At 43.7% G+C, this 45,162-nt stretch carries 56 protein-coding genes; 54 read left to right on the top strand and 2 right to left on the bottom strand.

Annotated features, from left to right (window positions below; genetic code table 11):
* The first annotated feature begins 94 nt into the window (after positions 1–94).
* Positions 95–1,075: a site-specific tyrosine recombinase/integron integrase gene (gene xerA / locus D081_RS11690; protein ID WP_085024346.1), complete on the top strand. Its 981-nt coding sequence runs from the start codon at positions 95–97 to the stop codon at positions 1,073–1,075.
* A 9-nt stretch (positions 1,076–1,084) separates the two neighbouring features.
* Positions 1,085–1,579, top strand: coding sequence for a restriction endonuclease subunit S (locus D081_RS11685; protein WP_085024345.1), 495 nt, complete (start codon positions 1,085–1,087; stop codon positions 1,577–1,579).
* Here D081_RS11685 and D081_RS11680 read toward each other — a convergent pair.
* Complete coding sequence (locus tag D081_RS11680; RefSeq protein WP_085024344.1) at positions 1,568–2,158, bottom strand: restriction endonuclease subunit S; 591 nt, start codon at positions 2,156–2,158, stop codon at positions 1,568–1,570. The two genes, D081_RS11685 and D081_RS11680, sit on opposite strands and share 12 nt — an antisense overlap.
* Before the next feature lie 95 nt (positions 2,159–2,253).
* Here D081_RS11680 and D081_RS11675 point away from each other — a divergent pair, with 95 nt between their 5' ends.
* The 20 genes from D081_RS11675 to D081_RS11585 all read left to right on the top strand — a co-directional run bounded on the left by D081_RS11675 (position 2,254) and on the right by D081_RS11585 (position 22,339).
* Positions 2,254–5,388: a type I restriction endonuclease subunit R gene (locus tag D081_RS11675; RefSeq protein WP_085024343.1), complete on the top strand. Its 3,135-nt coding sequence runs from the start codon at positions 2,254–2,256 to the stop codon at positions 5,386–5,388.
* A gap of 218 nt (positions 5,389–5,606) precedes the next feature.
* Positions 5,607–6,647, top strand: coding sequence for a helix-turn-helix transcriptional regulator (locus tag D081_RS11670; RefSeq protein WP_085024342.1), 1,041 nt, complete (start codon positions 5,607–5,609; stop codon positions 6,645–6,647).
* Between the two features lie 187 nt (positions 6,648–6,834).
* Positions 6,835–7,026: a hypothetical protein gene (locus D081_RS11665; RefSeq protein ID WP_085024341.1), complete on the top strand. Its 192-nt coding sequence runs from the start codon at positions 6,835–6,837 to the stop codon at positions 7,024–7,026.
* A gap of 527 nt (positions 7,027–7,553) precedes the next feature.
* Positions 7,554–8,156 carry a hypothetical protein gene (locus D081_RS11660; RefSeq protein WP_143272208.1) on the top strand — a complete coding sequence of 201 codons (603 nt, stop codon included), beginning with the start codon at positions 7,554–7,556 and terminating at the stop codon, positions 8,154–8,156.
* An 80-nt stretch (positions 8,157–8,236) separates the two neighbouring features.
* Entirely contained in the window at positions 8,237–8,398 is a 162-nt protein-coding gene (locus tag D081_RS12750) for a hypothetical protein (protein WP_158087667.1), read from the top strand.
* Positions 8,343–8,657, top strand: coding sequence for a hypothetical protein (locus D081_RS11655; protein ID WP_143272207.1), 315 nt, complete (start codon positions 8,343–8,345; stop codon positions 8,655–8,657). Before D081_RS12750 ends, D081_RS11655 begins: the two co-directional genes overlap by 56 nt.
* The gene (locus D081_RS11650; RefSeq protein ID WP_085024338.1) at positions 8,647–9,768 is read left to right on the top strand and encodes a DUF2800 domain-containing protein; all 1,122 of its coding nucleotides are present in this window, start codon (positions 8,647–8,649) and stop codon (positions 9,766–9,768) included. The genes D081_RS11655 and D081_RS11650 overlap by 11 nt, the downstream gene beginning before the upstream one ends.
* 2 nt (positions 9,769–9,770) lie before the next feature.
* Complete coding sequence (locus D081_RS11645) at positions 9,771–10,334, top strand: DUF2815 family protein (RefSeq protein WP_085024337.1); 564 nt, start codon at positions 9,771–9,773, stop codon at positions 10,332–10,334.
* Between the two features lie 86 nt (positions 10,335–10,420).
* A complete protein-coding gene (locus tag D081_RS11640) occupies positions 10,421–12,370 on the top strand; it encodes a DNA polymerase (protein WP_085024336.1) in 1,950 nt (649 codons plus the stop codon).
* A gap of 116 nt (positions 12,371–12,486) precedes the next feature.
* Positions 12,487–12,723 (top strand): hypothetical protein, encoded by a 237-nt coding sequence (locus D081_RS11635; RefSeq protein ID WP_233127487.1) that lies wholly within the window; start codon positions 12,487–12,489, stop codon positions 12,721–12,723.
* The gene (locus D081_RS11630; RefSeq protein ID WP_143272206.1) at positions 12,716–13,045 is read left to right on the top strand and encodes a DUF4406 domain-containing protein; all 330 of its coding nucleotides are present in this window, start codon (positions 12,716–12,718) and stop codon (positions 13,043–13,045) included. Before D081_RS11635 ends, D081_RS11630 begins: the two co-directional genes overlap by 8 nt.
* Positions 13,035–15,254: a DUF3987 domain-containing protein gene (locus D081_RS11625; protein ID WP_085024334.1), complete on the top strand. Its 2,220-nt coding sequence runs from the start codon at positions 13,035–13,037 to the stop codon at positions 15,252–15,254. Before D081_RS11630 ends, D081_RS11625 begins: the two co-directional genes overlap by 11 nt.
* A 327-nt stretch (positions 15,255–15,581) precedes the next feature.
* Positions 15,582–15,860 carry a VRR-NUC domain-containing protein gene (locus tag D081_RS11620; protein ID WP_085024333.1) on the top strand — a complete coding sequence of 93 codons (279 nt, stop codon included), beginning with the start codon at positions 15,582–15,584 and terminating at the stop codon, positions 15,858–15,860.
* Complete coding sequence (locus D081_RS11615; RefSeq protein ID WP_085024332.1) at positions 15,850–17,187, top strand: DEAD/DEAH box helicase; 1,338 nt, start codon at positions 15,850–15,852, stop codon at positions 17,185–17,187. Before D081_RS11620 ends, D081_RS11615 begins: the two co-directional genes overlap by 11 nt.
* A complete protein-coding gene (locus tag D081_RS11610; protein WP_085024331.1) occupies positions 17,188–17,382 on the top strand; it encodes a hypothetical protein in 195 nt (64 codons plus the stop codon).
* Between the two features lies 1 nt (position 17,383).
* Entirely contained in the window at positions 17,384–17,803 is a 420-nt protein-coding gene (locus D081_RS11605; protein WP_085024330.1) for a hypothetical protein, read from the top strand.
* A 101-nt stretch (positions 17,804–17,904) separates the two neighbouring features.
* Complete coding sequence (locus D081_RS11600) at positions 17,905–18,270, top strand: HNH endonuclease (protein WP_085024329.1); 366 nt, start codon at positions 17,905–17,907, stop codon at positions 18,268–18,270.
* A gap of 108 nt (positions 18,271–18,378) precedes the next feature.
* Positions 18,379–18,948: a P27 family phage terminase small subunit gene (locus D081_RS11595; protein WP_085024328.1), complete on the top strand. Its 570-nt coding sequence runs from the start codon at positions 18,379–18,381 to the stop codon at positions 18,946–18,948.
* A gap of 15 nt (positions 18,949–18,963) precedes the next feature.
* On the top strand, positions 18,964–20,259 hold the full coding sequence (locus tag D081_RS11590) for a site-specific DNA-methyltransferase (protein ID WP_085024327.1): 1,296 nt from the start codon (positions 18,964–18,966) through the stop codon (positions 20,257–20,259).
* A 46-nt stretch (positions 20,260–20,305) separates the two neighbouring features.
* On the top strand, positions 20,306–22,339 hold the full coding sequence (locus tag D081_RS11585; RefSeq protein WP_198942002.1) for a DNA cytosine methyltransferase: 2,034 nt from the start codon (positions 20,306–20,308) through the stop codon (positions 22,337–22,339).
* Between the two features lie 111 nt (positions 22,340–22,450).
* On the opposite strand, the gene D081_RS11580 is transcribed toward D081_RS11585, so the two are convergent.
* Positions 22,451–22,879: a hypothetical protein gene (locus D081_RS11580; protein ID WP_085024326.1), complete on the bottom strand. Its 429-nt coding sequence runs from the start codon at positions 22,877–22,879 to the stop codon at positions 22,451–22,453.
* Positions 22,880–23,068: 189 nt separating this feature from the next.
* On the opposite strand from D081_RS11580, the gene D081_RS11575 reads away from it, so the two are divergent.
* From D081_RS11575 to D081_RS11430, 32 genes are all read left to right on the top strand, one after another.
* On the top strand, positions 23,069–23,785 hold the full coding sequence (locus D081_RS11575) for a hypothetical protein (RefSeq protein ID WP_085024325.1): 717 nt from the start codon (positions 23,069–23,071) through the stop codon (positions 23,783–23,785).
* 124 nt (positions 23,786–23,909) lie between these two features.
* On the top strand, positions 23,910–24,137 hold the full coding sequence (locus D081_RS11570) for a DUF4314 domain-containing protein (RefSeq protein ID WP_085024324.1): 228 nt from the start codon (positions 23,910–23,912) through the stop codon (positions 24,135–24,137).
* 2 nt (positions 24,138–24,139) lie between these two features.
* Positions 24,140–24,313, top strand: a complete 174-nt coding sequence (locus D081_RS11565; protein ID WP_085024323.1) for a DUF5049 domain-containing protein — start codon at positions 24,140–24,142, stop codon at positions 24,311–24,313.
* Positions 24,314–24,487: 174 nt separating this feature from the next.
* Positions 24,488–25,378 (top strand): amidoligase family protein, encoded by an 891-nt coding sequence (locus D081_RS11560; protein ID WP_233127486.1) that lies wholly within the window; start codon positions 24,488–24,490, stop codon positions 25,376–25,378.
* Positions 25,379–25,461: 83 nt separating this feature from the next.
* A complete protein-coding gene (locus tag D081_RS11555) occupies positions 25,462–25,917 on the top strand; it encodes a gamma-glutamylcyclotransferase family protein (RefSeq protein WP_085024322.1) in 456 nt (151 codons plus the stop codon).
* A gap of 89 nt (positions 25,918–26,006) precedes the next feature.
* On the top strand, positions 26,007–26,201 hold the full coding sequence (locus D081_RS11550) for a hypothetical protein (protein WP_085024321.1): 195 nt from the start codon (positions 26,007–26,009) through the stop codon (positions 26,199–26,201).
* A gap of 15 nt (positions 26,202–26,216) precedes the next feature.
* Positions 26,217–26,441 carry a hypothetical protein gene (locus D081_RS11545; protein WP_085024320.1) on the top strand — a complete coding sequence of 75 codons (225 nt, stop codon included), beginning with the start codon at positions 26,217–26,219 and terminating at the stop codon, positions 26,439–26,441.
* Between the two features lie 119 nt (positions 26,442–26,560).
* The gene (locus D081_RS11540) at positions 26,561–26,791 is read left to right on the top strand and encodes a hypothetical protein (RefSeq protein ID WP_085024319.1); all 231 of its coding nucleotides are present in this window, start codon (positions 26,561–26,563) and stop codon (positions 26,789–26,791) included.
* 206 nt (positions 26,792–26,997) lie between these two features.
* Positions 26,998–28,590 carry a terminase large subunit gene (locus tag D081_RS11535; RefSeq protein WP_085024318.1) on the top strand — a complete coding sequence of 531 codons (1,593 nt, stop codon included), beginning with the start codon at positions 26,998–27,000 and terminating at the stop codon, positions 28,588–28,590.
* A gap of 90 nt (positions 28,591–28,680) precedes the next feature.
* Positions 28,681–29,001, top strand: coding sequence for a hypothetical protein (locus D081_RS11530; RefSeq protein ID WP_085024317.1), 321 nt, complete (start codon positions 28,681–28,683; stop codon positions 28,999–29,001).
* A gap of 66 nt (positions 29,002–29,067) precedes the next feature.
* On the top strand, positions 29,068–30,321 hold the full coding sequence (locus D081_RS11525; protein ID WP_085024316.1) for a phage portal protein: 1,254 nt from the start codon (positions 29,068–29,070) through the stop codon (positions 30,319–30,321).
* Positions 30,311–31,006 carry a head maturation protease, ClpP-related gene (locus tag D081_RS11520; RefSeq protein WP_085024315.1) on the top strand — a complete coding sequence of 232 codons (696 nt, stop codon included), beginning with the start codon at positions 30,311–30,313 and terminating at the stop codon, positions 31,004–31,006. The genes D081_RS11525 and D081_RS11520 overlap by 11 nt, the downstream gene beginning before the upstream one ends.
* A gap of 1 nt (position 31,007) precedes the next feature.
* Entirely contained in the window at positions 31,008–32,207 is a 1,200-nt protein-coding gene (locus D081_RS11515) for a phage major capsid protein (protein ID WP_085024314.1), read from the top strand.
* Positions 32,208–32,221: 14 nt separating this feature from the next.
* Positions 32,222–32,497 (top strand): head-tail connector protein, encoded by a 276-nt coding sequence (locus tag D081_RS11510; protein WP_085024313.1) that lies wholly within the window; start codon positions 32,222–32,224, stop codon positions 32,495–32,497.
* The gene (locus D081_RS11505; protein WP_085024312.1) at positions 32,497–32,811 is read left to right on the top strand and encodes a phage head closure protein; all 315 of its coding nucleotides are present in this window, start codon (positions 32,497–32,499) and stop codon (positions 32,809–32,811) included. The genes D081_RS11510 and D081_RS11505 overlap by 1 nt, the downstream gene beginning before the upstream one ends.
* Complete coding sequence (locus D081_RS11500; RefSeq protein WP_085024311.1) at positions 32,808–33,152, top strand: HK97-gp10 family putative phage morphogenesis protein; 345 nt, start codon at positions 32,808–32,810, stop codon at positions 33,150–33,152. Before D081_RS11505 ends, D081_RS11500 begins: the two co-directional genes overlap by 4 nt.
* 4 nt (positions 33,153–33,156) lie before the next feature.
* Positions 33,157–33,492, top strand: a complete 336-nt coding sequence (locus D081_RS11495) for a hypothetical protein (RefSeq protein ID WP_085024310.1) — start codon at positions 33,157–33,159, stop codon at positions 33,490–33,492.
* On the top strand, positions 33,492–34,070 hold the full coding sequence (locus D081_RS11490) for a major tail protein (RefSeq protein ID WP_085024309.1): 579 nt from the start codon (positions 33,492–33,494) through the stop codon (positions 34,068–34,070). The genes D081_RS11495 and D081_RS11490 overlap by 1 nt, the downstream gene beginning before the upstream one ends.
* 3 nt (positions 34,071–34,073) lie before the next feature.
* Positions 34,074–34,388, top strand: coding sequence for a hypothetical protein (locus tag D081_RS11485; RefSeq protein WP_085024308.1), 315 nt, complete (start codon positions 34,074–34,076; stop codon positions 34,386–34,388).
* Complete coding sequence (locus tag D081_RS12980) at positions 34,322–34,558, top strand: hypothetical protein (protein WP_143272205.1); 237 nt, start codon at positions 34,322–34,324, stop codon at positions 34,556–34,558. Before D081_RS11485 ends, D081_RS12980 begins: the two co-directional genes overlap by 67 nt.
* On the top strand, positions 34,558–36,945 hold the full coding sequence (locus tag D081_RS11480; RefSeq protein WP_085024307.1) for a hypothetical protein: 2,388 nt from the start codon (positions 34,558–34,560) through the stop codon (positions 36,943–36,945). The genes D081_RS12980 and D081_RS11480 overlap by 1 nt, the downstream gene beginning before the upstream one ends.
* A gap of 4 nt (positions 36,946–36,949) precedes the next feature.
* On the top strand, positions 36,950–37,285 hold the full coding sequence (locus tag D081_RS11475) for a hypothetical protein (protein WP_085024306.1): 336 nt from the start codon (positions 36,950–36,952) through the stop codon (positions 37,283–37,285).
* Positions 37,286–37,287: 2 nt separating this feature from the next.
* On the top strand, positions 37,288–37,725 hold the full coding sequence (locus tag D081_RS11470; RefSeq protein WP_085024305.1) for a hypothetical protein: 438 nt from the start codon (positions 37,288–37,290) through the stop codon (positions 37,723–37,725).
* 71 nt (positions 37,726–37,796) lie between these two features.
* The gene (locus D081_RS11465) at positions 37,797–38,597 is read left to right on the top strand and encodes a hypothetical protein (RefSeq protein ID WP_085024304.1); all 801 of its coding nucleotides are present in this window, start codon (positions 37,797–37,799) and stop codon (positions 38,595–38,597) included.
* A gap of 14 nt (positions 38,598–38,611) precedes the next feature.
* On the top strand, positions 38,612–40,627 hold the full coding sequence (locus tag D081_RS11460; protein WP_085024303.1) for a hypothetical protein: 2,016 nt from the start codon (positions 38,612–38,614) through the stop codon (positions 40,625–40,627).
* Positions 40,627–42,030 (top strand): hypothetical protein, encoded by a 1,404-nt coding sequence (locus D081_RS11455; protein ID WP_085024302.1) that lies wholly within the window; start codon positions 40,627–40,629, stop codon positions 42,028–42,030. Before D081_RS11460 ends, D081_RS11455 begins: the two co-directional genes overlap by 1 nt.
* Positions 42,031–42,033: 3 nt before the next feature.
* The gene (locus tag D081_RS11450) at positions 42,034–42,264 is read left to right on the top strand and encodes a hypothetical protein (protein WP_085024301.1); all 231 of its coding nucleotides are present in this window, start codon (positions 42,034–42,036) and stop codon (positions 42,262–42,264) included.
* Between the two features lie 4 nt (positions 42,265–42,268).
* Positions 42,269–42,754 carry a hypothetical protein gene (locus D081_RS11445; protein WP_085024300.1) on the top strand — a complete coding sequence of 162 codons (486 nt, stop codon included), beginning with the start codon at positions 42,269–42,271 and terminating at the stop codon, positions 42,752–42,754.
* Entirely contained in the window at positions 42,738–42,911 is a 174-nt protein-coding gene (locus D081_RS12855) for a hypothetical protein (protein ID WP_233127485.1), read from the top strand. Before D081_RS11445 ends, D081_RS12855 begins: the two co-directional genes overlap by 17 nt.
* Position 42,912: 1 nt before the next feature.
* Positions 42,913–43,449, top strand: a complete 537-nt coding sequence (locus D081_RS11440) for an N-acetylmuramoyl-L-alanine amidase (RefSeq protein WP_085024299.1) — start codon at positions 42,913–42,915, stop codon at positions 43,447–43,449.
* 10 nt (positions 43,450–43,459) lie between these two features.
* Positions 43,460–43,813 carry a hypothetical protein gene (locus D081_RS11435; protein ID WP_143272204.1) on the top strand — a complete coding sequence of 118 codons (354 nt, stop codon included), beginning with the start codon at positions 43,460–43,462 and terminating at the stop codon, positions 43,811–43,813.
* Positions 43,814–44,229: 416 nt separating this feature from the next.
* The coding region (locus D081_RS11430) for a hypothetical protein (RefSeq protein ID WP_369824013.1) at positions 44,230–45,162 on the top strand (933 nt) is incomplete at its 3' end.

Raw genomic sequence — 45,162 nt, 5'->3', positions numbered from 1 at the left:
CTAAATTATCATTTTACTTCATTTGGTAATGGTGACAGCCACTTAATAGAAAGCCTATGAAATTCGTTCTCTAATTATGATTGGAGGGCGAATGATGAAAGAGAAACTTATAGCGGATATTGAACAGCAAATGTTAAAAGTAATTGATAACAGTCAGTTGCAGGTGTTACATAGTACATTATGCGTTTGCTTAGGTAATTACGATGTTCAGGAAAGTGGACAACTTCAGGATGATGAAATAGAGTATGTTGATTGTTTTCTTGCAGCCAAGCGTATCGAAGGTTGCTCACCCAAATCCCTTTCATATTATGAGAATACAATACGAAAGATGCTTGAAATGCTTGAGAAAAGTGTAAAACATATTACTACTGATGACCTGCGGGGGTATTTGTCAGATTATCAGAGCAGACACAATTCCAGCAAGGTTACTATTGATAATATTAGGCGTATATTATCGTCTTTTTTTAGCTGGCTGGAAGATGAGGATTATATAATAAAAAGCCCAGTGCGGCGTATTCATAAGGTCAAGACGGCTAAAACTGTAAAGGAAACCTATTCTGACGAGGATTTGGAATGTATGAGGGATGGGTGCAGAGAAATACGGGATTTGGCTATGATAGATATGCTCGCCTCAACTGGTATGCGTGTGGGAGAAATGGTAAATCTAAATCGTGATGATGTAGATTTTAACGAACGTGAGTGTATTGTTTTGGGTAAAGGCGATAAGGAACGAGTGGTGTACTTTGACGCTCGCACAAAAATGCATCTTCAGAAATATCTTGATAGTAGAGTTGATGATAATGTGGCATTGTTTGTCAGCCTTAATGCTCCATACAATCGTATGAATATAGGCGGAATTGAGGTGAGATTGCGAAATTTAGGGAAGAATTTGGGAGTGGATAAGGTTCATCCACATAAATTTAGACGAACACTAGCCACTATGGCTATAGATAAGGGGATGCCCATTGAGCAACTCCAGAAGCTTCTTGGGCATCAGAGAATAGATACTACCTTACAATATGCAATGGTTAAGCAAAGTAATGTTAAACTGGCACATAGAAAATATATATCATGAGGTGTTACGATGATTTATAAATTGGGAGACTTGACAGAACAACGAAGAGAAAAATATTCAGGTGGGGAATTACCAATATGTGGTGTCTCCAAGGATGGAATAATACCTCCCAAACAGCAGGAAGCAGATATTTCAATATACAATGTCCTGTATCATAACGATTTTATTTTTAATCCCGCCAGAATGGAGCTTAATTCAATAGCATTAAATGATAATTATGATAAAGCTATTTGTTCGTCACTTTATGAAATTTTTTATGTGAAAGAGAGCAGCTTGGTTTTACCGGATTATCTTCAAATGATTGTAAAAACTGATAACTTTAGACGTTTTTGCGCTTTTGTTGGGTCGGGGTCAGTGCGGGAGTATTGTAGGTATGCTAATATTGCTGAATACCCTATAGATTTACCTTCAATGGAACGGCAAAAAGAGTTGGTGAGATATAGTCGTATAATAGATGACCGAATTAAGCTTAAACAAAAGATAAATGATAATTTAGCGGTTTAATGATGACAAAATAAATTCGGACATATGGTGTAATTCTTCTAACTCCATATTATTTTGTTGTATATTTTTACGAATCATCGAACTTTGTTTAGCGTAGCTTTTAAGTTTGTCAAAAATTGGTACCAAAACTTTTATATCAGAAAGTGCTGCTATGGTTAATGCTGTTTGTGTAGAACCTATGCTAATTGCTTCAAGAGAAGATTGAAATAAACTAGATTGCATAAAGTCATATATAAAAAACCTATATTCATATTTGGAGAAGTCTTTGAGCCAAATGATATTTCCATCCTTAAAATAAAAATTCTCACGATCAACAAGATAACTATTTCCTATTGTTCCAACAGCAGTTATCAAAATATCATCTTTAATTGGTGCTCCATATTTTTCTTTAAGTTCTTTAAAATGAGCATCTGATATAAATAAAGGATCATTAACAGGCTGCCCTTTTTGTTTTAGCGTTATTTCGCCTCCACGATAAAATGGAATACCATTATCAACATAATCATCAGCAAAAACCCGCTTACTTGAACACAAGGTACATAAATCTGATAACTGGCACTGGATATGACAGTTTCTCATGTAAAATTCCGTAAATATTGCTTGTATTGTAGCTTCTAAATTATCATTTAATATACCCTCATGTTTCAGATACAATTGAAAAGGAGTGTGAGCGTATGAAATTCAATGAACAAGCCTTGGAAAATTCTATAATAGAACTTTTTAAAGAAGAAAATTATACCTATTTACCTGGTACGGATATACATAGGGATAAGTCTGTCGTTTTACTGGAAGATGATATTAGGCAATACTTGGCAACTAGGTACAGTTCTGATGGTTTAACTAACGGAGAGATTGAAGCTATAATCCATAAAATAAATGCTATTTCTGGTTCTTTATATGAAGCCAATAAGGCGTTCATTAGGCTTTTGATGGACGGATTTATATTTACTCGTAATGACCGTAGTCAAAAAGATATTTATGTCAGTCTGATAAACTATGAGGAGCCAGATAGCAATATTTTTAAAATAGTGAACCAGGTGGAGATACAAGGCTATGAGCAGACTCGCATTCCTGACGCAATTGTATATGTAAATGGATTACCATTGGTGGTGCTTGAATTTAAGACGGCGTCAAATGAAAATACTACCATTATGGACGCATATACCCAGCTTACAGTTCGTTACAAAAGGGATATTCCAAACTTGTTCATTTACAATGCGTTCGTAGTTATTAGTGATGGAGTAAACAATAAATATGGTTCCCTGTTTAGTCCGTATGATTTTTTCTATGCATGGCGAAAGGTAGAGCCTACAGACAATGACTTGGACGGTATTGATTCTTTAGTTACAATGGTTCAGGGGTTATTCCGCAAGGATCGACTGCTATCTGTAGTGAAGAATTTTATTTATTTCCCTGACCAGTCACACAAGGAATTAAAAATAGTGTGTCGTTACCCTCAATTTTTTGCTGCAACTAAGCTATTGGATAATATAAAACTTCATATGCAGCCAGTTGGAGATGGTAAGGGTGGTACTTATTTTGGTGCTACGGGTTGCGGCAAGAGTTATACAATGCTATTTCTTGTCCGTATGATTATGAAGGATTCACATTTTCATAGCCCTACTATCATAATCATCACTGACAGGACTGATCTGGATGACCAGCTTTCTGGGCAATTTACAGCTTCTAAAATTTTTATTGGTGACGAAAAGGTGGTTAGCATTAGTTCCAGGGATGCATTGCGTAATGAACTGAATGGCCGGACGAGTGGCGGTGTTTTCCTTACAACTATACAGAAATTTTCTGAGGATATTTCTTTGCTTTCCGAACGTAGCAATATTATCTGCATTTCTGATGAGGCACATCGCTCTCAGGTCAATTTGGACCAAAAAGTTGTAGTCACAAAAACAGGCGTACAGAAAAAGTATGGCTTTGCTAAGCATCTGCATGATTCTTTACCGAATGCAACTTATGTGGGATTCACTGGAACCCCTATCGATGCCACAATCAATGTATTTGGTGAGGTGGTAGATTCTTATACTATGACTGAGGCCGTTAAAGACGGCATAACAGTTAATTTGGTATATGAGGGACGTGCGGCTAAGGTTATCTTGGACAGCTCCAAGGTAAAGGAGATTGAGGAATACTATTCTCGTTGTGCAGAAGAAGGTGCCAATGAATACCAAATAGAAGAAAGTAAAAAGGCAGTTGCTCATTTAGAGGCAATATTGGGGGATCCTGATAGACTAAATGCCGTTGCCAAGGATTTTATTGAACATTATGAAAAACGAGTTGAGGAAGGTGCAACTGTAGCTGGCAAGGCTATGTTTGTATGTGCAAATCGTAAAATTGCTTTCCAGTTGTACCAGATTTTATTGGATTTTCGTCCTGAATGGGGAAAGAAGGCACTTGCCCCTGATGGTATTAAACTTTCCGAAAAAGAAGCTAAGGAGTTAAAACCTATAGAAAAAGTGTGTATGGTAATGACACGCAATAAGGACGATGAACCCGACCTATTTAATAAGCTGGGAAAAAAGGAAGATAGGAAGGAACTGGATAGGCAGTTTAAAAATATCAAGTCGAATTTTAAAATAGCTATTGTTGTCGATATGTGGCTAACTGGTTTTGATGTACCTTTCCTTGATGCTATTTATATTGATAAGCCTATCCAACAGCATACTCTTATACAGACCATTTCTCGTGTTAACCGGGTTTATGCCGGAAAGGACAAGGGGCTTATTGTTGATTATATTGGTATAAGGAAAAACATGAATAATGCTTTGGCTAAGTATACCAATTTCCAAGGAGGTTCCTTTGAGGGGATAGAGCAGTCTGTAACTATTGTTAAGGATCAACTGGATGTACTTAACAAAATGTTCTACTCTTTTAATGCGAGTGACTATTTCAAAGGATCACCTAAAGAACAGCTATACTGTCTTAATAGAGCCGTAGAGTATGTTCAAATGACTGAAGATTTGGAACTTCGGTTTATGGCAGCGGTCAAAAGACTAAAGCAGGCGTTTAGCCTTTGCACCTCCAGTGAAGATATAACAGATGATGAGCGGGATAAGATTCATTTTTATATAGCCATTCGCTCTATTTTGTTTAAGTTGACCAAGGGTGATGCCCCGGATATCTCCCAAATGAATGCTCATGTTCAGAAAATGGTGGAAGAAGCTATCTTATCAGATGGAATAGAGGAATTGTTCTCAGCCGGGAAAAATGTGTCCATTGACCTGTTCTCTGATGAATACATGGACAGAATTTCGCATATTAAATTCCCTAATACTAAGATTAAGCTACTGCAAAAGCTATTGTCTCAGGCTATTGAGGAATTTAAAAAGGTAAACAAGATTAAAGGCGTTGAGTTTTCAGAGCGTTTGCAGCAGGTCGTTAACAGTTATAATGACCGTAGCGGAGATGAGGCATTTGCCAATGAAGTACTTGGAGATGTGGCTGACCAATTGGCTGATTTGTTACAGCAACTGAAAGCAGAGAAAAACTCATACGAAAATATGGGGATAAATTTCGAGGAAAAGGCATTTTATGATATTTTGGATGCTGTGGCCAAGAAGTTCGGATTCGAATATCCGCATGATAAAATGATTTTCTTGGCCCAGGAAATCAAGAAGATTGTTGATGATAAATCCAAGTATGCCGATTGTTTCACCCGTGATGATATAAAGGCAGAACTCCAGGCCGACCTCATTATAGTTCTTGATGACAACGGGTACCCACCTGTTGCAATTGATGAAGCATATAAAGAGGTGCTGGAGCAAGCTGAGAATTTCAAGAAGTATAGAGATTGATTGTATCAAGAGATATACCTATAGAGGTATTAAAGCAGCCTTCGGGCTGCTTTTTATTTTTGGACAAAAAAATTTACGTATATGCAAATATGAAAAATAGATGAAAAAATATTTGTAAAATGCAAAAAACAAAATGTCAAATAAAATTTTTGCATATATTGACAAATGATTATAAAAAATGTACTATTATTGCATAATGATACGAGGGGATGACTGCTATGGATTTAGAAGAGATGGAAAGTGATATTGAATTCGCGGAGTTTTTTGATTACACCAAAGAGGAATTAATCGACCGGCTTGAAGAACTTGAGAAAGAGGAAACTAGAATAAATGATGAAATAGACCTCGATGCTGCTATAACTTCTGGTGAACAGGATGATGATGTATCAGCTAAGAAGCTCAATAAGGTACGTCAGCTTATTTCTTCCTTGAAAAAACTACTTGAGGATTATAAGAATTTCGACAAAAAAGTTTGTTTCTCAAATATTCGTGAGCTTATCAGTAAGAATAACGATGTTAAGATTGGCCAAATTGAACGTGAAGCAGGTGTCCGTCTAGGGTATATGTCGCGATTAGAAAAAGAGGGAAACACTGCCGAACCAAGTGTGGAGTTTGTTGTTTCCGCTGCAAAATTGCTTCATGTAAGTATTGACACTTTGATTTCTGTCGATCTTACTGATTTAACTCCAACAGAACAATATATTGCTAAATTTTTTGATAAGTTGAAAGAGGATACACTTGCAGATAAGCTGGATTGGGTTAGAGAAACTGTAGATGATCTTAATCACATTGATGTAGATCGTGATGGTGACATAGAACATCCATTGTTTAGTTTTGAAACCTTCCGTGAGGAGAATGGCTCTGCTTATCCTAACGAAGTAACTCGTATTGTTTTTAATTCAAAATCGTTTGGCCGTGAAACATCTATTGCTGGTGATTGTTTTAATCTTAGGCTTAAGAACGGTACAAGACTTTATTTAATGGATATTGAGGCATGTGGAAGTGGTAACGACTTTTCTGCCCCATATGCAAAAGAAGCATGGATTTCTATTCCGTTTAATGGACGGCAATTCTTGTTTACTTCTCAAGATGATACTCCTCTGGCACCTCTTTTGGAGACGCTTTTTGCAACCGTAAAGGACCGAATGAAGCATCCAAAATTAAATAAGGATGTTATGTATGCGATTGATGCCTTTATGAATGGAGACCTGGAGGACGATGTTGTTGGTGTTGTTTCCGATGATGAAATTCCGTTTTAAATATTTTTCATAATGAAACAACATGAAACAAAACGAGACAAAATGAAACAATGTGAAAAATATTAAGTATTACAAAAGATATTGCATATTACATTAAATAAAAACTGCTTGTAACTTTATTAATAAAGTGTTATATTAAAAGAGTGGTAACTAATCCTAACTAAAAATACCTGGGGGAGGAAAATAGATGAAAAATATAAACTCAGTAGTTTGTCCAGTTTGCAAGAGAGGGAGATTGTTTGATGCGGGCTCTCAAGAGATTAAGAAATCAATGCTCATTTGGCCGCATCATGACGGAATGGTTGCAAAGTATGATATACAACAGCCTTGCCCAAAATGTAAGAAAATGCTTGACATAAAAATAAACAAATCCGCTTAGCACGGAGCACGATGCAACATACCGACATACGAGCCCGGCAAGTAAGGTACTTTATAGTACTTTATTTGCCGGGTTTTTGTTTTTGGCAAATAGAAAAAAAGTAGTCCAAATTGGACCACTTTTTGGGTTGGAGGTTCCAAATTCAACATTTTTTTATGTGAAAAAGCAAAAGTTTTAATTTTTTGGAACCGACCAAGCCTAAAAATGGTTCATAATCACAATTAGCAACTATGGAGTGACAACTGTCGTTTCTCCAATCTCATTTAAACTCTGACTTTTAGTTGAGAACATATAGTGCATTCAGCTAAGTGTCAGAAACATAAAAAAATATTTCCCAGCCTGATTAGCTATAGGGCGCGGGGATACTGATATCGGCATTACCTACAGAAAGCTCTGTGGGGATGTGATAGAAGTACCCTTTATTTCCTATGCCCAAATCAGGCACTACAGGCCGGTACTTCTATAAGCACCGGCCCATATTATATCTCTTCGTCCTTCTGCTGCAATCGGGCAGAAAGGACAAGACAATGCTAAAACAAGACAAGAATGGTTTGTATCAGCGCAGTGAAAATGGGGGGAAAAAGTGCAGAGTATATATGGATGACATATACCTTGGTGTAATAACTAAGGATGAGATGTACAGATTGGCTGACAGTAGCGGTAAGAAAATCGTATACCTTGATGGAGATGAGAAGACTGGTATAAATGGGTGCTATTGTATCGTTTCTGAAGATGTCTACCGTGCAATTAAGCAGGATGATTGGCGCGAGGCAAAGAGAAAAGAACGTAATAAAAAAGCAATAGAGGAATCCTTTGATAAATCCACATCTCATAAGGAATTCCGGAGAATAGCGGTGATGCCTGTAGGTGATTACCACGACAGTATGCAGTATGAGTACGGTCAGGCAGAAGATCCAGAAAACATAATTTGTAATAAGGAATTGCTGGCTGAATTGCGTGTGGCATTGGACTCACTGTTAGCTAGGGATAAGAAAATAATGAAGCTATTTTCCAATGAATTTAAGGATGCCGTTATAGGTGAGTTGGTAGGCATGAGTCAGCGGGGGGTGAACAAGAGAAAACCAGTGCTGCTAGCAAAGCTCAGAAAAATTTTAGAAAAAATGATTTGAGCGGTTCTAAAGTAGCGTGCTCCTGTCCTTGTACTTATGAAAAGGATAAGAGATGTCCTTTGGAAAGGAGGTACCTAGTTATGGAGGCAACCATTGACCGGGAACTGCGTGATGTGCTCATTGCCATCAGCGTGGTATCCAGAATGTTGGCAGACAAAGTTGAAAACAAAGAAGGTGAAAAAACAAATGGCAAAAGAGAAGAACGTAATGTCAATTGTCCGGGAACTGAAGCGGTGTGGTGAAGTATTGATTGCTTTGGCAGAGGCTTTATCTGTGCCGGAAGTAGAATTAAGGCAAGAAGAAAAAAACAAAGTATCTGAGGAGAAGCAAATTTCCATGGAAGAAGTTCGGGCTGTTCTGGCACAAAAGGCGGCTTCTGGTTTATCAGATGAGGTTAAAGCCCTTCTTGATAAACATGGTGCCAAGAAGCTCTCAGATATCAACCCTGAGAACTACAACCAGCTTATTAAAGAAGCGGAGGGAATCGGAAATGCCAGTTAAAGGACACGCATTATTATCCGCTTCATCTGCTCCAAGGTGGCTTCACTGTCCGCCATCAGCCAGGCTGGGAGAGTCCTATCAAGACCAGCCAAGTGAATATGCAGCAGAGGGTACAGAAGCACATGCCCTTGGCGAATACAAGGTGCTTAAAGCACTTAAGCGTAAAGCAACCAACCCTACCAAGAAGCTGAAATACTTCAACGAGGAAATGGAAAATTGTACTGATGGTTACCGGGACCTTGTCATGGAACTGGTCAGAATGGCGAAGGAGAAATGCCAGGACCCATTAATCATGGTGGAGCAGAGAGTAGATTTTTCTAATTGGGTACCGGAGGGATTCGGTACAGCTGATGCCCTGATAGTTGCAGATGGTGTACTTACCATTATTGACCTTAAATTTGGGAAAAATTTAGTTGTATCGGCTACCGATAATCCCCAGCTTAAATGCTATGCATTGGGAGCTTTGGCAATGTTTGACAGTATCTATGATATTGATACTGTCCACCTGGTTATCTACCAGCCACGCAGAGAAAATATCTCAGAGTTTGATATAAGCAAGGATGCTCTATACCAATGGGCTGAAGAGGAACTCCACCCACGAGCTGAGCTTGCATATAAAGGCGAGGGGGATTATTCCTGCGGTCAGTGGTGCAGGTTCTGTAAGGCAAAGCAGGAGTGCCGGGCGAGAGCCGAGGCTAATCTGCTCCTTGCACAATACGATTTCCAGATGCCACCTACCCTGAGTGATTCGGAGATTGCAGTTATATTAGGTAAAGTCGATGAGTTGGTATCTTGGGCAAATGATATCAAGGCCTATGCTCTGCAGATGGCCATAGCCGGAAAGGAATGGCAGGGCTGGAAATTGGTGGAAGGACGTTCCAACCGTAAGATTTCCAATGAAGAAGCGGTCATTGAAGCAGTAACTGCTCTGGGGAAAGACCCATTTGAAAAGAAACTCCTGGGCGTTACGGCCCTTGAGAAACTGCTCGGTAAGACCAAGTTCAATGAGCTTATTGGGCAGTATGTAGCTAAGCCACCAGGTAAACCTACCCTGGTACCGGAAAGTGACAAAAGAGAAGCAATGAACAGTGATTTTAAGGAGGAAAAATAATCATGGCAAAAGTTAACAATCCAATGAAGGTAATTACTGGTGAGCGTACTCGTTGGAGCTACGCAAATGTGTGGGAGCCTAAGTCAATCAATGGCAGTGCTCCTAAGTGTTCCGTAAGTCTTATTATCCCAAAGGATGATACCGAGACAGTTGAGAAAATCGAAAAGGCTATTCAGGCAGCTTATACCGAAGGTGCTGGTAAGCTCAAGGGCAATGGCCGTACTGTTCCGGCTCTTTCTGCAATAAAAACACCACTTCGTGATGGAGATACTGAGCGTCCTGATGATGCGGCCTATGCCAACAGCTACTTTGTTAATGCTAACAGCCCAAATCCACCAGGGATTGTAGATGCGTCTTGCCAGCCTATTATCGACCGCAGCGAAGTTTACAGTGGTGTTTATGGCCGTGCCAGCATCAACTTCTACGCTTATAACAAGAACGGCAATAAGGGGATTGCTTGCGGACTTAACAACCTGCAGAAGATTAAGGATGGCGAGCCTCTTGGTGGTCGTAGTAGTGCTGAGGACGATTTTGCGACTGAGTCTAATGAAGATTTCCTGAATTAAGGCATCCAATATGGAATATAAATGATTATATGAAGGCGGCGGTAGAGGATTATCCTTTACCGCTTTGCTTTATATGGAGGAGCTATATGAATACAATCAGTATCGATTTGGAAACGTATTCTGATGTAGATATTGGAAAATGTGGTGTCTACAAGTATGCGGAGTCCCCCAATTTTGAAATCTTGCTGTTTGCTTACTCAGTAGATAACTCTGATGTGACCGTCATTGATATCACCAAAGGGGAGAAAATCCCGGATGAGATAATCAGTGCCTTATCTGACCCGAGTATTACTAAGTGGGCGTTTAATAGCCAGTTTGAACGTATCTGTCTTTCCGAGTACCTTCACAGACATTATTCGCTTGCTACACACTATCTGAGCCCTGTATCGTGGAAGTGCTCCATGACATGGTGTGCTTATATGGGACTTCCCATGTCTCTTGCAGGTGCCGGGGCGGTGCTGGGATTAGAGCAGCAGAAAATAACCGAGGGTAAGGAGCTTATAAGGTATTTTTGTGTCCCATGCAAGCCTACTAAGGCCAATGGGGGCCGCACCCGGAATCTGCCGATGCATGATAAGGATAAGTGGGATAGGTTCAAGAAATACAATATCCGTGATGTAGAGGTCGAGATGGCCATACAGGACAGGCTTCAAAAGTTCCCGGTACCAGATTCTGTGTGGGAGGAGTTTTGGCTTGATCAGCAGATAAACGACAGGGGTATCGCTGTGGATATGGAATTTGCAAAAAATGCAATATCCTTTGATGCCAAGTCCCGTGAATCTTTGATGAACGAGATTAAGGAAATAACCTGCCTCGAGAATCCAAACAGCGTTATGCAGTTAAAAGACTGGCTTATTGAGCAGGGGATGGAGGTTACCAGCCTGGATAAAAAGGCTGTAAGTGCAATGCTCCCGACAGCACCGCCCAATGTACAGAAGGTATTGGGAATAAGGAAGAAGCTGGCAAAGTCCTCTGTAAAGAAGTATCAGGCTATGGAAAATGCAGTATGCAGTGATGGCAGAGCCAGGGGAATGTTCAGGTTTTATGGGGCAAACAGGACTGGCCGTTTTGCGGGGCGGCTGATTCAATTGCAGAATCTTCCCCAGAACCATATCAGCGACCTTGCAGAAGCAAGGCAGCTTGTAAAAGCCGCCCCGTTTGAAGTAATGGAGCTTTTATACGATGACATCCCGGATACGCTCTCACAGCTCATCCGCACAGCCTTTGTTCCCCAGGCAGGGTATAAGTTTATAGTGGCTGACTTTAGTGCCATAGAGGCAAGAGTGCTGGCTTATCTTGCTGGAGAACAATGGGTGCTGGATACCTTTGCTCGTGGGGAAGATATCTATTGTGCTACGGCTTCAAGAATGTTTCATTGTACGGTCGTAAAAAATGGCAAGAACGGAGAACTCAGGCAGAAAGGGAAACAGGCAACTTTGAGCTGCGGATATGGCGGGTCTGTAGGTGCTCTTATAGCTATGGGAGCCTTGGAGTCAGGTATGAAGGAAGAAGAACTCCAGCCTTTGGTGGATGCGTGGAGAAAGGCAAATCCAAATATAGTAAATTTCTGGTGGGCCGTTGATAGGGCCGTAAAAGAAGCTGTCCTCCAGCATACCACAACAAGCACACATGGAATTAAGTTTATTTGCAAGAGCGGTATGCTCTTTATTGAACTTCCAAGCGGAAGAAGGCTGTCTTATGTGAAGCCTAAAATGGGAGTCAACAAATTTGGCAGTGAGTCTGTTACCTATGAAGGTTCAAATGGTACCACAAAGAAGTGGGAGCGGCTTGAAAGCTATGGCCCTAAGTTTGTAGAGAACATAGTGCAGGGCATGAGCAGGGATATTCTGATGTATGCCATGGCGGCATTTGAGGAATACCGCATTGTAGCTCATGTGCATGATGAAATTATAGTGGAGTGCCCTGAGGAGGTAAGTGTTGAGAGTATTTGTCAGCTGATGAGCAAGACCCCACCTTGGGCGGCTGGTCTCCAACTTAAGGCTGAAGGATACGAAGGAAAATTTTATAAAAAGTAATGCTCAAATCAGGCATTTTTCTCCAGTGGTAATTAGGGAGAAAAATGCCTTTTTAGTTCTAAAAAGCAGGGTATCTGTCCTTTTACTACTGGAAGGCAATTTTTAACAGGCACAAAGTGCCAGAAAGCGAGGTAGACATGTTCTATGTAAAAGAAAAAGTCAGTGACACGATGGCAGTAAGCATTGAGATCAACTATTTGAATGTTTTCTGCAAATGCCCTGAATGTGGCGGAGAAACAAATGTGGACCTTGAGGCACTGTCACATACCGATGAAGGCCTGGACCTTTTTGGGAGTGCAGTGCTCTGCGAGGAATGTTCAAGGAAACTCTATAGGAGGAATCATCGTGACTAAGGTTTATGTAGCAAGTCCCCTTCGTGGGAACATCAAGGCCAATATTTCAAAGGCCCAGTGGTATGCAAGGTTTGTGATGGAGGTTGGCTATCTTCCAATTGCACCGCATATCTATTTCACACAGTTTTTAAGGGATTATATCCCGGAAGAGCGGGATAAGGCTCTGGAGATGAACAGGGAGCTTCTTGCTTGGTGCGACCAGCTCTGGGTGTTTGGCAGTTTTATCTCAGAAGGAATGCGGCAGGAGATTAATTTTGCCAAGGAAGCTGGCATGACAATTCGTTATTTCACAGAAGAGCTGGAGGAGAAGCATGATATTTAACAGAGCGGGCGTAAAATACGCACAGAAAAACTGCAGATACCCATACAGTGTTGAGGTCAATGACATTGAGGGGATGAAAGAGGTAATTGCCTTTGACCATGTGTGTGCCAACTACACAAATAATTATCGCAGCAAGGATAATTTCATCGAGGCTGATGTCATTCCCATGGATATTGATAACAGTGGTTCAGATAATCCCGTCATGTGGATGACCCAGGAGCGCATTATTGAAACCTTCAAAGAATACGAGTTCATACTGGTCCCCAGCCGCAATCACATGAAGGAAAAGGACGGGAAGTCAGCCCGTCCAAAGTGGCATATCTATTTTAGGATTACCAAGACCAGTTCAGCTGATACCTATGAATCTTTAAAGAAGAGACTTCAGAAGATGTACCCTTTCTTTGACCCAGAAGCTCTGGGAGCTGCGAGGTTCATCTATGCAACGGAATCTGAGGACATTTATTGGAATAAAGGCAGCATGACCATTGACCAGATATTCAATGATGCCGACTTTGACTCGGTGCGTGAGGGTTCCCGTAACAGCTCACTTTCCAGGAAGGCCGCCAGTCTCCTTAAACGCTATGGTGACACAGACGAGGCGAGGGATTTATTCCTTAAGGCAAATGACGAGTGTGTTCCTCCATTAGAGAAAGAGGAGCTCAGGACTATATGGAGAAGTGCCATCAAGTTTTATAACGAGAAGGTACTGACAGACCCTGCCTATGTTCCCCCGGAGAAATACGGTGATAACGAGTGGGATGACCCTATTCCTTTTGAGGAATATATTATGCCACCATTTCCGGTTGATGCACTGCCAAAGCCAATAGCAGATTATGTGCTGGCGGTATCTGAAAGTACGCAGACACCTCTTGATATGGCAGGTGTTCTGGCACTTCCCGCAATCGCTGTGTGCATACAGGGAAAATACTCGATTGCAGGCAAATCTGACTGGATTGAACCACTTAACATTTATGCACTTGAGGTAGCACAGCCGTCAGAGCGAAAGTCGGCAGTTATAAAACTCATGTGTAACGCCATCTGTCTTTATGAGATTGAGTACAACAGGGTTCATGCAGCCACTGTGGAAAAGAACAAGTCCCGTTTGAGAATGTTGCAGAAACAGCAGAAATCCATAGAGGACAGAATTGCCATGGGCAAAGCTACCATGGATGAACTGGAGAATGTAACCGAGGAGATTGCCAGCTTCAAGGAAATCAATCCTCTGCAGCTTTATGTAGATGATGTTACGACTGAAAAGCTGGTATCCATTCTGGCCAAAAACGATGGCCATGCAGCCATCATCTCAAGTGAGGGTGGCATTTTTGACACCTTGGCTGGTATTTATACAAAGACCGTAAATATTGATGTCATGCTGAAAGCATACTCCGGGGACACAATCAAGGTTGACCGCGTGGGCAGGGACAGTGAGTATGTCCTCAACCCGGCTCTTACGGTGATGCTGATGGCACAGCCAAGTGTGGCATCGCAGGTGTTAGGCAATAAGAATTTCCAGGGGCGTGGTCTTACCGCAAGATTTCTCTACTGCATTCCAAGTTCAAGGCTGGGTGAGAGAAACATCAACAGTAAGGCTGTCCCAGAGGATGTTAAAGCAAGATACGAGACACTCATTACCAATATGCTTGATGACCCTTACGGCAATAAAATCATCACACTTTCTGATGCTGCCAGGGAGTTATTCTATCAGTTTTCCATGAACCTCGAAGCTGACCTTCTTAAGGAATACACCGAGTTTTCTGCATGGGTAGGTAAGCTGGGCGGTACGACCTTGAGAATAGCTGGTCTCCTTTGCAGGGCAGAGAAGTATGTATGCCATGACTTTTGTGAGCAGTATGAGGGTGATCAGGTAGATGAGGATGTGCCATTGGTGGTAAGCAAAGCTACCATGAGCAGAGCCATCAGGTTGGCTAACTATTTTCTGGTACACGCAAGGGTGGCTTTTTCGGCAATGCCTGAGGAACAGATTAGGGAACAGGCAAAAGTAATATTGGACAAGATTCGTGAAAAGAAGTTGGAACGTTTTACCCGTAGGGATATGATGCGGTACTGTTCCAGATTTAAGCGTACAGAGGTCATCCAGCCAATTTTGAACTTCCTCGATGATTACGGATATATTCGGCAGGAACCAGTCACAGTCAAGTATTACGGGCGTCCACCATTGCCGTCTTATTTAGTCAACCCTAAGGTGTGACAATGGGCTTGTGTCAGTTTTTGTCTGGCTTGTGCAAGACATGATTTTGACACTTCATACCGCATCAATTCTATGATGTCTGATTATTGTCATTTTGTCGCTTATAGAGAATATAAAAACCCTTTTTTAAATATATATATATTTACTAATTTTCTAGATATTAGGATATCGGAAAATTTATATATTCGCAGGACTATGGGTGCCAAAATGACTAAATCAGGCTTTAAAACACTGATGTCGGAGCTTAAGGCCACTTTTTTGAAAACAAGACAGCCTTTGACAGAAGCCTGTTTTTTCGTGACAAAACTATAAATTGAGGTGATTTAGGTGCTTGAAAAGCAGATTGAACGAAAACTTTGTGATGAAGTTAAGAATAAAAATGGTATGTGCTTAAAGCAGACTGGACTGGCTGGTATTCCCGACAGACTGGTGCTTCTCCCAAATGGCAAGTGTGCCTTTGTGGAGCTTAAGGCTCCCGGGGAAAAACCAAGAAAACTGCAACAGATAAGAATGAAACAGCTTAAGAAGCTGGGCTTTAAGTGTTATGTGATTGATGGAGCAGAGCAGATTAAGCCGATGCTGGAGGTGATAGCCGATGGAGTTTAAACCGCATGGCTATCAGCAATATGCCATCGACTTTGTTGAAAACAATGAAATATCCTGCCTGCTGCTTGATATGGGCTTGGGCAAGACAGCAATAACCCTCACGGCATTAAAGGATATGCTGGATAAAGGAGTGGTGAAGCGTGTTCTTGTAATAGCACCACTGAGAGTTGCACGAGATACATGGCCAGCAGAGATAAAGAAGTGGGATCATATACGTGGGCTCCGACACACTGTTGCAGTTGGCAGCACCAAGGAGAGACTGGCAGCCATTAATGACAGCTCTGCCCAGATAGTTATCATCAACAGGGAAAATGTGGATTGGTTGGTAAAAAACTGCGATTGGAACTTTGATATGGTGGTCATAGATGAGCTGAGTTCATTTAAGAACCATAGAAGCAAGCGGTTCAAGGCAATGTGCAGGATGCGGCCGTTTGTTAAAAGGATTGTAGGTCTTACTGGTACACCTTCTAGTAACGGACTGATGGACCTTTGGGCGCAGTTCAAGATATTGGATTATGGAAAGAGATTGGGGCGGTTCATCGGAAACTACCGTGAGTGGTATTTCCGCCCGGACAAGATGAACGGATATATAGTGTATTCTTACAAGCCACTTCCATTTGCTGAAAAGGAAATCTATGAGAAAATCTCGGACATTACAATATCAATGTCAGCCATTGACCACCTTGATATGCCTGAACTCATCACAAATGAGATTGAGGTTGAGATGAGTCCAAAGGAACGAGCCAAATATGATGAACTCAAAGATGAGATGGTTATGGAACTCCCGGATGGAGCTATTACTGCCGCCAATGCTGCAAGTCTTACCAACAAGCTGTGTCAGATGTCCAATGGCAGGATCTATGATGAGAGTAAGAATGTGGTGAAAATACACGACCGTAAGCTGGATGCCCTTGAAGACATCATCGAGTCATCCAACGGCCAGCCCCTGCTAATTGCATATTGGTTTAAGCATGACCTTGAAGCAATCAGCAGTCGGTTCAAGGTACGAGAGATAAAGACCAGTGCGGATATTACTGACTGGAATGAAGGTAAAATCCCTGTGGCTGTCATCCACCCAGCTTCAGCTGGTCACGGCCTGAACCTTCAGGCAGGAGGAAACACACTGGTCTGGTTCGGTCTTACCTGGTCTTTGGAACTTTACCAGCAGACCAACGCAAGACTCTGGCGGCAGGGACAGTCAGCAGGTACTGTTGTTATCCAGCACATCATCTGCAAGGACACAGTTGATGGCAGAATCCTCAAGGCCCTTAAGGATAAGGACACAACACAGTCAGCACTCATTGATGCTGTTAAGGCGGTGATATAAATGTGTGAGAGTGGTGTTCTTAACCTCGTGCAGGCTATCGTAAAACAGGCAGCCAAGGATTACAGAGACATCAGATACGAGAAGGAATCATACGAAAAGGATAAGCTGGAGGAGTTTTTCCTTTCCAAATGGTTCAGTGACCTCACTGGGCTTGATGGTGAGATGGTTCTTGGTAGACTTAAGGCAGGTGACTAATTTGACAGCGATAGAGTATTTTAATCAGGCAAGGCTGCTTGATGTTGAAATTAATACTTTGATAGAGGAAGCTCAGTCCATTCGCGACATGGCAACAAAGGTCACTTCAGTTATGACAGATATGCCTGGTTCTCCATTGAAGAACAACGATGGGTATGAGGAAACATTGGTAAAACTGGCAGACTACAACAGAGAAATCAACAGCAAAATTGACAACTTGGTAGACTTGAAGCATAGCATGATTGAGATAATTAATCAGTTACCCAAAATGGAGCACCGCATTGTACTTGTTAAGAGATATCTGTTCAACAAGTGCTGGGAGCAGATAGCGGTTGACATGGGGTATGAAAAACGGCAGGTGCAACGGTTTCATGACAATGCAATTAGAATTATTAATAAAACATGTCACACCATGTCATAGAATGTCATGTCAAGTTTTTGATATAGTTAGAGTGGACAAAGTAAGATAAGACAAGCCATCAGGGAGCAATCCTTGGTGGCTTTTCTATTGGAGTGATTAATGTGCCAAGGAAACCAATGAAGCCTTGCAAGCACCCTGGTTGTCCTAAGCTGACTGATGGGAACTACTGCAAGGCTCATGAAGCCATGCATCAGAAAGACTACGAGCGAACTCCCGAGGAGCGTAAACGTTACGGCTATCAATGGAAGAAGGCTCGTAAGAGATATGTAGCTGCACACCCTGTCTGTGAGATGTGTCTGTTAAATAAGCGGATAACACCTGTCGAGGAAGTGCATCATATCCTGCCACTGGATCACGGTGGTAATCATAATCCACTGAACCTCATGAGTCTGTGTAAGGCTTGTCACAGTCGTATTACAGCACTCATGGGCGATAGGTGGAACAAGAAGAAGGAATACACATATTGAGGGGGAGGGGGGCCAAAAATCTCTGTGGAGCGGACGCTTGTCCAGCGGTCAGCCCCCTCGCGCAGAAAAAGTGCGATTTCAGAAGGGTAAAAGGAAGGAGTGTTCGGTTTGCCGACAAAATCAAATAATATTGGAGGCCGTGGCGGTGCCAGGGCGGGTGCCGGGAGAAAGAAAAAGGCACTGGCAGACAAGGTGGCCACAGGCAATCCAGGCGGCAGACCGTTAGTAGTGCTGGATATCCCGGATATGCCTGAGCCGGTGGAACTGGAAGGCGCGGATATGCCAGAGCCAAGAGAGTTCCTATCTGCTCAGCAGCGTGATGGAAGTGAACTCGAGGCCAAGGAAATTTATACAGAAACATGGAACTGGCTGAAACGTCTCGGTATGCATACCAAGATTAGTAAACAGCTCCTGGAGCGTTATGCCATGTGCTCTGCTCGTTGGATTCAGTGCGAGGAACTGACAAGCCGTATGGGTATGCTCAGTAAGCACCCGACTTCCGGCAAGCCAATAACCTCACCGTTTATAAACATCGGCATTAACTACATGAATCAGGCCAACAGGCTGTGGAATGAGATATTCCAAATCGTAAAAGAGAACTGCGTTACTGGCTACGAAGGAGACACACCATCTGATGATTTGATGGAGCGTCTCCTCAGGGCAAGGGAACGGAAATGATGTGGAGGAAAAATAATGGGAGAACTGAAATACGAGCTGGTCGATGTTGACCAGCTTATTCCTTATGTGAACAATGCCAGAACACACTCGCCTGAACAGGTGACCAAGCTGGCAAGTGCTATCAAAGAGTTTGGGTTTATTAATCCAGTAATTACTGACGGAGCACATGGCATTTTGGCAGGACATGGCAGAATTGCCGCTGCAAAGCAACTGGGTTTGAAACAGGTACCATGTGTCTCCGCTGCTTATCTTACTGAAGCACAGAAGAAAGCTTATATCCTGGCAGACAACAGATTGTCTTTGGATGCTGGCTGGGATGATGAGCTTTTAAAGATTGAGATTGAGTCCCTTGAAAGTGAGGGCTTCGATATTGGCCTTACAGGCTTTGATGAAAAGGAACTGGCCGATCTTTTTGGCACAGATGATAAAGACACCGAGGACGATGACTTTGATGTAAATGCTGCCCTTGATGCAGCAGCCTTTGTTAAATCTGGTGACCTTTGGCTCTTGGGGGAACACCGTCTTTTGTGTGGTGATTCCACCAATCCAAAAGATGTAGCTACACTTATGAACGGCCAGAAGGCAAATGTGTGTATTACCGACCCGCCTTATAACTGTGCTTATAAAGGAGGTACCGGAATGACCATCATGAATGATAAATGGAGCGATGGAGAAGCCTTCTATCACTTCCTTTTGGACGCATTCAAGAATGCCTATAACAGCCTGGTTGATGGCGGTGCATTTTACGCATTCCATTCGGATGCAGAAAAATGTAACTTCTTCAATGCTTCTGTGGATGCCGGGTTCCATTATTCCACGACCTGTATTTGGGTAAAGAATGCTCTGGTTATTGGGAGAATGGATTATCAGATGCGGCATGAGCCAGTGCTTTATGCTTTTAAGGACACAGCCAAGCATAAATTCTATGGTGACCGTAAGCAGACCACGGTCTGGGAATTTGATAAGCCAACGAAATCAAAGCTTCATCCGACACAGAAACCATTGCCATTGATAGCTTATCCGATGCAGAACTCCTGCCAGGAGAACGGCATAGTGCTTGACCTGTTTGGTGGCAGCGGTTCCACCATGATGGCAGCTGCACAGCTGAACAGAAAAGCCTACCTCATGGAACTCGATCCCAAATATGCATCTGCCATTGTCAGAAGATTTGTTGCAAGCTACGGAACAGATGATGTGCGGGTAATCAGGGATGGTGAGGAGCTTCCTTGCAACGATGTGTATATCCCGACAGACGAGGAACTTGAATTCAAGGAATCCTCAGTAACAGATAAACAGAAAGGTAAAAAATAATGTCTTGCATGGTTGCAGGGCATTTTTTATTTGGAGGTGTTCAGCTTTGCTTAAAGTAGGCAGTCTGTTTTCTGGAAGTGGTGGATTTGAACTTGGGGCCTGCCTTGCTGATATTGAGCCAAGGTGGGCATCAGAAATTGAACCTTTTCCAATTATGGTTACTACAAAGAGATTTCCCAACATGAAGCATTTGGGAAATATACAGGAAATAAATGGCGGGGAGATTGAGCCGGTGGATATCATAACAGGGGGCAGCCCTTGCCAGGACCTGTCTGTGGCCGGGAAAAGAGCCGGGCTTATCAAGGGCGAGCGGTCAAATCTCTTCTTTGAGTATATGCGTGTTGTAAAGGAAATGAGGGAAGCTACAAATGGCAAATATCCAAGATTCATCGTCTGGGAAAACGTCTTCGGGGCTTTCTCCAGTAACAAGGGAGAAGACTTCAAGGCAGTCCTTGACTCAATCATTAAAATCAAAAATCCGCAGGCTCCCGAGGTGCCTATGCCTGATCAAGGCAGATGGCCCTACGCAGACATTCTCATGGGTGACGGATGGAGCATTGCGTACCGAACTGTTGACGCACAGTATTGGGGAGTTCCCCAAAGACGCCGTAGAATCTACCTTGTCGCAGATTTTGGAGGTCGATGTGCAGGAAAAATATTATTTGAGTCAGAGGGCTTGCCAGGGAATTCTCAGACGGGCAGCTGCCAGAGGGAAGGAACTGCCACAGGTGCTGAAGCTGGCACTGGAGCGTCAGGCATTGGCATAGATGGATATAATGGCTCCATGGCTGAAACTGCCGCGACTCTTGGTATTAATTGTGGTATATCTACCGGAAGAAACGGTGTGATGTGTCTTAATGACCAAGGCGGCCAGCGCATGGATGTAAGTGATAACCAGACCAACACACTCAGGGCTCAGGCCAATCATCCGCCTCTTGTATTTGAAAACAGAATGTCTGCTGCAAGATACACAGGGCCAAACAAAACAACACAGACCATTGAAGCAAAGTGGGGAACTGGAGGCAATAACCAAGGACTGGTAGTAGAACCGCCCCGCACCCTGAAAATAAGAAGCGGGTGTGAAGGCGGTGGCAAGGGAGCACTTATTCAGGTGGATAAATCTGCAACCCTTGGATGCAACAATGACCAGACTCTGTTTGTGCAGAAAACAAGTGCAGCCATGACAGATAAAACAGCATGTCTTTCTGCCCAGGAAGGCCCCAAGGGACCATCAAGTCAGGCACTGGGAAATCCAGAAGAAAACTTTGTTCTTGAGGTTAAGACTTATGGAATCAGTTCCTATGACAGCAATTCCATGAAATCGGATAACCCAAAGGCTGGGATATACGAAGCCAAAACAGCCAGAACCCTTGATGCCAACGGTGGTAACCCGGGATGCAACCAAGGTGGCATAGCGGTTATCGAGGGGAACAGTACAGTTGCCTACGGTCTTGACAGGGCTTCTTTTAATCAGGGGAAAAATGCCAAGTATGATTTTGCCATTGAGAAAGAACTTGAACCGACAATCCTTTCGAGTGGGCCGGGGGCAGTGGCGGTTGGAAGTTTCTATCCGATGATGAAAGCTGAAAGCCAGTGCTACCGCAACGATGGAACCTGCAAAACACTTGTTAATGGAACAAATCCCGGCTATCAGAATGCAGTGACTTATGCAATGACAGCCGGAAGTTTTACTCAGGTTGAGAAGGAAAAGAGTCCGACCCTTGAGGCAAGGGATTATAAGGACCCCAATATAATAAATGACCGCCCCGGGAACGAGTACATTGTCCGCAGACTTACACCGAAGGAATGTGCCAGACTGCAGGGATTTCCTGATTGGTGGTGCAGCGGTCTTGGGACGGATAATCCGACAAAGGATGAAATTGAAAAGTGGCGAGGGATTTTCCTCGAGTACAACAGGATAATGGGAAAGTCAGCAAAGCCAAAAAGTGATGCACAGATTAAGAAGTGGCTGAAAAATCCTCACAGCGATTCAGCTGAATACAAGCTGTGGGGCAATGGTGTGGCTCTGCCATGCGTTCGGCTGGTGATGAACGGCATTGCCCATTATGCTTCAGACTGACTAGGCCCAGATACTTTAGTATGGCAAACTTGGGAAGTCTAAAAGTATGCGTATACTGTATATTCCCATAAGACAAGGAAAGGCCCCCTTCCGGGGGCGGGGGGCGGCTTTTCAGCCGCGTGTGAAAATGAAGGCTGGCTTTTGTGCGTATTCTTCGCCTGGCCAAGCCTTGTGGGTGTTCACCAAGGTCATTCCTTCCAGCTTCCAGCCTGCTTTGTAAAATTCAAAGGCTGTTTCGTTGGAGCTGCTCCAAGTCGAGCTGAAGGTAAATTCCTTGATGCCCGCATCCTCAAGGCCCTTTAAAAGCATCGGGATGTCTTTTTCCCAAATGCAGTTCTCGCCAATGTCGAGGAGGTTGTTTTCCCTTTCCTGGCTTGTTTCGTAAAGGCTGAACACCCAGGCGAAGCCTTCGCCGCGTTCCTTGATTCTTGCATCAAGGTTTTTGTAATCGTCTTTGAGCTGGTTCTTTTCTTCCTCGGTGGTTGCCTCGTTGAAGCGGTTTCTCAGGTCCTTGAGTTCGTTGTAAAAATCCTTAATCATGCTGTTTTCCTCCTTCAAAGGTGTGCTTTTCTTTCGGTACTGTATATATCACTCTAAAGCACATAAATAGCAAGTGATATGTGCAAAATAAATAATTATTATTTATTAAAAAACAGCTTGCTATAAATGTCATTTAGAGTAATCATACACATACCAAAATAAACACCACTAAAAAGGAGGAAACAAAAAATGAAGATTCATTACAACAGAACAGGCGCACAGCGCAAGGAGCTGGTTAAGGCAATCAGCAATATTACCGGGGAAAAAGCAAAGTACCTTGGAATGCCAAGTTGCGCCTACCAGATTGGCCCATTCCACTTGGACAAGAGCGGTACTGTAGAATATGACGAGAATGAAGTACCGCAGATTGGTCAGATTATATTGGAGCTTATGGCGGCTGGCTTTAACGGGGAGATGGAGGATATGACGTCTGAAGGAACAGTCAAAATTCCGCAACAGGAGCCCCAGGAGGCCCACAGCGAAGAGGAAAAGGAGAATGCAATGGAACTTACCATTTCGATTCCATATGAGGGATTTGATGAGATCTCCCTTCAGAATTTGGATAACCTTGTAAAAGCAAAGGGGAGTCTGATAAAGAAGGCCCTTGGGGTTGATGAACTTCCAATAAAAGTACAAGGCGAGGAGATAAAATTCCCTTGGTTTAAAACCACATTGGATAATGATGAAACGGTAATTTATACCACCTTTATTTCAAAACTGGCGGAAATGGCAAAAAACCAGAAGCGCATAAACGCCAAAGAAAAAGAGGTAACAAATGAGAAATACGCTTTCAGATGTTTCCTTCTGAGACTTGGATTAATAGGCAACGGTTACAAACCGCACAGAAAACTCCTCCTGAGCAAACTGGAAGGTTCCAGCGCATTCAAGGCTGGTAAACCAGAGTAAAAATCAAGGGCTGCCCTTCGGGGCGGCCTTATGTATACTTTCAAAATTGCTTGATAATAATGTGCTTTAGAGTGATGTATGTAAATGCCAAAAGGCAATACAACATTTAAGGAGGATTCGGAAAATGAGTATGCCAAACAGGGAACTGATTGCAAAAATGCGGAGGGTTTACACCAAAGGGAGCCGGGTGGAGCTGGACTCCATGGATGACCCACAGGCTCCGCCACGGGGCACCAGGGGGACGGTGCTGGGGGTTGATGACATCGGCAGCATCATGGTTGCCTGGGACAACGGCAGCGGCCTTCATGTGGTCTACGGCGAAGACAGCTGCCATTTGGTAGAGGAGGACTGAGCATGACCGAGGAAATCAAAAGCCAGATACTGGCCATCAGGCAGACCGGGGCAACAAACATGTTCGACATCGTAAAGGTGAAGGAAATCGCGGAACTTATGGAATTTACCGAGCTGGCGGAGTTCCTTCCTGAAAACAAGGCCGAGTATGTGAATTTCATTCTTACCGGCAAATAAAAACAGCCCGCTTCGGCGGGCATTTCCTCTCGAAAAGCCAGCAATACCAAGGCTTTAAGTATACAAAAATAAACACATAATCTTTCTGTAAATAACTTGCTATTAGAACACATGTATGGCAATATACACACAACAAAAGCAAAGCAAGGCAAAAAGCAGAAAGGATGACAAAACATGATGGATTTAAGAGCACAGACCTTCGGGGTAGAAATTGAGATGACAGGGATTACGAGAAGCAAGGCAGCAAAGACAATCGCAGCCTACTTCGGAAAAGAAAGCATCCACTACGGCGGGACTTACGACACCTACCAGGCCGGGGACAGCAAGGGCAGAACTTGGAAGGCCATGAGCGACTCAAGCATCAAGGCAGAAAAGAAAAACGGCGGGCGGGCAAGCGACCTTTACAAAACAGAGGTTGTAACCCCAATCCTCAGATACGAGGACATTGAAGACCTGCAGGAAGTTTTGAGAAGGCTCAGAAAGGCAGGGGCCATTGTAAACGAAAGCACAGGAATTCACATCCACATCGGAGCCGAGAATTTCACCCCAGCCACCCTTTGCAACCTTTTGAAGAACATCAGAAGCAAGGAGGACATCCTTTACAAAGCCATCCAGGTAAAGAATTCCAGAGTATACTATTGCAAGAAAACAAACCAAGCCCTGATTGAAATGATTGAAAAGCACCGCCCAACAACAAGGGAAAAGCTGGCAGACCTTTGGTACCAAGAAGCACCTTACGGAAGGGACCGCCATTACAACGAGAGCAGATACCACGGCCTTAACCTTCACGCCTACTTCACCAAGGGAACGGTCGAGTTCAGGCTTTTCAACAGCACCCTCCACGCAGGGGAGCTTAAAGCCTACATACAGTTTTGCCTGGCGGTTACCGCAAAGGCAATAAACACCTCCAAGGCATCCAGCAAGCCAAGCGTAAGCGACAACGAAAAATACACCTTCAGATGCTGGCTCCTCCGCCTTGGCCTTAACGGTGACGAGTTCAAGACTTGCCGCCACCACCTTTTGAAGAACCTTGAAGGAAACTCAGCATGGAGACGCCTTTCCTAAAGGAAACCACAAACCGGCCCCTTCGGGGGCCTTGGGGTGGTAGAAGCCGATAGTGATTTCTTTTAGGAAGGGAGTTTCAGATTATGAAAAAATCAATTTATTTAGCCTACGGAAGTAACATGAGCCTTCAGCAGATGTACCACCGCTGCCCTGATGCCGAGCCAGTCGGCAAGGGGATTATAAAAGGATGGCGGCTGATGTTCAAGGGTTCCCAAAGCGGGAACTATGCCACAATCGAAAAAGAGGAAGGCTGCACAGTTCCGGTGGTAGTTTGGGCAATCAGCGAAAAGGACGAGGAACGCCTCGACCGCTACGAAGGCTGGCCACACTTTTATGTCAAGGAAACCGTGGAGTTCGATTACATCAGTGACCGCCCAGGAAGAAGGGTAAAAGGCGAAGGAATGGTGTATATTATGCCCCCGGACGAGTCAACCCTCGGACTTCCAAGCCAAAGGTACTTTGATGTTTTGGTGGAAGGCTACCATCGCTTTGGGCTGGACCTAAAAATCCTTTATGAAGCCTTGGATTACAGCAAATAATAAAACAGAATAAATGTACTAAATAACTTGCTATTCCTCCGCACCAGAGCTAATATACACACAACCAAAGGAAAAGGAGGAACAAGAAAATGACAAGGTTTCAAAAAGACAAGCAGGAGATTTTGGCAGGCAACAGCCGCGAGGTGATGGCTGGGAGAAAAGAGGAACTCAGAAAGCTGGAGAAGCAGCTCAGGGAATGCCGTAACGGATTTAGAGCCCAGTGCCTTCAGCAGGAAATTGAACGCAGACGGAGAGAATACAACGAGCTGGACGAGATGATTTGAAGGGAGGAAACAGTAATGTGGGACAATGGCACACTTGAAATCGATGGAACCAAGGTAGAGTATTGGGTAAAGCATTATGAGGAAGGCTCCGAATTCGGAATCGATGAGGGCAGGATTTCCAAGCTGGACTGCCGGGCAGACGGGGAGATTATTCTCCATTACGAGCGGGGTTGGGACATTGAGCCACAGACGGAACTCGCCTGCAAAGCCCTGGAAATTCTCAAAAGCAGATTTAATTGAAACCACACGAAAAGTATACAAAAACAAATGTACTAAATAACTTGCTATACCTCCGGACCAGAGCTAATATGTACACAACCAAAGGGGAACAGCCCCAAAAACAAAGGAGGAACAAGAAAATGGAAAAGCAGGAAATTTTGGAAGAAATCAAACTGGCAACCGAGGAGATAGCATTGATCCTTTGGGACGGACCACGGCTCAGCAACCAAAAAGCGGTGTTGGAAGAGATTGATAAAGCCTTGATGAAGGGCTGGGACACGATACCGCCTAAAGACCTGCAGCTCGCCTTGGCACAGGGGTTGATGGCAGCCGCCACAATCCTGACCAGCATGGAAAACAGCGAGGATTAAAACAAAAAAGCCGGAAGGCCCTCTTCGGAGGCCTTTTGGTCGTAGCGAAAATTATTACCATACAATAAGAATACCATTTGTTATGGTATGGTAATAACTTTCGCCCGATGACGACTGAGCACAGTATACTCTGTGTGTTGGATTTGAAAGTTTTACTATACTAAAGTATCGGCCCCGATTGGGGCTTATTTTATTGGGGGAATTTGATGGAAGGTTATAAACCTACAAAATTCAAACTGGATACATCCCACTACGACAAAGGGCAGGCTGACTTTGTGGTAGGCTTTATTGAGTGCCTTTGCCACACAAAGGGCAGATGGGCTGGTAAGCCCTTTAAGTTACTGCCGTGGCAGGAGCAGATTATAAGGGACATATTCGGAACCTTAAAGGAAGATGGGCACAGGCAGTTTACCACGGCCTATATTGAAATCCCAAAGAAGAATGGTAAGAGTGAGCTTGCAGCCGCTGTTGCCTTATATCTTTTGTTTGCCGATGGGGAGGCAGCCCCGGAGGTTTATGGAGCGGCAGCTGACCGCCAGCAGGCAGCCATTGTATTTGATGTGGCCAATCAGATGGTGAAACTGACCCCGGCACTTTCCAAACGCTCCAAGAGCCTTGGGGCAAATAAGCGTATTGTGTCTCATCTGAATAATGGATTTTATCAGGTGCTTTCTGCAGAAGTAGGGACCAAGCATGGCCTGAATGTTTCAGGGCTGGTGCTGGATGAGGTTCATACCCAGCCAAACAGAAAGCTCTACGATGTTCTTACAAAGGGTTCCGGCGATGCAAGAGAACAGCCTCTGTACTTTTTGATTACCACAGCTGGGAACGATACCAACTCCATTTGTTATGAGCTTCACCAGAAGGCATTGGATATTATTGAGGGGCGGAAGTTTGACCCAACATTTTATCCAGTTATCTACGGTGCTGCAGAATCCGAGGACTGGACGAGCCCAGAAGTGTGGAAGAAGGCCAATCCTTCCCTTGGTGAAACAATCACAATAGATAAGGTGGTGGCGGCCTGTGAGTCAGCCAAGCAGAACCCGGCAGAGGAGAACTCCTTCAGGCAGCTTCGCTTAAACCAATGGGTAAAGCAGGCTGTCAGATGGATGCCAATGGACAAGTGGGATAAATGTGCTTTTGCCGTAAATGAGGATGAGCTCAAAGGGCGGGTATGCTATGGAGGACTTGACCTTTCCAGCACCACAGATATTACTGCCTTTGTGCTTGTGTTCCCACCTTTGGATGATGAGGATAAATACTACATTCTTCCTTATTTCTGGATTCCGGAGGACAATGTTGACCTCAGGGTAAGGCGAGATCATGTGCCTTACGATGTGTGGGAGAAGCAGGGAACACTTCTTACAACCGAGGGCAATGTGGTCCATTACGGCTACATTGAGCAGTTTATTGAAAAGCTGAATGAAAGGTTCAATATCCGGGAAATTGCCTATGACCGCTGGGGTGCTGTGCAGATGGTGCAGAACCTTGAAGGTATGGGCTTTACTGTGGTTCCATTTGGCCAGGGCTTCAAGGATATGAACCCACCAACCAAGGAGCTGATGAAGTTGACTCTGGAGCAGAAATTGGCTCATGGCGGCCATCCGGTTCTTAGATGGATGATGGATAACATCTTCATAAAGACGGATCCAGCCGGAAACATAAAGCCGGACAAAGAAAAATCCACAGAGAAGATTGACGGTGTTGTGGCCACGATAATGGCTCTTGACCGGGCAATCCGCTGTGGATTGGATAACGGTGAAAGTGTGTACGATGAGCGAGGTGTATTGTTTATTTGAAGTATACACAGATATAACTTGCTATATATCCTCTTTAGAGCGAATATACACATACCGAAAGGGAACAAACATACTAAGGAGGAAAAGAAAATGACTAGACAGGAAATTAACAACATTATCAAGGAAAAGGCAGAGACTTATGGGTTTGAAGCAGATACGAATAGCAGGGTTTACGGAATACGTCAAAGGAATTACATCAGCATCCAGTTTTTTGAAACCTCTGATTTGGAGAAAACAGATTGGGAAAACAAAATCGGCTGGATGAACATTGAGGTAAAAGCCAGCATTTGTCGGATGGGGGGAGAAACCACACCAGAGGAACTTTTGGCAGCCGCTGAGGAGATTGAGCGGGGAGCCAAATTGGCAAGAGAACTGCAGGAACTGCACCTTTCCTACAGCGAGAAATTCTAAAAAGGAAAACAGCACCGCTCGTAAGGGCGGTGTTTTCGATTGTAATATAAAAGGAGGCATCAGCCTATGAATCTATTTTCTAAATTGTTCCGTTCAAGGGATAAGCCAAAGGACTATCTTTCAGTTCATTGGCCTTTTTTATTTGGCAGTACTACCGCAGGGAGAAATGTCAATGAACGGACATCCATGCAGGTTACGGCAGTTTATGCCTGCGTCAGAATTCTCTCCGAGGCAATAGCAAGTCTGCCGCTTAATGTGTACCAGTACGGGGCGGAGGGCAGCAAGGAAAAGCTCTACACCCATCCGCTTTACCACCTTCTGCATGATGAGCCGAACCCTGAGATGACCAGCTTTATCTTTAGGGAGACTATGATGAGCCATTTGCTTCTCTGGGGAAATGCTTATGCCCAGATTATAAGGAATGGCAAAGGCGAGGTTATTGGCCTTTATCCGCTTCTTCCAAACAAGATGGATGTAAGCCGTAACAAGGCTGGGCGGCTTATATACACCTATAGGCGCAATTCTGATGAGGCTGGTTCGAAGAAGGATGAAGAGGTCGTTCTCAAACGAGAGGATGTACTTCATATCCCGGGACTTGGCTTTGATGGCCTTATAGGATACAGCCCTATTGCCATGGCCAAGAATGCCATAGGTATGGCAATAGCCACAGAGGAATACGGGGCTACTTTCTTTGCCAATGGTGCCACACCGGGAGGAATTCTTGAACATCCGGGAGTTGTAAAAGACCCTGAGAAACTCCGCCAGAGCTGGAAGTCGCAGTTTACTGGGAAAAACAGCCATAGCGTTGCTGTGCTGGAGGAAGGCATGACCTTCAAACAGATGGCCATACCGCCTAATGAAGCACAGTTCCTTGAAACAAGAAAATTTCAAATCAATGAGATAGCTCGAATTTTCAGAGTACCACCACACATGGTAGGGGACCTTGAAAAGTCGAGCTTTTCTAATATTGAGCAGCAGTCCTTGGATTTCGTGATGTACACCCTTAATCCTTGGATAGTTCGCTGGGAACAGGCAATGCAACAGGCACTGTTGCTGCCATCGGAAAAGAGCCAGCTGTTCTTTAGGTTCAATGTTGATGGCTTTCTTCGTGGGGACTATCAGAGCCGTATGAATGGTTATGCGGTGGCAAGGCAGAATGGCTGGATGTCAGCAAACGACATACGGGAGCTGGAGAACATGAATCCAATCCCTGATGAGGAGGGAGGTAATCTGTACCTTATCAACGGAAATCTTACAAAGTTAAAAGACGCGGGCCTTTTTGCCAAGCCTGCTGAAAGGAATGATTTAGATGAGTCGTAAATTTTGGAATTGGGTGAGGAATGATAATGATGAAAGAATACTTATGCTCAATGGTGAAATCTCTGACCAGACTTGGTTCGGGGATGAAGTCACACCTCAGGAATTTAGAAACGAGCTTAACAGTTGCCAGGGTAAAGTCACTGTTTGGATTAATTCTCCTGGCGGGGATTGTTTTGCTGCTGCACAGATATATAACATGCTCATGGAATACCCAGGATGCGTTGATGTTCACATTGATGGCATTGCTGCTTCAGCAGCTTCGGTAATCGCCATGGCTGGAAGTCATGTAGCCATATCCCCAGTTGGCATGATGATGATTCATAATCCTGCAACCGTCTCCATTGGGGATGAGCGGGAAATGAAGAAAGCCATAGAGATGCTTTCCGAGGTAAAGGAGTCCATCATCAATGCCTACGAGTTAAAGACCGGGCTTCCAAGAAAGCAGCTGTCCAACATGATGAATGCCGAGTCTTGGTTCAATGCCAAAAAGGCTGTGGAGCTTGGATTTGCTGACAGCATTCTTTATGACACCGATGAGGATGATGAGCCGGAGGCCATGATTTTTTCAAGGGCTGCGGTGACCAATTCATTCTTGGATAAATTTAAGGCTGCCAAAAAGGTAGCAGATAATCGTATTGACGCTTCTGAACTTCAGAAGCGTTTAGCTATTTTAGGAGGAATGTAAAATGGATAAGATTAATGAACTGATTGAAAAACGTGCAAAGCTCTGGGCCGAGGCCAAGGATTTCCTCGATACCCACACCGATGAGGATGGCAAGCTCTCTGCCGAGGATGCCGCCACCTATGAGAAGATGGAGGCTGATGTGGTGGATATGAAAAAGTCTATTGACCGTCTGCAGCGTCAGGCTGTCATTGATAATGAGCTAAATAAGCCTACCAGCAAGCCTATCACCAATGAGCCTACCGCAGGCAAGCCTGTAAACATTCGTGCAACTGATGAATATGCCAAGGATATGCTGACTGCAATGCGTACCCGTTTCCGTACCATCAGCAATGTGCTCCAGGAGGGTAATGATCAGCAGGGCGGTTATCTGGTACCGGAAGAGTACGACAAGCGTCTCATTGATGTGCTGACCGAGGAAAACATCATGCGTGGCCTTGCTACCAAGATTACCACTTCCGGCGAGCATAAGATTAACATTGCTGCCACCAAGCCAGCGGCTGCGTGGATTGAAGAAGGCGAGGCACTTACCTTTGGTGAGGCAACCTTCGACCAGATTATGATGGATGCCTATAAGCTCCATGTTGCCATCAAGATTACCGAGGAGCTTCTCTACGACAATGCTTTCAATCTCGAAAGCTACATCATTGAGCAGTTCGGTAAGGCACTGGCCAATGCCGAGGAGGACGCATTTCTTAATGGTGATGGCAAGGGCAAGCCAGCTGGTATCTTTGATACTGAAAAGGGCGGTCAGGTAAATACCACGACTTCCGGCAACACCATCAGCGCAGATGATATCATCACCCTTATTTACAACCTCAAGCGTCCATATCGTAAGAATGCAGCATTTATCACCAATGACAAGACCCTGGCTTCTATTCGTAAGCTGAAGGACAACAATGGTGTGTATATGTGGCAGCCAGCACTTACTGCAGGTGAGCCTGACCGCCTTATGGGTTATGCAGTACACACTTCCGAGTTTGCACCTGAGTCTGCAACTGGAAAGCCTGTCATGGCCTTCGGTGATTTCTCCTACTACAACATCGGTGACCGTGGCTCCCGTTCCATGCAGGAACTCAAGGAGCTCTTTGCTGGTAACGGTATGGTAGGTTATGTGATGAAGGAGCGTGTTGACGGTCGGCTGATTCTCCCAGAGGCTGTTCAGATTATGAAGATGAAGGGTACTGCCAGCGCCGGGAACTGATAGGGGTGAGGCAGATGCTGGTAACTCTTGAGGAAACAAAACAATATCTCAGAATTGATGGCGATTATGATGATGAGCTTATTAAAGGGCTTATGGCCACAGCGAATGATTTATGCATAGCAATTCTGCGACAGGACGAGTCGGAATTGGACGGGGAAAATCCCCGGCTGAAGACGGCTATTTTTTATGCGGTGACTTATCTCTATGAGCACCGTGATGAAGCAGATCACAGAGGGTTAGCATTAACCCTCCGTGACCTTTTGACTGGGCTTCGCCGGGAGGGATTCTGATGAAGGTAGGAAAAATGCGGTATCGTATAACACTCCAAAAACCTTCAGAGGAAACGGATATGTATGCCAATCCCAAGGATGAATGGACAGATTTTAAGGAAGTCTGGGCGGATATAGTTCCTGTAAGCGGCAGAGAATACTTTGCCGCTGAGCAGGCTATGTCAGAAACACAGTTTAAAATCTATATCCGGTATCTTGATGGCGTTACTCCAAAGATGCGTGTGCTAAATGGAAATGTGGCATACGAAATACTGACGGTTCTTGGAGATAAAAGAAGCGGAATGCTTACTCTTATGGTGAAGGTGATAGTATGAGTTCTTTATCTGATGTGTTTCAGGACATTGGCGAGAAAGCTACCAGGGCTGCCAAGGACGCACTCAGTCACGGGGCGGATATGGTAGTGAATGATGCAAAATCAAGGTGTCCAGTAAGAACTGGGGCTCTCAAGGAATCCATACATAAAGTGGTTTTGCGGGGCGGAACTAAAATAAAAGTTGTAGCTGATGCCACCAATGCTAATGGTGTTCCCTATGGCAGATTTGTTGAGTTTTCCCCGATGATTAATGAGCCATTTTTGTACCCGGCCATGGATGCACTTAGAAACACCATAAGGGAAAACATAGCCAAAGCTGTGCAGGACAGCCTAAAGAGGTGATGGCATGATTGAAAAAATGATTGAGGCTCTGAGGAGAGATATCCTTCCATGCGTGAGGGGGATTTATCATCAGCTCAGCCCTCATGGATGTAAATATCCAAATATCGTCTATAAGGTAATATCCGATGTCCCCGCACTTCATGGAGACGATAGGGAGCTTCAGTCCAGAGTGACTGTGAGAGTACATATTGTCACAAAGGACGGAAACGACAGCGATATTTATAGGCGGCTTAACAGGACAATGATTGACCTGGGTTTTATGAGAGCCCAGACCATAGATATGATGGAAGATGGCCTTAAAATTAAGGTTACAGATTACAGAATAGGAGTTGATTCGTAATGACAGCACCACGGACCGGACTTACAAATTCCCCTTTTATTGGACTTAAGGGATTTCATGTAGCAAAGCTCATCGATGACCCAAAGGACGGTACACCAACCTATGAGGATATTATTTCCATTCCTCATATCAGGCAGGTGGCGATTAAGCCACAAAATTCTTCTGCAACCCTTTATGCAGATAACCAGGCAGTGGACACCGCCAGCACAACCAGTGAATATGAACTGACCGTGGATATTGCCACACTTCCTCTGGAGTACAAGGCATACCTCCTTGGCCATGAGCTTAAGGATGGTGTTATGACCGCCAGCAAAGACGATGTGTCCCCATACTTTGCGGTGATGTTTGAGTCCACCAAGAAGAATGGGAAGAAGCGCTTCTGCAAGTTCTTCAAGGTTCAGTTCAATGAGCCGGATGAGAACCCACAGACCAAGGCAGAGAATATCAGCTATAATACACCAACTCTCGGTGCCAAGGCTATTTATCGTACTGCCGATGGCCTTTCCTATCGTCAGGCTGATGAGGAAGCTACTGGCTTTACTGCCGAAGCTGCCGCTGCATGGTATGCGGAGGTGTAAACTATGGAGACACCTTTTATCATAATTGACGGAGAAAAAATCGAACCCGCCGCACCTAAAATGAAGGTGTGGCGGGCTTTTTTGAAGTCTGCGGACAGGGACAGAAGCAAGGAACAGCTGGATGATTTTTTGAAAGAGCAGATTGACCTTATTGTACTTGCCTTTGGTAAGCCTGATGTGGTCAATGAAAGCACCATTGATGAAAATCTGGAAATCGCTGATGTGGTACCGATGGTAAGAAAACTCTTCAAGTGGATTCAGATTATGACCTTCACGAAGCTGGCAAGCTCCCCAAATGGGGAAACGGAGGAGGCGTAGAGCTTTCTCCGTATGAACACATATTGAATTACTATGAACGGCTCCAGTCAGCCTACGGGTGGACCATAAGCGAAATTGACGAGTCCGACCTTGAGGTTTTGCTGGATCAGATGGTTATTCTTTCCAAGAGGAATCATAAACAAACTTACATTGAGGATGTGATGGGATAATGGCCAAGGGGCAGGAAATTGAGGAACTTTATATCAGTCTTGGGCTTAATATTAATGACCTGAAACTTGGCTTTGATACTGCCGGGAAAACAGTCAATCAGGCCATCATCAAGCTCAATAATGAGAACAAGAAAATACAGCTTAAGACGGATGTGGACCTTTCCAAACTGGAAGGTGTCGGAAGTGAGCTGGATAAAATCCGAGTAAAGTATGAAGCAATTAATCGTCAGTTGGATATCCAAAGACAGAAGGAGGCGATTCTTCAGGCCCAGTACCAGAGGTCTGTAAAAGACCATGGTGTTGGTCATGGAATCACACAAAGGGCTGAGATGAATCTTCTCTATCAGCAGAAGAATATCGCTGGCCTTGAGGCACAGCTCAGAACCCTTGGTAATTCCTTAAATGCCATACCGCCAAAGTCCAATAGAGCTTTTAGCTCCATATCCAAAGGGGCTGGAATGGCAAGAGCAGGAATTGGTAAGCTGACCGAAGGCTACACCCTTCTTAATGCAAAGCTGGCAGCATTTATGGCGGTAGCTGCTTCTGGTGCTGGTCTTTTTAATATTACCAAGGATGCCATGATGGCTGGTAATAACTTATACAAGCTGCAGACACGTCTTAATATGACAACTGGTGAAGCAGCAGAGCTGAGCAGGGCTTTTTCGCTGGCTGGATCAGATATTAATTCCCTTACACCTTTTATTGCAAGGATAGATAAGCAGTTGTTATCTGCCGGTGCATCCGGGAATGCCACATCAAAGGCACTACAGAAATTTGGTGTCACTATTACTGATGAAAACGGCAATCTCCTTCAGATTAATGAACAGTTGGAGCAGTTAGCCAAGGGATACAGAAATGCTGCCGAGGCTGGGGAAACTGAAGCATTTACTGCTGAAATCCTTGGTGCCAGAGGGGCGGCTCTCATTCCTGTCCTTGAATCCTACAATGATTTGATGGCAATATCCAAAAGCATAAAGACTACAGGACTCCTGAACCCGGCAGAAGCGCATGAAACTTATCTTGAATGGCAGAAAATGGAGATGGAGGTAGGTCAGCTTAAACTTGCCTTGGGGGCGGCACTTCTTCCGGTAACCAGAGAGCTTCTTCCAGAGATAACAGAAATGTTCGTGTCCTGGATAAAGCTGATTTCAGATAACAAGGAAGAAATAAGGCTCATGGGGGAAATCCTCATTGATGTAATGCATGAGGCTGGAAAAGCTATTGACCTGGTGGCCAGCGGCTTGGATGCCATTGGTGTAAATGCTAAAAATGTAGGTGAGATATTACGGGATATAAAGGCTGAGTTTGATGCAGGTTATGGCATGGCTGTTATGGCAGCAATGGGTTCTCCTGCTAATTTTCCTCTTATAGGTGCATTGAGCTTAAAGGGTGATGTTAAAGAGCAACGTTCCAGGAATGACGATGCTGAAAAATCCAGCAAGGCTGAGAAGGAATATTGGGCGGATATTGAAAAGCGAACCAAGGCCCGGCAAAAAGAAGTGGCTCAGATAAAGGCATCTGAGCAGGCTGAGAAAAGTCGTCTTGAGAGTATAGCCAAGGCAAGCCAGGAAATGCAGGAGAGCATTTATGGTCTCACGCATACGGAACTTGAAACACAGCTTCATTCCATCGATGTGGCCATGCAAAAATACAAGGATGCTGGTGTATCAGAGGTCGAGATTGCAAGGGCTACCGAGACTCAAAAAGCCAAGGTTATTAAGCAATTCAATGATGATGTGGCAAGAAGCATAGATTCTATATGGAAATCAGCCTTCCAGAATAGAATGGATGAAATTGACCGTGAAAAAGAAGCATGGAAGCAAAAGGGCTTGGATGAGGTCAAGGCAACGAAATGGGCGGAGGAACAGAAAAGGCAACTCCAACAGGAAACCGCCCTTCATATGTTCAAGGAAAACTATAAATATCTCAAGCTTTATCGTAGAGCTATGGCCGGGGGCGGAAGTATGGAGGAAAAGCAGGCCAATGCCATGCAGGCCATTGTTGCTCAGCTTAGAAAAGACGCCAACCTTCCTGCTGATGCCTGGACCTCAAGAGAGGAAATAGCTGGCTTTGAACAGATATTGAAGAACGCCAAGGAAAACATTGTCCCTATCTATGACAAGATGCCTACCAGATGGATTCAGAAGGGGATGGATATGATTCCTATGTTTCCACCTGATTATAACGAAGGAGTTATGAGCAAGCTGGGGAATACCTCGGCACCTGCTCCTGCAACGGCTCCCATGGAGGATATAAACTACAACCTTAATGTTGAGGTTCATGGCCTTGAGGATGTGTCCCATGAGGTGGCCAATACGGCTGCCAAGAAGATACTGGATATGTTGCCACAAAACAACAATGTAAATATCAGCTATGGAGGAGGATAAGCAGATGAAAATCAGGATAGGTGATGCAGTCTCTTTGACTACTCCAACAGATTTTAAGTTCCATCCAGATGATCGCCAAACTTTGGTACAGACTGATGGCGGAAATGTGGTGCAAGATTTTGGAAGTGTAGCCAGCGGGGACAAGATAACACTAAATGCTGTGTTTATAAGGGATGAGTTCCTGAAAGTCTGGACCTATTACCAGAGCCGGGAGCTGGTAGATTTTACTGATAGTTCCGGTGTGGTGTGGCCCCAGATGAGGGTGAGGATTCTTGCCTATGGCTACAAGGAACGATTTGAGAATTACATTAATTGTGAGATTGAGTTATGGAGGATATGACTATGATTAATCTATATTGTAATAACCCGACCGCTGGGAAAAAGGACGGTACAGCCATTTCTCAGGATAACACACAGACTGCACCTTTAGCGGTAACATTGAAATTACAGGAGCAAAAAGCTGTAAAATGTGCAATCCGTACTGATACTGGCTATAAAACCGTAGATGGCGTGAATATTTCCTTTGCATATTATGATGGTGCAGAATACCAGACTACTGGTGGAAATATTGGTAACTGGTATGTATGCATGGATAATAATTATTCCACAGCTGAGGATGCTCTTAGTAAGGGGAAATGGGGCCACAGTGCAGATATTACGGCAGATGTAACAGATACAAATGTTATTCTGTGGGTAAAGTATGACGCCACCAATGAAACCACGCCGATAAATGACACTAGCACCGCCGTATGTTTAAAAACCACTGTTGAAGCTGTGTAAGGGGTGGTTATAAGTGAAATACATAAATTCCAAGTACAGTTTGTTTGACGACCATGATTTAAGTTTTTACAATGATTCAAACGGCGGCGGGTATTTTTATAATGGTCGTGCAAAAAATCACAATTCCAGCTGAAACTACAAAGTTATATGTTAGCTTGGAATTGTATCCGAAAAACATTAGCTCCGCATGGGTAATACAGGTCTATATGAGCGACGGAGCATATAACAGTAGCAAAAATTCAACCGCACAAATTTATTATAATTACAATAATTCAGGAAATTATGGCATTTTATATTTGAGAACAAATGATACCACTCGCTTACAAACTCCAATAACCAAAGAAAAATGGAATAAAATCTATTTAGCTATAGATTCAGAAGCTGGCACAATAGATTTTTACCTTAATGGCGATAAGGTAGGCACTTATACTGGCTATGTAAAAACAGGCGTCAAAGCCATATCTGCAAAAATTGATTGTGATAAACAAAGCGGCAGCTCATACCAAACACGAATGAGAAATATAATAATTTCCGACCATTATTTTCCGATGAATGAGTCGATTATTATGGTACCCGCAACAGTAAAGGCTGAAGGTTTTGACTTTAATAGTTCAAATAATCTGTACTCTACAGAAACAGAAAACAGCACCTTGCAAGTAACTACCGATTTGTCTGTATTGAATGGTTATAAAGTAACGGCAGTAAATGTTGGTATGGGTTCGACTGTATTAGGTGACACAATAAAAAATGTAAAATTGGATATGGGAGCTTATTCTAAAACAAAAGAAATACCCGCAACAGGCAATGGGATGTACTTTGACGGACTGCCAACTACAAATATTAATAAAATAACTGTGACAACTACAAAATAAAGGGGGTGGCTTAAATGTCAACAAGTGGAATAAGCACCCCACGAATATTAACGACAGCAGTTGTAAAAAATTCTGCCATAAGTACTCCGCGAATACTGGCAACGGGTATTATAAATAAATCTAGTATTACCACGCCTCGAATACTTGTAACAGTTGTACCGTCCACGGCTGAAAGCTATTACTTTGATGCTACTGTAAATGCCAGTGCAGACATAGCACAACATCATAATACTGCTTTAATTGTGCAGCAGGATGTAAATATTAATGCTGATACTGGTATTAATTTACAGGCTGATACAAAACATAACTATGATACAGATATAACTATAAAAAAAGACGTAAATCAGTGTTATGATACAGCGTTGGAAATTGAACCTAAAGATCTGAAGTCTTATTGCTTTGATACTTATGCCAATATTCAGCAGGCTCTGGAAAAAAATTATGATACCAATATCAACTTAAAAGCCGGTATAGAGCATTATTATGATATATACACGGGTATTAAAAGTGACTTTATAAATTATCATGATACCGTTGTTGATGTTGTAGTTCCTCAGAAGGTAACAAGACATTATGACATCCTTATCGGCACATTGGCTGATAGTAGGCTGTACTTCGATACCTGTATCAGCATTCCACGTGGCACAACAATTCCAATGGATACAATTATCAGTAATCCGTTTCGGCCTGTAGTGCAAAAGGAAAAGTCTGGCATGGTATCCATATCTTTGAATCTTCAAGAATTAACCCTGGCAGATACCTTCACTCTTGAGACAACGGATGATATAAGTATCCTTGATTATGTCAGTGGTAAGATACTGGATTTTCCTTATCTCTATCGGGTAGGGGAAACCATGCAACAGGACAGGATTATTACGGCCAAGGGGATGTATGATGTGGATGAAATTCTGTATCGTAGCATCAACTATGGATTTGGTCAGCAAACTCACAAGCTGTCTGAACACGCATCGCGTATAGCCGGAGCATTGGGAAAGAAGCTGGTTTATCGCTGTGATGATTTCGTTCATTCTGGAACATGGATTGGTGATGGCCAGACCTATGAAAATATTATATCCAGTCTGTTTGGGTGGTCTAGTGTTATTCCTCACAAAGCTATAAATGTGTTCATGAGGACCAATGATAACTCCTTAAATGTTATCCAGAGGGGACATGAGAGCAGAACCATTGACATCACTGATACAGCACACACCCGCCCAGTTATTAATCGTACTCTGGAAAGAAGCATGATTAATTACTCCAGTAACAGCATAGATAGCGGTAATGATCCTGGCTGGGGACTTTATGTTGAGCCACTTCCGTTTTGGGGAACATTAAAATTTGGCGATGCCACCTGTTCTTACGAATCAGGGTATTTACGCAGTGAGGAAAACAATGGAGAGATAACCACATATGATTATACCGGGGACGGGTTTGGAATAAGCAAGTATCTATCAAGGAAAAGTACCCAGCATACTGATGGTAGCAAAACTGTTACAACCTATGATTATTCCAATAGTAAAAGCGGTGTCCTAGTCCTGGGGCAGGAAGTAGAAATTACTACTGACAAGGATGGCAAAGAGAGTGTCAGAAAGACAGTTCATGCTCCTCTGGGTGGTGGATTTTACGGCACATCAGTCTATGTTGACGGGGAATTTGCTGGTAGCTCCATAGGAACTGGATCCCCAGCTGCAGCTGCATCCAGATATCTTCATAACCAGGAATCCATAACATTGGGTGGCGCAAACTATGGTGACAAAGACAATCCACTGGGTAAAGGGAACAGGCTGAAGGAATCTGTGGAAGTACCAACCTCTGACACGGATAAATTGGAGGCTTATCTCAGTGAGCTAAAATGGCTTAATAGGAAGGTCAAGGAAACAGTCACCATGGATATCTATAACTATGGTCATGTGATTGATTTTTCTGAAAGAGTCAGATTCCGGAAGCATGAGTATTATCTGGTAAGCAATACTGTTAGCCAGACAACAAGAGAGCTGAAGCAGAGTATTCAGCTTGTGAGGTGGTATTGATGTATCAAACGACAATTTCATCCGTAAATGGAAACATGGCGGCCGATGTTAACGGCCGCTCTTTCTATGTTGCTGGCAGTGGTGTTATAGTACCGGGGCAGCAGGTATGGACTGATGGCAAAATCCTTTATGGAAATTCATATACAGGCAGTCAAAGTTATATTCCAATCATCACGGGTGGTATCCCTTATCTGACTGATAGTGAAAAGGGGATTATTCGCATATACAATAGAAAATTCAAAAATTATAAAACCATTGAGTGTAGTGGAGTAGAGAACATTGTTAATAATGACAAATATGTCTATGTCTGTAAAGATAAGCATTGGTACGGTGAGAAGACTGTAGAATATGCAGGCGATAATTGGTACACACTTGATGCTTGCGTTAATGACAAAGGTGATTTGCTTGAGCTCGGCTTTGATACTCGTGACAATCTCCAGATGGGTTCGATGCCTTTTCTCGATTCATATAATGACCACAAAAATCCTGCACCCGTTTATATTCGGAAGAATGGTGAGATTATAGGTGAAGTAGATTGGAAAGGGTTTTATGACAAATATGGCAGTGAAGCCAAAAACTTGTCATCTATAGGCCTATCAATGCTGCAAGGTAACCCATACTATGAAAAGACAAGAGTTACAAGGCAAAGAGACGAAATACGCACCGACCTAATTAGCGGCAATGTTCACCCTGACGGCTCGTGGAATGTTTGGATAACAACGAAATCAAATCACAGGCTGTTATCAGTAGTTTCTGAGTATGACATCATTCATGACCGTGTAAGTGACGAAGGGGAAAATGACAGCAAAATGTATGAAGTCTTTCCTGATTTTAACGACTTAGACGCTCAGGGTAATCCAAAACGCAAAATACGCGATGCTGGGGTTATTGTCGACCAGGTTGAAGGAATAGCTGGGGCAAGCATAGTCTTTGACTCGCAAAATAACACCCAAATTTTTCTGCATAATAAGCAAACACTATTAAAGGCAACAGCCTCTAACAATAATGTAAACATTTATTTTCAACCTTTTGCTGGCAGTAAAACATATTCAAAATTTTATCAACCTTATACTGCTCAACCTCAACCTTACTCAGAAGCACGACAGTCAGTAATGTGGAATTTAGACGAATACAATGCAACGATAACAAATAACAATAGTATGCGTCTTAGTGAAGGTTTGGCTTCTGATTCTTATATTTTGGCATCTGATTATTATTCTGTAAGTGATAATTCGGGTTTGTTCTTACACAACTATCGGGGGTTCTACCGTTGGTTACCTAATCATGATGTTTATACCATCGAAAAGGGTGAAATTAAATGGTTGGAAGGTAATTGTAGGAATTACAGACTTAAATATTTGAAGAACATCAATAAACTTAAGGATTTGCTAAAAGAGGTGTAGGCTATGGATAATATTCAAAAACTCCAGACCACCGTTAAAGCCATATTGGATGCTGCAAATAAGAAGCCTACCAATATTGGTGCCTTGCGAGGAACCATGGTATCCAGAGATACTGTCCTAATTGAGGGAAAGACATACCATGCCATTGAAGGAACTCAGGTAAATATGTATCCGGGGGCAATGGTATGGTGTCAGCTTACATCAAATTCACAAGCAGTAATTATAGGAGCGTGATTAAATGACATCAGAGCAGATTCTCATTATGCTGGCTACGGCAGTGCTTAGTTTCTTTTCCGGTCGTGCCCAGAGCATGGCCAATAAGCATGATGAGGCAGTGGCAAAGAAAGAACAGCTATTTATGGAAATGATGGAAAATCAGAAGAAGTTTATAGCCTGGCAGGAAGAAATCAACAATCAGAATGCTGAGATGAAAAAGGAGATAAGGGCTCTCCAGCTAGGAGTAGACCGCATCTGTAAGGGCGGTCTTGTCTTACTTAGGGATAGGATTATCCAGTCCTGTCGTGCCTTTATTGAGCGGGGAAGTATAACCATCACAGCAAGGAACAACATCCGTGATATGTACAAATGCTACCATGATGAATTCAAAGGTAACGGAGATGGCGAGTATTTTTATGAGGAAATGATGAACCTCCCAGTGGATCAGGATGTTCCTATTGTTTCCCATTTTGACGTCGGAGGTGGGCATAGTGATAGAAAGAATTAATGTTACTGATTTGGTCGTGGTGCTGGCATTATCTGCAGCTCTCATCATAGCCATTTACTCAAATCTCAATGAGCTCAGCATGAGTATAGCAAGCGGCCTGTTAGGTTATATTGGTGGTGCCGGAAAGCACCATATAGAAAAGAAGGGGGAGAAGTGATATGAAGGTATTTATTAATCCGGGTCATGCACCCAATGGAGTACCAGACCCGGGGGCTTGCAACAGTGCCACGGGACTCAGGGAGTGTGATGTTGCGCTAAACGTAGGTAAGCTGGTGGAGCATTACTTAAATGCCGTGGGGATTGAAACTGTGTTGTTACAGAGTGATGATTTATATGAGGTCTGCAGTGAGGCTAATAACCTTGATGCGGACCTTTTTATTTCCATTCATTGCAACAGCGTGGAGTCCCCATATGCAGAGGGAACTGAAACATGGTATTGTTATGGCTCCTGGTATGGAAAACAGCTGGCTGACTGCATCCAGTCCCAGATTGTAGATCACCTTGGAACCGTAAACAGAGGTGTGAAGATGGCCACACCTCATAAGAACGGTCTTTATGTCCTCACAAACACAGATATGCCGGCAATCCTTGTGGAGCTGGCCTTTATCTCCAATGAGGATGATGAGAAGCTTTTACGGTTTAATCAGGATGAGTTTGCGAGAGCCATTGCTCGCGGTGTAACGGACTATATGTGATGGAGGGCTTATGAATGTTAAAAAGATACTGGTGGTTGTTGTTATTGGTTTTATTATCGGTGCCGCAGTTGTCCTTTGCTTCAGAAGCGACATACCAGATAACGGAGTCAGAGCTGACGAGGTTAGAGAACAACTTGACGGAGCTATCCGAACTCAACGGCAGACAATCAGAGATGTTGAATCAGCAGCAGATACAACTGCAGGAGTCCGAGGAGAAATTGAGTCGGGCAGAGCAGGAGTCCGAGAAGCTACAAAATCAAATCTACAGCTTAAGGAAGGAAATGATAGAGCAGGAGAACTCATTAGAGACTGCCAGAGCATCCTTAGAACGGTTCGAGAAAGAGGAGCAAGCCAAACTGAATAGAGCCAAGCAAGAGAAAACAGCAGCCTGGATTATCGCCGGACTGCTGTTGTGCTTTTGCATAGGTAAATGAATTGTGGCCCCGTTGGAGATTTCTCTGATGGGGCTTTTTTTATTTTTGTCTTTCTAAAAATATTAGCATGTATACTTTTTACTTTTGCAATATAACAAAAATGTTATATAAGAAAAGTCAAAAGGTCTAAAAATCGACCACTTTTTGCAAAAATCGATCATTTTTTGCAAAGTCGTTGAATTTTGGGAATTTTCGTGCTATTTTTTATTCTAAGAAAGTATGTGTGCCTCGTGGCACTGTATATATGCATGGAGGGAATGAAAAATGGATACAAGGAAGTATGAAAGTCCCCTAGGGGGGGGACATCAGCACCCATAAAGTCCCATGGAAAAGCAAAAAAGCCCGGATGGCCTTGGCATTGGCTGTATCCCTGTGGATAGGGAGCAGCGGGGGCGCGTCGGCTTCGGATTGGCTTTATCTTGATGTTGATAATAACGACGCGCTTCGACATAACGGCACAAGACAGGTAGGCGCGACAGTTTCCTATTCCGGCAAGACGCTGACCATTACCGAGGGCACTTCTTTGGATAGTTGGTTTTTTTGGGGGGGTGGAGCAAATAATAAATCTGCCGTTGAGGGTTATACCTTGAAGCTGTCCAATGTACAGGGAACATTTTCGGCGGAAGGCGGCAATACTTCTAATGCCATCGCTTCAAGGAATACTTTGGAAGGAATAAATATCAAAACGACTAAAGCGATTCGAGGTGCTTACAGCTCAAATGGCCAAGCCGACAAAAATACTGTCGTGCTGAAAAACTCAACAGTTAGTGATGTCTACGGTGGGGAAGGACACACTGCCACGAACAATTCTGTTACGTTGGAGAATACCACAGCTAACAACGTTTATGGTGGCTATACTTATAGCGGTACGGGCGATGTTACGGGCAACATGGTCACGTTGAACAACGCGACAGTAAATGGCAGCCTTTACGGCGGTGGAACAAATGAAGGAACGGGTAATCTCGTTACGGGCAACACCCTGAAGCTTTCTGGCGAGAACACGGCGGGGGCAGTGCAAAACTTCGCGACCATCAACATAGTGAAAGCGACTTGGGGCACGCCTGTCCTGACATTGACGGGCGACGGCATTGTCCAGAATGTGGACGGCAGCACTTACGCGACCATCAATACCCAAAACGTCGCCTTTTCTGGTGCCCCGACAACGGGCACGACAACGCTGATTTCAAGTACGAACGCGCTTCCCGACACGCTTAAAGTGTTTACGGGAGCGACTGCGAAAGCGACAATCACGACGGCTGGTGTGGTTGTCAAGCAAGAT

Source organism: Anaerovibrio sp. JC8, assembly GCF_002100115.1.
In the GTDB taxonomy this organism is placed as follows: domain Bacteria; phylum Bacillota; class Negativicutes; order Selenomonadales; family Selenomonadaceae; genus Anaerovibrio.
The sequence above is the reverse complement of the archived record's forward strand: the minus strand, read 5'-3'. Positions and strand labels throughout refer to the sequence as shown.

What these genes read in the sequence shown, in the direction of transcription:
- xerA (WP_085024346.1), top strand. Translation starts at nt 95, where the DNA reads ATGAAAGAGAAACTTATAGCGGATATTGAACAGCAAATGTTAAAAGTA.
- D081_RS11685 (WP_085024345.1), top strand. Translation starts at nt 1,085, where the DNA reads ATGATTTATAAATTGGGAGACTTGACAGAACAACGAAGAGAAAAATAT.
- D081_RS11680 (WP_085024344.1), bottom strand. Translation starts at nt 2,158, where the DNA reads ATGAGAAACTGTCATATCCAGTGCCAGTTATCAGATTTATGTACCTTG.
- D081_RS11675 (WP_085024343.1), top strand. Translation starts at nt 2,254, where the DNA reads ATGAAATTCAATGAACAAGCCTTGGAAAATTCTATAATAGAACTTTTT.
- D081_RS11670 (WP_085024342.1), top strand. Translation starts at nt 5,607, where the DNA reads ATGGATTTAGAAGAGATGGAAAGTGATATTGAATTCGCGGAGTTTTTT.
- D081_RS11665 (WP_085024341.1), top strand. Translation starts at nt 6,835, where the DNA reads ATGAAAAATATAAACTCAGTAGTTTGTCCAGTTTGCAAGAGAGGGAGA.
- D081_RS11660 (WP_143272208.1), top strand. Translation starts at nt 7,554, where the DNA reads ATGCTAAAACAAGACAAGAATGGTTTGTATCAGCGCAGTGAAAATGGG.
- D081_RS12750 (WP_158087667.1), top strand. Translation starts at nt 8,237, where the DNA reads ATGGAGGCAACCATTGACCGGGAACTGCGTGATGTGCTCATTGCCATC.
- D081_RS11655 (WP_143272207.1), top strand. Translation starts at nt 8,343, where the DNA reads ATGGCAAAAGAGAAGAACGTAATGTCAATTGTCCGGGAACTGAAGCGG.
- D081_RS11650 (WP_085024338.1), top strand. Translation starts at nt 8,647, where the DNA reads ATGCCAGTTAAAGGACACGCATTATTATCCGCTTCATCTGCTCCAAGG.
- D081_RS11645 (WP_085024337.1), top strand. Translation starts at nt 9,771, where the DNA reads ATGGCAAAAGTTAACAATCCAATGAAGGTAATTACTGGTGAGCGTACT.
- D081_RS11640 (WP_085024336.1), top strand. Translation starts at nt 10,421, where the DNA reads ATGAATACAATCAGTATCGATTTGGAAACGTATTCTGATGTAGATATT.
- D081_RS11625 (WP_085024334.1), top strand. Translation starts at nt 13,035, where the DNA reads ATGATATTTAACAGAGCGGGCGTAAAATACGCACAGAAAAACTGCAGA.
- D081_RS11615 (WP_085024332.1), top strand. Translation starts at nt 15,850, where the DNA reads ATGGAGTTTAAACCGCATGGCTATCAGCAATATGCCATCGACTTTGTT.
- D081_RS11610 (WP_085024331.1), top strand. Translation starts at nt 17,188, where the DNA reads ATGTGTGAGAGTGGTGTTCTTAACCTCGTGCAGGCTATCGTAAAACAG.
- D081_RS11590 (WP_085024327.1), top strand. Translation starts at nt 18,964, where the DNA reads ATGGGAGAACTGAAATACGAGCTGGTCGATGTTGACCAGCTTATTCCT.
- D081_RS11580 (WP_085024326.1), bottom strand. Translation starts at nt 22,879, where the DNA reads ATGATTAAGGATTTTTACAACGAACTCAAGGACCTGAGAAACCGCTTC.
- D081_RS11575 (WP_085024325.1), top strand. Translation starts at nt 23,069, where the DNA reads ATGAAGATTCATTACAACAGAACAGGCGCACAGCGCAAGGAGCTGGTT.
- D081_RS11570 (WP_085024324.1), top strand. Translation starts at nt 23,910, where the DNA reads ATGAGTATGCCAAACAGGGAACTGATTGCAAAAATGCGGAGGGTTTAC.
- D081_RS11565 (WP_085024323.1), top strand. Translation starts at nt 24,140, where the DNA reads ATGACCGAGGAAATCAAAAGCCAGATACTGGCCATCAGGCAGACCGGG.
- D081_RS11560 (WP_233127486.1), top strand. Translation starts at nt 24,488, where the DNA reads ATGATGGATTTAAGAGCACAGACCTTCGGGGTAGAAATTGAGATGACA.
- D081_RS11555 (WP_085024322.1), top strand. Translation starts at nt 25,462, where the DNA reads ATGAAAAAATCAATTTATTTAGCCTACGGAAGTAACATGAGCCTTCAG.
- D081_RS11550 (WP_085024321.1), top strand. Translation starts at nt 26,007, where the DNA reads ATGACAAGGTTTCAAAAAGACAAGCAGGAGATTTTGGCAGGCAACAGC.
- D081_RS11545 (WP_085024320.1), top strand. Translation starts at nt 26,217, where the DNA reads ATGTGGGACAATGGCACACTTGAAATCGATGGAACCAAGGTAGAGTAT.
- D081_RS11540 (WP_085024319.1), top strand. Translation starts at nt 26,561, where the DNA reads ATGGAAAAGCAGGAAATTTTGGAAGAAATCAAACTGGCAACCGAGGAG.
- D081_RS11535 (WP_085024318.1), top strand. Translation starts at nt 26,998, where the DNA reads ATGGAAGGTTATAAACCTACAAAATTCAAACTGGATACATCCCACTAC.
- D081_RS11530 (WP_085024317.1), top strand. Translation starts at nt 28,681, where the DNA reads ATGACTAGACAGGAAATTAACAACATTATCAAGGAAAAGGCAGAGACT.
- D081_RS11525 (WP_085024316.1), top strand. Translation starts at nt 29,068, where the DNA reads ATGAATCTATTTTCTAAATTGTTCCGTTCAAGGGATAAGCCAAAGGAC.
- D081_RS11520 (WP_085024315.1), top strand. Translation starts at nt 30,311, where the DNA reads ATGAGTCGTAAATTTTGGAATTGGGTGAGGAATGATAATGATGAAAGA.
- D081_RS11515 (WP_085024314.1), top strand. Translation starts at nt 31,008, where the DNA reads ATGGATAAGATTAATGAACTGATTGAAAAACGTGCAAAGCTCTGGGCC.
- D081_RS11510 (WP_085024313.1), top strand. Translation starts at nt 32,222, where the DNA reads ATGCTGGTAACTCTTGAGGAAACAAAACAATATCTCAGAATTGATGGC.
- D081_RS11505 (WP_085024312.1), top strand. Translation starts at nt 32,497, where the DNA reads ATGAAGGTAGGAAAAATGCGGTATCGTATAACACTCCAAAAACCTTCA.
- D081_RS11500 (WP_085024311.1), top strand. Translation starts at nt 32,808, where the DNA reads ATGAGTTCTTTATCTGATGTGTTTCAGGACATTGGCGAGAAAGCTACC.
- D081_RS11495 (WP_085024310.1), top strand. Translation starts at nt 33,157, where the DNA reads ATGATTGAAAAAATGATTGAGGCTCTGAGGAGAGATATCCTTCCATGC.
- D081_RS11490 (WP_085024309.1), top strand. Translation starts at nt 33,492, where the DNA reads ATGACAGCACCACGGACCGGACTTACAAATTCCCCTTTTATTGGACTT.
- D081_RS11485 (WP_085024308.1), top strand. Translation starts at nt 34,074, where the DNA reads ATGGAGACACCTTTTATCATAATTGACGGAGAAAAAATCGAACCCGCC.
- D081_RS11480 (WP_085024307.1), top strand. Translation starts at nt 34,558, where the DNA reads ATGGCCAAGGGGCAGGAAATTGAGGAACTTTATATCAGTCTTGGGCTT.
- D081_RS11475 (WP_085024306.1), top strand. Translation starts at nt 36,950, where the DNA reads ATGAAAATCAGGATAGGTGATGCAGTCTCTTTGACTACTCCAACAGAT.
- D081_RS11470 (WP_085024305.1), top strand. Translation starts at nt 37,288, where the DNA reads ATGATTAATCTATATTGTAATAACCCGACCGCTGGGAAAAAGGACGGT.
- D081_RS11465 (WP_085024304.1), top strand. Translation starts at nt 37,797, where the DNA reads ATGATTCAAACGGCGGCGGGTATTTTTATAATGGTCGTGCAAAAAATC.
- D081_RS11460 (WP_085024303.1), top strand. Translation starts at nt 38,612, where the DNA reads ATGTCAACAAGTGGAATAAGCACCCCACGAATATTAACGACAGCAGTT.
- D081_RS11455 (WP_085024302.1), top strand. Translation starts at nt 40,627, where the DNA reads ATGTATCAAACGACAATTTCATCCGTAAATGGAAACATGGCGGCCGAT.
- D081_RS11450 (WP_085024301.1), top strand. Translation starts at nt 42,034, where the DNA reads ATGGATAATATTCAAAAACTCCAGACCACCGTTAAAGCCATATTGGAT.
- D081_RS11445 (WP_085024300.1), top strand. Translation starts at nt 42,269, where the DNA reads ATGACATCAGAGCAGATTCTCATTATGCTGGCTACGGCAGTGCTTAGT.
- D081_RS11440 (WP_085024299.1), top strand. Translation starts at nt 42,913, where the DNA reads ATGAAGGTATTTATTAATCCGGGTCATGCACCCAATGGAGTACCAGAC.
- D081_RS11435 (WP_143272204.1), top strand. Translation starts at nt 43,460, where the DNA reads ATGAATGTTAAAAAGATACTGGTGGTTGTTGTTATTGGTTTTATTATC.